Source organism: Streptomyces sp. NPDC058289 (assembly GCF_042880975.1).
GTDB lineage: Bacteria > Actinomycetota > Actinomycetes > Streptomycetales > Streptomycetaceae > Streptomyces > Streptomyces stoeckheimensis.
Genome location: NZ_JBHVYI010000011.1, coordinates 1 through 54,615, shown reverse-complemented (window position 1 = coordinate 54,615; position 54,615 = coordinate 1). Strand labels below are relative to the sequence as shown.

The 54,615-nt window shown below is 71.2% G+C and carries 56 protein-coding genes, 1 rRNA gene and 2 pseudogenes (1 of these 59 only partly in view); 25 read left to right on the top strand and 34 right to left on the bottom strand.

All coding sequences use genetic code 11. From position 1 onward, the window contains the following. A protein-coding gene (locus tag ACFVX6_RS07985; RefSeq protein ID WP_389689095.1) for a LysR family transcriptional regulator crosses the window boundary here: on the bottom strand, positions 1-842 show its 5' portion. The gene continues 70 nt to the left of window position 1, outside the view; the window shows 842 of its 912 coding nt (coding positions 1-842); its start codon is at positions 840-842; its stop codon lies off the left edge, out of view. A gap of 125 nt (positions 843-967) precedes the next feature. Here ACFVX6_RS07985 and ACFVX6_RS07980 point away from each other — a divergent pair, with 125 nt between their 5' ends. Beyond that, complete coding sequence (locus tag ACFVX6_RS07980) at positions 968-2,479, top strand: MFS transporter (RefSeq protein ID WP_389689093.1); 1,512 nt, start codon at positions 968-970, stop codon at positions 2,477-2,479. 9 nt (positions 2,480-2,488) lie between these two features. On the opposite strand, the pseudogene ACFVX6_RS07975 reads toward ACFVX6_RS07980, so the two are convergent. Then, a pseudogene (locus tag ACFVX6_RS07975) lies at positions 2,489-2,668 on the bottom strand (cupin); the annotation flags it as partial. 217 nt (positions 2,669-2,885) lie between these two features. Here ACFVX6_RS07975 and ACFVX6_RS07970 point away from each other — a divergent pair. Continuing rightward, the gene (locus ACFVX6_RS07970; RefSeq protein ID WP_389689238.1) at positions 2,886-3,326 is read left to right on the top strand and encodes a MarR family winged helix-turn-helix transcriptional regulator; all 441 of its coding nucleotides are present in this window, start codon (positions 2,886-2,888) and stop codon (positions 3,324-3,326) included. A gap of 90 nt (positions 3,327-3,416) precedes the next feature. Here the strand turns inward: ACFVX6_RS07970 and ccsB are convergent, their stop codons facing one another. The 7 genes from ccsB to hemL form a co-directional block, all read right to left on the bottom strand. Continuing rightward, positions 3,417-4,508 (bottom strand): c-type cytochrome biogenesis protein CcsB, encoded by a 1,092-nt coding sequence (gene ccsB / locus ACFVX6_RS07965; protein ID WP_389689236.1) that lies wholly within the window; start codon positions 4,506-4,508, stop codon positions 3,417-3,419. Then, positions 4,508-6,301 (bottom strand): cytochrome c biogenesis protein ResB, encoded by a 1,794-nt coding sequence (locus ACFVX6_RS07960; protein WP_389689091.1) that lies wholly within the window; start codon positions 6,299-6,301, stop codon positions 4,508-4,510. The genes ccsB and ACFVX6_RS07960 overlap by 1 nt, the downstream gene beginning before the upstream one ends. A 13-nt stretch (positions 6,302-6,314) precedes the next feature. Continuing rightward, entirely contained in the window at positions 6,315-7,112 is a 798-nt protein-coding gene (locus tag ACFVX6_RS07955) for a cytochrome c biogenesis CcdA family protein (RefSeq protein WP_389689089.1), read from the bottom strand. A 4-nt stretch (positions 7,113-7,116) separates the two neighbouring features. Further along, on the bottom strand, positions 7,117-7,752 hold the full coding sequence (locus ACFVX6_RS07950) for a TlpA family protein disulfide reductase (protein ID WP_389689087.1): 636 nt from the start codon (positions 7,750-7,752) through the stop codon (positions 7,117-7,119). A gap of 88 nt (positions 7,753-7,840) precedes the next feature. Continuing rightward, the gene (locus tag ACFVX6_RS07945) at positions 7,841-9,073 is read right to left on the bottom strand and encodes a hypothetical protein (RefSeq protein WP_389689234.1); all 1,233 of its coding nucleotides are present in this window, start codon (positions 9,071-9,073) and stop codon (positions 7,841-7,843) included. Positions 9,074-9,239: 166 nt separating this feature from the next. Beyond that, positions 9,240-9,950 (bottom strand): histidine phosphatase family protein, encoded by a 711-nt coding sequence (locus ACFVX6_RS07940; RefSeq protein ID WP_389689085.1) that lies wholly within the window; start codon positions 9,948-9,950, stop codon positions 9,240-9,242. Then, complete coding sequence (gene hemL, locus ACFVX6_RS07935) at positions 9,947-11,269, bottom strand: glutamate-1-semialdehyde 2,1-aminomutase (protein WP_250741000.1); 1,323 nt, start codon at positions 11,267-11,269, stop codon at positions 9,947-9,949. Before hemL ends, ACFVX6_RS07940 begins: the two co-directional genes overlap by 4 nt. A gap of 292 nt (positions 11,270-11,561) precedes the next feature. Here hemL and ACFVX6_RS07930 point away from each other — a divergent pair, with 292 nt between their 5' ends. Beyond that, positions 11,562-11,999: a hypothetical protein gene (locus ACFVX6_RS07930; protein ID WP_243340142.1), complete on the top strand. Its 438-nt coding sequence runs from the start codon at positions 11,562-11,564 to the stop codon at positions 11,997-11,999. 92 nt (positions 12,000-12,091) lie between these two features. Here ACFVX6_RS07930 and ACFVX6_RS07925 read toward each other — a convergent pair whose 3' ends face one another. Beyond that, complete coding sequence (locus ACFVX6_RS07925; RefSeq protein WP_389689232.1) at positions 12,092-12,988, bottom strand: NADP-dependent oxidoreductase; 897 nt, start codon at positions 12,986-12,988, stop codon at positions 12,092-12,094. A gap of 169 nt (positions 12,989-13,157) precedes the next feature. On the opposite strand from ACFVX6_RS07925, the gene ACFVX6_RS07920 reads away from it, so the two are divergent. Both ACFVX6_RS07920 and ACFVX6_RS07915 read left to right on the top strand, forming a co-directional pair. Next, complete coding sequence (locus ACFVX6_RS07920) at positions 13,158-13,589, top strand: winged helix-turn-helix transcriptional regulator (RefSeq protein ID WP_389689083.1); 432 nt, start codon at positions 13,158-13,160, stop codon at positions 13,587-13,589. Between the two features lie 42 nt (positions 13,590-13,631). After that, the gene (locus ACFVX6_RS07915) at positions 13,632-14,381 is read left to right on the top strand and encodes a Mut7-C RNAse domain-containing protein (protein ID WP_389689081.1); all 750 of its coding nucleotides are present in this window, start codon (positions 13,632-13,634) and stop codon (positions 14,379-14,381) included. A gap of 120 nt (positions 14,382-14,501) precedes the next feature. On the opposite strand, the gene ACFVX6_RS07910 is transcribed toward ACFVX6_RS07915, so the two are convergent. Beyond that, positions 14,502-14,999 carry a hypothetical protein gene (locus tag ACFVX6_RS07910; protein WP_389689079.1) on the bottom strand — a complete coding sequence of 166 codons (498 nt, stop codon included), beginning with the start codon at positions 14,997-14,999 and terminating at the stop codon, positions 14,502-14,504. Between the two features lie 105 nt (positions 15,000-15,104). On the opposite strand from ACFVX6_RS07910, the gene ACFVX6_RS07905 reads away from it, so the two are divergent. Further along, complete coding sequence (locus ACFVX6_RS07905) at positions 15,105-15,440, top strand: YnfA family protein (RefSeq protein ID WP_389689077.1); 336 nt, start codon at positions 15,105-15,107, stop codon at positions 15,438-15,440. Between the two features lie 62 nt (positions 15,441-15,502). Beyond that, positions 15,503-16,264: an SDR family NAD(P)-dependent oxidoreductase gene (locus ACFVX6_RS07900; RefSeq protein WP_389689075.1), complete on the top strand. Its 762-nt coding sequence runs from the start codon at positions 15,503-15,505 to the stop codon at positions 16,262-16,264. An 11-nt stretch (positions 16,265-16,275) separates the two neighbouring features. Here ACFVX6_RS07900 and ACFVX6_RS07895 read toward each other — a convergent pair whose 3' ends face one another. Together ACFVX6_RS07895 and ACFVX6_RS07890 are read right to left on the bottom strand one after the other, a co-directional pair. Continuing rightward, positions 16,276-16,845, bottom strand: coding sequence for a polysaccharide deacetylase family protein (locus ACFVX6_RS07895; RefSeq protein WP_389689073.1), 570 nt, complete (start codon positions 16,843-16,845; stop codon positions 16,276-16,278). A 543-nt stretch (positions 16,846-17,388) separates the two neighbouring features. Then, positions 17,389-18,582: an RtcB family protein gene (locus ACFVX6_RS07890; RefSeq protein WP_389689071.1), complete on the bottom strand. Its 1,194-nt coding sequence runs from the start codon at positions 18,580-18,582 to the stop codon at positions 17,389-17,391. A gap of 171 nt (positions 18,583-18,753) precedes the next feature. Here ACFVX6_RS07890 and ACFVX6_RS07885 point away from each other — a divergent pair, with 171 nt between their 5' ends. From ACFVX6_RS07885 to ACFVX6_RS07875, 3 genes are all read left to right on the top strand, one after another. Continuing rightward, positions 18,754-19,608: a DUF3558 domain-containing protein gene (locus tag ACFVX6_RS07885; RefSeq protein ID WP_389689069.1), complete on the top strand. Its 855-nt coding sequence runs from the start codon at positions 18,754-18,756 to the stop codon at positions 19,606-19,608. Positions 19,609-19,766: 158 nt separating this feature from the next. Then, on the top strand, positions 19,767-20,552 hold the full coding sequence (locus tag ACFVX6_RS07880) for a DUF3558 family protein (protein WP_389689067.1): 786 nt from the start codon (positions 19,767-19,769) through the stop codon (positions 20,550-20,552). 144 nt (positions 20,553-20,696) lie between these two features. Then, the gene (locus tag ACFVX6_RS07875) at positions 20,697-22,076 is read left to right on the top strand and encodes a DUF2637 domain-containing protein (protein ID WP_389689065.1); all 1,380 of its coding nucleotides are present in this window, start codon (positions 20,697-20,699) and stop codon (positions 22,074-22,076) included. 66 nt (positions 22,077-22,142) lie between these two features. Here the strand turns inward: ACFVX6_RS07875 and lysS are convergent, their stop codons facing one another. Further along, on the bottom strand, positions 22,143-23,879 hold the full coding sequence (lysS, locus tag ACFVX6_RS07870) for a lysine--tRNA ligase (protein ID WP_389689063.1): 1,737 nt from the start codon (positions 23,877-23,879) through the stop codon (positions 22,143-22,145). Positions 23,880-24,082: 203 nt separating this feature from the next. Between lysS and argS the strand changes: the two genes are divergently transcribed. The 3 genes from argS to ACFVX6_RS07855 all read left to right on the top strand — a co-directional run bounded on the left by argS (position 24,083) and on the right by ACFVX6_RS07855 (position 26,770). Then, positions 24,083-25,867, top strand: a complete 1,785-nt coding sequence (gene argS / locus ACFVX6_RS07865) for an arginine--tRNA ligase (protein WP_389689061.1) — start codon at positions 24,083-24,085, stop codon at positions 25,865-25,867. A gap of 103 nt (positions 25,868-25,970) precedes the next feature. Continuing rightward, complete coding sequence (locus tag ACFVX6_RS07860; RefSeq protein WP_389689059.1) at positions 25,971-26,273, top strand: hypothetical protein; 303 nt, start codon at positions 25,971-25,973, stop codon at positions 26,271-26,273. Then, a complete protein-coding gene (locus ACFVX6_RS07855) occupies positions 26,270-26,770 on the top strand; it encodes a hypothetical protein (RefSeq protein WP_389689057.1) in 501 nt (166 codons plus the stop codon). Before ACFVX6_RS07860 ends, ACFVX6_RS07855 begins: the two co-directional genes overlap by 4 nt. On the opposite strand, the gene ACFVX6_RS07850 is transcribed toward ACFVX6_RS07855, so the two are convergent. Next, positions 26,699-26,899: a hypothetical protein gene (locus ACFVX6_RS07850; protein WP_389689055.1), complete on the bottom strand. Its 201-nt coding sequence runs from the start codon at positions 26,897-26,899 to the stop codon at positions 26,699-26,701. The genes ACFVX6_RS07855 and ACFVX6_RS07850 overlap by 72 nt on opposite strands. 152 nt (positions 26,900-27,051) lie before the next feature. Here ACFVX6_RS07850 and ACFVX6_RS07845 point away from each other — a divergent pair, with 152 nt between their 5' ends. The 5 genes and pseudogenes from ACFVX6_RS07845 to ACFVX6_RS07825 form a co-directional block, all read left to right on the top strand. Then, complete coding sequence (locus tag ACFVX6_RS07845; protein WP_389689230.1) at positions 27,052-27,849, top strand: VOC family protein; 798 nt, start codon at positions 27,052-27,054, stop codon at positions 27,847-27,849. Between the two features lie 117 nt (positions 27,850-27,966). Next, entirely contained in the window at positions 27,967-28,398 is a 432-nt protein-coding gene (locus ACFVX6_RS07840) for a DUF3995 domain-containing protein (RefSeq protein WP_389689053.1), read from the top strand. 83 nt (positions 28,399-28,481) lie between these two features. Beyond that, positions 28,482-29,006 carry an RNA polymerase sigma factor gene (locus ACFVX6_RS07835; RefSeq protein WP_389689228.1) on the top strand — a complete coding sequence of 175 codons (525 nt, stop codon included), beginning with the start codon at positions 28,482-28,484 and terminating at the stop codon, positions 29,004-29,006. Beyond that, positions 29,003-29,458: an SRPBCC family protein gene (locus ACFVX6_RS07830; protein ID WP_389689052.1), complete on the top strand. Its 456-nt coding sequence runs from the start codon at positions 29,003-29,005 to the stop codon at positions 29,456-29,458. Before ACFVX6_RS07835 ends, ACFVX6_RS07830 begins: the two co-directional genes overlap by 4 nt. 138 nt (positions 29,459-29,596) lie before the next feature. After that, positions 29,597-30,386, top strand: a pseudogene (locus ACFVX6_RS07825) (GNAT family N-acetyltransferase); the annotation flags it as partial. A 25-nt stretch (positions 30,387-30,411) separates the two neighbouring features. Here the strand turns inward: ACFVX6_RS07825 and ACFVX6_RS07820 are convergent. Further along, positions 30,412-30,804: an ATP-binding protein gene (locus ACFVX6_RS07820; RefSeq protein WP_389689050.1), complete on the bottom strand. Its 393-nt coding sequence runs from the start codon at positions 30,802-30,804 to the stop codon at positions 30,412-30,414. Between the two features lie 113 nt (positions 30,805-30,917). Here ACFVX6_RS07820 and ACFVX6_RS07815 point away from each other — a divergent pair, with 113 nt between their 5' ends. Both ACFVX6_RS07815 and ACFVX6_RS07810 read left to right on the top strand, forming a co-directional pair. Next, positions 30,918-31,742 carry a helix-turn-helix domain-containing protein gene (locus tag ACFVX6_RS07815; protein WP_389689048.1) on the top strand — a complete coding sequence of 275 codons (825 nt, stop codon included), beginning with the start codon at positions 30,918-30,920 and terminating at the stop codon, positions 31,740-31,742. Further along, the gene (locus ACFVX6_RS07810) at positions 31,739-31,984 is read left to right on the top strand and encodes a DUF397 domain-containing protein (protein WP_389689046.1); all 246 of its coding nucleotides are present in this window, start codon (positions 31,739-31,741) and stop codon (positions 31,982-31,984) included. Before ACFVX6_RS07815 ends, ACFVX6_RS07810 begins: the two co-directional genes overlap by 4 nt. On the opposite strand, the gene ACFVX6_RS07805 is transcribed toward ACFVX6_RS07810, so the two are convergent. Then, positions 31,962-32,723: a TetR/AcrR family transcriptional regulator gene (locus tag ACFVX6_RS07805; protein WP_389689044.1), complete on the bottom strand. Its 762-nt coding sequence runs from the start codon at positions 32,721-32,723 to the stop codon at positions 31,962-31,964. The genes ACFVX6_RS07810 and ACFVX6_RS07805 overlap by 23 nt on opposite strands. A gap of 113 nt (positions 32,724-32,836) precedes the next feature. Here ACFVX6_RS07805 and ACFVX6_RS07800 point away from each other — a divergent pair, with 113 nt between their 5' ends. Further along, entirely contained in the window at positions 32,837-33,799 is a 963-nt protein-coding gene (locus ACFVX6_RS07800) for an ATP-binding cassette domain-containing protein (protein ID WP_389689042.1), read from the top strand. Positions 33,800-33,855: 56 nt separating this feature from the next. Continuing rightward, on the top strand, positions 33,856-34,620 hold the full coding sequence (locus tag ACFVX6_RS07795; protein WP_389689226.1) for an ABC transporter permease: 765 nt from the start codon (positions 33,856-33,858) through the stop codon (positions 34,618-34,620). Positions 34,621-34,700: 80 nt separating this feature from the next. Here ACFVX6_RS07795 and ACFVX6_RS07790 read toward each other — a convergent pair whose 3' ends face one another. From ACFVX6_RS07790 to ACFVX6_RS07755, 8 genes are all read right to left on the bottom strand, one after another. Then, the gene (locus ACFVX6_RS07790) at positions 34,701-34,970 is read right to left on the bottom strand and encodes a DUF1876 domain-containing protein (protein WP_389689040.1); all 270 of its coding nucleotides are present in this window, start codon (positions 34,968-34,970) and stop codon (positions 34,701-34,703) included. 82 nt (positions 34,971-35,052) lie between these two features. Then, positions 35,053-36,237 (bottom strand): acyltransferase family protein, encoded by a 1,185-nt coding sequence (locus tag ACFVX6_RS07785; protein WP_389689038.1) that lies wholly within the window; start codon positions 36,235-36,237, stop codon positions 35,053-35,055. A 198-nt stretch (positions 36,238-36,435) separates the two neighbouring features. Continuing rightward, positions 36,436-37,437, bottom strand: a complete 1,002-nt coding sequence (gene hemB / locus ACFVX6_RS07780; protein ID WP_389689036.1) for a porphobilinogen synthase — start codon at positions 37,435-37,437, stop codon at positions 36,436-36,438. A 185-nt stretch (positions 37,438-37,622) separates the two neighbouring features. Continuing rightward, complete coding sequence (locus ACFVX6_RS07775) at positions 37,623-39,290, bottom strand: bifunctional uroporphyrinogen-III C-methyltransferase/uroporphyrinogen-III synthase (RefSeq protein WP_250741026.1); 1,668 nt, start codon at positions 39,288-39,290, stop codon at positions 37,623-37,625. After that, the gene (hemC, locus tag ACFVX6_RS07770; RefSeq protein WP_389689034.1) at positions 39,287-40,255 is read right to left on the bottom strand and encodes a hydroxymethylbilane synthase; all 969 of its coding nucleotides are present in this window, start codon (positions 40,253-40,255) and stop codon (positions 39,287-39,289) included. Before hemC ends, ACFVX6_RS07775 begins: the two co-directional genes overlap by 4 nt. Continuing rightward, complete coding sequence (locus tag ACFVX6_RS07765) at positions 40,252-42,027, bottom strand: glutamyl-tRNA reductase (protein WP_389689032.1); 1,776 nt, start codon at positions 42,025-42,027, stop codon at positions 40,252-40,254. The genes hemC and ACFVX6_RS07765 overlap by 4 nt, the downstream gene beginning before the upstream one ends. Next, positions 42,024-42,842 carry a redox-sensing transcriptional repressor Rex gene (locus ACFVX6_RS07760; protein WP_389689030.1) on the bottom strand — a complete coding sequence of 273 codons (819 nt, stop codon included), beginning with the start codon at positions 42,840-42,842 and terminating at the stop codon, positions 42,024-42,026. The genes ACFVX6_RS07765 and ACFVX6_RS07760 overlap by 4 nt, the downstream gene beginning before the upstream one ends. Before the next feature lie 273 nt (positions 42,843-43,115). Further along, complete coding sequence (locus ACFVX6_RS07755; protein ID WP_250741030.1) at positions 43,116-43,394, bottom strand: glutaredoxin family protein; 279 nt, start codon at positions 43,392-43,394, stop codon at positions 43,116-43,118. A 116-nt stretch (positions 43,395-43,510) separates the two neighbouring features. Between ACFVX6_RS07755 and ACFVX6_RS07750 the strand changes: the two genes are divergently transcribed. From ACFVX6_RS07750 to ACFVX6_RS07740, 3 genes are all read left to right on the top strand, one after another. Further along, positions 43,511-44,509, top strand: coding sequence for an HAD family hydrolase (locus ACFVX6_RS07750; protein ID WP_389689028.1), 999 nt, complete (start codon positions 43,511-43,513; stop codon positions 44,507-44,509). A gap of 361 nt (positions 44,510-44,870) precedes the next feature. After that, positions 44,871-45,689, top strand: a complete 819-nt coding sequence (locus tag ACFVX6_RS07745) for an ECF subfamily RNA polymerase sigma factor, BldN family (RefSeq protein WP_243340126.1) — start codon at positions 44,871-44,873, stop codon at positions 45,687-45,689. Positions 45,690-45,958: 269 nt separating this feature from the next. Then, complete coding sequence (locus tag ACFVX6_RS07740; protein ID WP_389689026.1) at positions 45,959-47,173, top strand: DUF5667 domain-containing protein; 1,215 nt, start codon at positions 45,959-45,961, stop codon at positions 47,171-47,173. A 125-nt stretch (positions 47,174-47,298) separates the two neighbouring features. Here the strand turns inward: ACFVX6_RS07740 and ACFVX6_RS07735 are convergent, their stop codons facing one another. From ACFVX6_RS07735 to rrf, 9 genes are all read right to left on the bottom strand, one after another. Continuing rightward, on the bottom strand, positions 47,299-48,300 hold the full coding sequence (locus ACFVX6_RS07735) for a lysophospholipid acyltransferase family protein (protein ID WP_389689024.1): 1,002 nt from the start codon (positions 48,298-48,300) through the stop codon (positions 47,299-47,301). Then, positions 48,300-49,355 (bottom strand): NAD-dependent epimerase/dehydratase family protein, encoded by a 1,056-nt coding sequence (locus ACFVX6_RS07730; protein WP_250741035.1) that lies wholly within the window; start codon positions 49,353-49,355, stop codon positions 48,300-48,302. Before ACFVX6_RS07730 ends, ACFVX6_RS07735 begins: the two co-directional genes overlap by 1 nt. A 95-nt stretch (positions 49,356-49,450) precedes the next feature. Further along, positions 49,451-49,549: a 30S ribosomal protein bS22 gene (locus ACFVX6_RS07725; protein ID WP_003948845.1), complete on the bottom strand. Its 99-nt coding sequence runs from the start codon at positions 49,547-49,549 to the stop codon at positions 49,451-49,453. A gap of 142 nt (positions 49,550-49,691) precedes the next feature. Continuing rightward, positions 49,692-49,901 carry a helix-turn-helix domain-containing protein gene (locus tag ACFVX6_RS07720; protein WP_162688852.1) on the bottom strand — a complete coding sequence of 70 codons (210 nt, stop codon included), beginning with the start codon at positions 49,899-49,901 and terminating at the stop codon, positions 49,692-49,694. Positions 49,902-50,015: 114 nt separating this feature from the next. After that, positions 50,016-50,846 carry a phosphatase gene (locus ACFVX6_RS07715; RefSeq protein ID WP_389689022.1) on the bottom strand — a complete coding sequence of 277 codons (831 nt, stop codon included), beginning with the start codon at positions 50,844-50,846 and terminating at the stop codon, positions 50,016-50,018. Positions 50,847-51,123: 277 nt separating this feature from the next. Next, the gene (locus ACFVX6_RS07710; RefSeq protein WP_389689224.1) at positions 51,124-52,275 is read right to left on the bottom strand and encodes an acetoin utilization protein AcuC; all 1,152 of its coding nucleotides are present in this window, start codon (positions 52,273-52,275) and stop codon (positions 51,124-51,126) included. Beyond that, positions 52,247-53,476: an MFS transporter gene (locus ACFVX6_RS07705; RefSeq protein ID WP_389689020.1), complete on the bottom strand. Its 1,230-nt coding sequence runs from the start codon at positions 53,474-53,476 to the stop codon at positions 52,247-52,249. Before ACFVX6_RS07705 ends, ACFVX6_RS07710 begins: the two co-directional genes overlap by 29 nt. A 59-nt stretch (positions 53,477-53,535) precedes the next feature. Further along, entirely contained in the window at positions 53,536-54,234 is a 699-nt protein-coding gene (locus tag ACFVX6_RS07700) for an HAD family hydrolase (RefSeq protein ID WP_389689018.1), read from the bottom strand. 288 nt (positions 54,235-54,522) lie between these two features. Then, a 5S ribosomal RNA gene (rrf, locus tag ACFVX6_RS07695) occupies positions 54,523-54,615 on the bottom strand; the annotation flags it as partial.

Below are 54,615 nucleotides of genomic sequence, written 5' to 3'. Positions count from 1 at the left end.
GTGTCCTCGCCCGCGCGCCAGACCAGCCCGTACCCGACCGGCTCGGCGTCGGCCACGGGCACGTGGGTGACGCCAGGCCGGGCGTGGTACGCCGCGGCGTGGGCCGAGGTCAGCAGGGCGCCCTGACCGGCGGCGACCAGCATCAGGGCCTCCTGAAGGTTCGTCACCTCCGGGCCGCGCCGGATCGGCCGCCCGCCCGGGGTGCGCGCCGGGGCCTGGTGCTCGCGCAGGTACCCGGGCAGGTCCCCGGCCACGGCCAGCAGCGCGACCCCCGCCAGCTCCTCCAGCGTCACGGAGTCCCGCCCGGCCAGCGGATGCCCGGCGGCCACGGCCAGCGCCCGCGCCTCGGTGAACAGGGTCGGCCCCTCCCCCAGATCGGGTTCGCGGACCGGGAACTCGGCGAAGGCCACGTCGAAGGCGCCGCCGCGCAGTTGCCCGTACGGGTCGGAGAGCGGCACCTCGCACACCTCGACGCTGAGGCCGGGGTGCGTGGTGCGCAGGGCCTGCGCAGCGCGCAGGACGAGTTCGCCGGCGGGCGGGGTGGTGAAGCCGACGTGCAGCACCCCGTCCGCCGCGCGGGCCGTCGCCGCAGCCCGGTCCAGGGCGGCGGCGATGGCGCGGTGGTGGGGTTCCAGGTCGGCGCGGAGCTGGGCTCCGAGCGAGGTGAGGGCGACGCTGCGGCTGGTGCGCAGGAAGAGCCGGGCTCCGACGCGCCGCTCCAGCCGCTGTACGAGCTGGCTGACGCGGGCCCGGGAGAGCAGCATGCGCTCGGCGGTCCGGCCGAAGTGCAGTTCCTCGGCCAGGATCAGGAAGCAGTCCAGCTCATCGCGATCGGTAGGCATGGCTGAACGAACGTTGAGGTCTTCGCCGTTGTTCCCGTACGGGCGGCGGGCGAGGGTGGTTGAGCCGGCAACTTCCCGCTCTTCCCTCCTTCTCCCTTCCTCCCTCCGTACTGCGAGGTCCTTCCATGCACACCATCCGCGGGCGCCGGCTCGGCGTCCTGCTCGTCCTGTGCGGTGCCATCTTCCTCGAAGGCATCGACGTCGCGATGCTGAACGTGGCCCTGCCGTCCATCCGCGCCGAACTCGGCCTCGAAACCGGCGCGCTCCAGTGGGTGATGAGCGCCTACGTGCTCGGCTACGGCGGCTTCATGCTGCTCGGCGGCCGCGCGGCCGACCTCTTCGGACGCCGCCGGATGTTCATCGGCTGGCTGACGGTGTTCCTGCTCTTCTCCGGGCTCGGCGGGCTCGCCACCGAGGGCTGGCAGTTGATCGTCGCCCGCTTCGTGACCGGGGTCGCCGCCGCCTTCATGACCCCGGCAGGGCTCTCCATCATCACCACCGGCTTCGACGAGGGGCCCCAGCGGGAAAAGGCGCTGCTCGTGTACTCGGGCACGGCCGCCGCCGGCTTCTCCGTCGGGCTGGTCGCGGGCGGGCTGCTCGCCTCGGTGGACTGGCGCTGGGTGTTCTTCGCTCCCGTGGCGCTGGCCGCGCTGATCCTGGCGGGCGCACTGGCCTTCGTACCGAAGGCACCGAAGGCACCGACGTCACCGAAGTCGCCGAAGTCGCCGAAGGCACCGACCGCACCGTCGGACGCGCGCCGGGAGCGGGGCCGGATCGACGTGTGGGGCGGGGTGCTCGTGACCGGGGGCGTCGTGCTGCTCGTCCTCGGCGTGGAGGAGCTCGCGGCGCTGCCCGCGGTGGCGGGGCTGGCGCTGCTCGGGGCGTTCGCCCTCGTCGAGCGGCGCACGGCCGAGCCGCTGGTCCGGCTCGGCATCCTGCGCTCGCCCGGGCTGCTGCGGGCCAACGCGGCGGCGCTCCTGTTCTCGGCCGCGTTCTTCGGCTTCCAGTTCCTGGTGGTGCTCTACCTCCAGGAACTGCGCGGCTGGTCCACCTTGCAGACCAGCCTCGCGATGCTGGTGATCGGGATCGACGCGGTCCTCTCGCCGACCGTGGTGCCGAAGCTGGTGACGCGGTACGGGAACGGCCGGCTGATCTTCGCCGGCCTGCTGCTGGCGGCGCTGGCGTACGGGCTGTTCCTGCCGCTGGGCGCCGACTGGTCCTACCTGCTCATGTTGCCGGGCCTGCTCCTGCTCGGGCTCGCCTTCGCCCTGGTCTACGGGCCGCTGACCATCGTCGCCACCGAGGGGGTCGCGGAGGAGGAGCAGGGCCTGGCGGGCGGGCTGCTGTACACGGCGTTCCAGTTCGGCGCAGCGCTCGGGCTGGCCGGTGTGACGGGGGTGGCGGCCGGCGCCGCCGACGCCCTGGAGGGGTTCCGGGCGGCGCTGCTCGTCCCCTTCGCGGCCGTCCTGGTGGCCGCGGCCGTCAGCCTGCCGGGGCTCCGGCGGGGCTCACACCGCCCAGGGCAGGGGCCGGGTGCCCTCGGTGCCGGGGACGGAGACGAGGCCGTCGGCGCGCATGGCGACGTACACCTCGGTGTCCGCCAGGGCGTGGACGTGGCGCAGGACGTCCGGGGGTAGCACCACGGCCTCACCTGCGGCGACCTTCTCGGTCCGGCCGCCGCAGGTGACGTCCAGCGCGCCGACGGTCACCGTCCAGACCTGCTCGCGGCTGACGGAGTGCTCGGGGCCGGTGATCCCGGCGGGGATGGCGGCGTGCCAGGTGCTCAGTTCGGCGCTGCCCCGACTGGGGGAGGCGTAGCCGGTCATGGTCGCGTTCGGGGTGGTGATGACGTGGTCGTGGGACGGGGTGATGACGCGCAAGGCGGGTCCTTCGCTTTCTCCGGCAGGGTGAGTCAAGCTGCTTTACTCATGCGAGTAAAGCAGCTTGACTCACCTGTGTCACCATGTTTCCGTGACCCACCCCCACCAGAACGACGAGCGCGCCGAACCGGACACCGAGCCCGGGGCCGAGCCCGGCATCGAGCTGGCCTTCCTCCTCGGCCTCGGCTTCCAGCTCCTCCTCGGCGAGTTCACCCGCCGCCTCGACGAGGCCGGGTACGCCGACGGCCTGCGCCCCCTGCACGGCATGGCCTTCCAGGCCCTGGGGGCCTCCGGCGCCACCGCGACCGAGCTCGCCGAACGGCTCGGGGTGACCAAGCAGGCCGCCGGGCAGCTCGTCGACGACCTGGAGCGGCGCGGCTACCTGCGCCGCACCCCGCACCCCGAGGGCGGCCGGCGCAAGCTGGTGGTCCTGACGGAGGCCGCGAACGCCCACCTGGGGGGCGCCGGCCGGGTCCTGCACGAGCTGGAGGCCGAGCTCGGCCGGGGCAGCGTCGACCTCGGCGCCCTGCGCACCGAACTGGGCCGCCTGGTCCACACCCTGAACGGGGACGGCCCCCTCCCGCCGCTGCGCCCGGTCTGGTGACGCGGCGGCGCCGGATCAAAAACGCCGGAGGGGCCGGGCCGCCTTTCGGCTGCCCGGCCCCTCCGGCCATCGGTCCTGCGGTCCTGCGGGTCAGACGCCCGCGTACGAGTGCTTGCCGCTCAGCAGGATGTTCACGCCGTAGTAGTTCCAGATCCAGCAGGCGAACGCGAAGAGCGCGAGGTACGCGGCCTTGCGGCCCTTCCAGCCGGCGGTGGCGCGGGCGTGCAGGTAGCAGGCGTACGCCACCCAGGTCACGAAGGACCAGACCTCCTTGGGGTCCCAGCCCCAGTAGCGGCCCCACGCGTCGCCGGCCCAGATCGCGCCCGCGATGATCGTGAAGGTCCACAGCGGGAAGACGGCCGCGTTGATGCGGTACGAGAACTTGTCGAGCGAGGCCGCCGACGGGAAGCGCTCCCAGACCGACGTGGCGAACTTGCCCGGCTTCTCGCCGCGCGCGAGCTTCGCCTCGTAGGAGTCGCGGAAGAGGTACATGACCGCGCCGGCCGCGCCGATGTAGAAGACCGCACCGCAGATGATCGCGGTGGAGACGTGGATCAGCAGCCAGTACGACTTCAGCGCGGGGACGAGCTGGTCGCTGTCCGTGTAGAGCACGGTGGTGGCGATGCCCAGGTCCAGCAGGACCGTGGTGACCAGGAACAGGCCGAGCCAGCGGACGTTCTTCTTCAGCGCGAGGAGCAGCAGGTACGCGCCGACGGCCACCGTGGAGAAGGTGATCGAGAACTCGTACATGTTGCCCCAGGGGGCGCGCTCCACCGACATCGCGCGGGCGACGACCCCGCCCGCCGCGAGCAGGAAGCCGAGGGTGGTCAGCGAGATCGCGATGCGCCCGTACAGGTCGCCCTGGACGGTGCCGCCGGCCGCGCCGGGGCCGTCCGGGACGTCACGGCTGCCGGCGGCGCTGCGCGTGACCACCTTGGGCTTGTCGAGGACGGCAGTGCTGCCCTTGCTCCGCACCTGGACGGCGGGGGCGGCGGACGCGGCCCCGGATGCTGCCCCGGAGTTGGTGAGCGCGGCGGCCGTACGGGCCACCTTGCTGCGGCTGCCGAAGATCCACTCGGCGATGTGGGCGAAGAAGGCGAGGGTGTAGACCGCCATGGACGCGTAGATCAGGTTGTTGCTGAGGTGAGCCAGACTCTCGTTGGCTGCGGCCGCGAGCTGCATCACGCGCGCTCCCCTTCGACTTCTTCGGCTTCTTCGGCAGGTTCGGCAGGTTCGGGTTCGGTATCGGCGACAGGTGGCGCGGGCGCCGCGCTCGGCGCCTGCTCGTGGAGCGCGCCGGCCAGGACCGCCAGCTCCTCCGGCAGCTTGGCGGACTCGCTGCGGCCGAGGCCCGCCATCTCGACGACGGTCACGCCGTCCTTGCCGCGGACCGCGCGCACCCAGATCCGGCGGCGCTGGATGAACAGGGAGCCCGCGAGTCCGGCGATGGCGGCGATGGCGCCCGCGAGCGCGAGACCGCTGCCGGGCTGGTGGGTGATCGAGAAGGTCGCCCAGCGCTCGATGCCCTCGAACTTCACGGTGCCCTGGCCGCCGGGCAGTTCCATGCTCTCCCCGGGCAGCATCCGCTTCGCGAGCGGCTGGCCGTCCTCGGTCTTGAACTGCTCCATCTTGGAGGTGTCCAGCTGGTACACGTTCTGCGGCAGGCCCGAGTCCACCCCGAGGCTGCCGTGCCACGCGTTCAGCGCGAGCGCCGGGAAGTCCAGCTCCGGGAACTGCGAGAACATCGTGCCCTGGCCGGCGCCCGCGAAGGTCGGCACGAACATCGCGGCGAAGCCGAGCTGCGTCGTCTTCCCGTCCTTGTCCTTGTAGCCGTCGGTGACCTTGATGGCGCCGGTGGAGGTGAGGTTGCCGTCCTGCGGCAGCATCGGCACGGCGTCCTTGTAGATCACCTTGCCGGTGGAGTCGGTCACCGAGATGACCGGCGCGTAGCCGTGGCCGAGCAGGTAGACCTTGGAGCCGTCCACCTCCAGCGGCTTGTTGACCTGGATCTCGCGCTTCTCGGGCTTGCCGTGCGCACCGTTGCTGAAGGTGACGTACGCCTTGAAGTCGCGCGGGGTGCCCTTCTGCGGGCCCGTGCGCTCGAAGGTCGCGTCGAACTTGTCCAGGGTGAAGGAGAAGGGCGGCAGGTCGTCGGGGTCGAAGAGGCCGCCGGCCTTGAAGTCGTCGTACTGGGTGAGCGTGTTCGAGAAGCCCTTGCCGCGCAGGACGAGCTTGCCGCCCTCGGACTTGAAGTACTGGCCCCAGGCGAAGGCGATCAGCATGACGATCAGCGCCACGTGGAAGATCAGGTTCCCGGCCTCGCGCAGATAGCCCTTCTCGGCCGCGACCGATCCGGCGCCGGTCTCCGTACGGAAGCGACGGCGGCCGAGCAGGCCGTGCGCGGAGGCGAGCACCTCGTCCGGGGAGCTGTCCGTGCGCCACGTCGTGTACGCGGGCATCCGGTTCAGCCGCTTGGGCGCGGCCGGCGGCCGGCCGGTGAGCTGGCCGACGAACTGCCAGGAGCGCGGCAGGATGCAGCCGATCAGCGAGATGAACAGCAGCAGGTAGATCGCGGAGAACCACACCGAGCTGTAGACGTCGAAGAGCTGGAGCTTCTCGGCGACGCCCACCCAGGAGGCGTGCTCCTTCTTCCAGGCGGCGACCTTCATCAGGTCGACCTGGTTCTGCGGGATCAGCGAGCCCGGGATCGATCCCAGGGACAGCATGAAGAGCAGGATCAGCGCCACCCGCATCGAGGTGAGCTGCCGCCAGAACCAGCGGGCCCAGCCGAGCACCCCGATGCCCACGGGGCCGCCGGGGGCGTCCTCCAGGGGGGCGGTGGACAGCTGCGCGCCGGCTGCCGCCTCGGCGGAGGCCTCGGCTTCGGTGGAGGCAGCGGCCTCGGCGGAAGCGGAATCCTCGGACTCCGGGGCATCGTGCGGCGCCTCGGTGGACGCCTTGTCGGTCGTACTCATGTCCGTGTAGTCCTCAGATCCCCACCGTGAAGCCGCTGGTCCAGCTCTGCATGTCGCTGACGATGCTGCTCCAGATTCCTGTGACGAGCAGCAGACCGGTCACGATCAGCATGCCGCCGCCGATCCGCATCACCCATGCATAGTGCTTCTTCACCCAGCCGAAAGCGCCGAGCGCCTTGCGGAAGGCGAGCGCGGTGGCGATGAACGGCAGCCCCAGCCCCAGACAGAAGACCACGGTCAGCAGCGCGCCGCGGCCCGCGGTCGCCTGGTCGATGGAGAGGGTGCCGACGGCGGCGAGGGTCGGGCCCATGCAGGGGGTCCAGCCGAGGCCGAAGAGCACGCCGAGCACGGGCGCGCCGATCAGGCCGACCGCCGGCTTCTTGTGGAAGCGGAACTCGCGCATCGTCAGACCGGGGATGGCGCCCATGAAGAACAGCCCGAGCAGGATCACCAGCCCGCCGAGGACCCGGGAGATGACTTCCTTGTTCGCGTCGAGGGTCTGTCCGAAGTAGCCGAACAGCGCGCCGGTCGAGACGAACACGGACGTGAAGCCGAGGACGAACAGGCTCGCGCCGCCCAGCATCCGCCCGCGCCGGGCCTCGGCGAGGTCGGCTCCGCCGACGCCGGTCACGTAGGAGAGGTAACCGGGGACGAGCGGCAGCACGCAGGGCGAGAAGAAGGAGACCAGCCCGGCGAGCAGGGCGATCGGCAGGGCGAGCAGCAGCGCGCCGTTGAGGACGGTCGTGTTCACGCCGGTGGCCGGTTCGGCGGCGAGGACGGCCCCCGAGAGGGCGGAGAGTGCGGTGACCACGAGGTCACTTCTCCGCGAGGAGCGGTTCGATCATCGAGCGCAGCTGCGCCTCGTTGACCGCGGCCAGGGTGCGGGCGGCGATCTTGCCGTCCTTGTCGAGGATGAGCGTGGAGGGGATGGCCTGCATGTTGAGCGTGCCCTTGGGGAACCGGAGCATCAGCTTGCCGTCCGGATCGAAGAGGCTCGGGTAGGTGATCCCGTAGGTCTCTTCGAAGGAGGCCGCGTTCTGCTTGGTGTTGTCGCGGGTGTTGATGCCGACGAAGGCGACGGGCTGCCCGGCCGCCTCCAGCTCCTTGGAGACCTTCGCGAAGTACGGGGCCTCGGCCCGGCACGGCGGGCACCAGGAACCCCAGACGTTGAGGACGACGACCTTGCCCTTGAGGGTGGTGGTGTCCAGCGTCTTGTCGTCCACGGTCTCGCCGTCGAGCTTGGGGGCGTCCGTGCGCTTGTCCTTGGCGACGGTGGAGATGCCGCCGGCGCCCACCACGTAGTTGCCGCCGGCGGAACCGGAGGATTTGCTGCCGCCGTCGCCGTCGGTGCACGCCGTGAGGGTGAGGGCGCTCGCGAGGGTCACCGCGGTCAGCAGGATGGCGCGGCCGCTGGTCGAGCGGCTGCGGCGGGGGGCGCGGCTAAGGCTCATGTGAAAAGTTTCGCATGTGCGGTTTGCGGATCTTCCGCACCCCCCGGGGGTCTGCTAAGCCGCTGGTCAGGTGCTGACCGGGGGCCGGTCAGACCGTCGTGAGATACGTGCCCCAGCCACCGGTCGGTGCCTGGCCGGGGCCGAGCGTGCGCAGCTTCGCCAGCACCTTGGGGTCCTGGACGTCCAGCCAGTCGGTGAACTGCCGGAAGGATACGAGGCGTACGTCCTTTTTGTCCGCCATTCCCTTGAGGGACTCCTCGACGGCGTCCATGTAGATGCCGCCGTTCCACTCCTCGAAGTGGTTGCCGATGAAGAGGGGCGCACGGTTGCTCTCGTAGGCCCGCTTGAATCCGCCCAGGTAGGCGGCGGTGGCCTGGGTGCGCCAGGCCGGGTAGTTGGACGGGACGCCCTTGGTGGTGTTTTTGGACTGATTTGCAAGGATGTTGTAGTCCATCGAGAGCACCTCGAAGGAATGCCCGGGGAAGGGCAGCGACTGCAGCGGCAGGTCCCACAGGCCGCCGCGCTTGACCGGCCACTGCTGGAGGCCGCCGGGCGAGCTGGAGTCGTAGCGCCAGCCCAGCTTCTGGGCGGTGGGCAGCAGGTTGTCCTGGCCGAGCAGGCAGGGGGTGCGGGCGCCGATCAACTCCTTGCGGTAGTCGAAGGGCAGCGGTTCGAGGTCGGTCCAGCCGGTGTTGGTGCGCCAGTTGGTGACGAAGGACACGGCCTGGTCGATCTCGCTCTGCCACTCCTCCGGGGTCCACTTGCCGACCGAGCCGGAGCCGCCGCAGAAGTGCCCGTTGAAGTGGGTGCCTATTTCGTGGCCGTCGAGCCAGGCCTCGCGCACGTACTTGAGGGTGTTGCGGACGTTCTCGTCCTTGAGGTACCCGATGTCGGAGGCGCCGACGGGGTTGTTCGGGGGCTTGTAGAGGTCCTTCTTGGACTCGGGGAGCAGGTAGATGCCCGAGAGGAAGAAGGTCATCGCCGCGCCGTGGTCCTTGGCGAGCTTGAGGAAGCGGGGGAATAGGCCGTTGCCGATCTCGCCCGCGCCGTCCCAGCTGAACACCACGAACTGGGGCGGGGTCTCGCCCGGCTGGAGGGGTACGGGGGCGGCCGGCTGGTGCGGCTGCGGCCCGGTGTCGGCGGTGGACCCGTCGCCGATGGGCTTGACCGCCGGGGCGGTGGGCTGCGGGGTGCCCGACGGGTTGACCGGTCCGGGGTTGCCCGCGTCGGGCGAACCGCCGACGCTGCACCCGGCGACGCCGGCCGCCGCGGCAGCCCCAAGTCCGAGTCCGAGCACTCCTCTTCGGCTGAAGCCGCGCATATCGCTCATGAAATGTCATACAAACGGACATTTCGATGAAGCGTAAGAGCGACACGGGCGCGTCGGGCAACTTATATGAAATAAGGCCGAGTCTTGACCAAGCACAAACGACCGGGCCCGGCCCCAGAGGGACCGGGCCCGGTCGTCCGTACCGCCCGGCCGGGACTCAGGCGCCGAACGCCTTGGACTTGCCCTTCACCGGCTTCGCCCCCGCGAGGAGGTGCGCCGGGACCAGGTCCCGGGCCGGCTCGCTGTAGCCCACCGACACCAGCGTGTCGCCCTGGTACGTGAACGAGGTCAGCGAGGCCAGCGTGCACTGGCGGCGGCGCGGGTCGTGCCACAGCCGCCGCTTCTCCGCGAAGCTCCGTACGATCCAGATCGGCAGCTGGTGGCTGACCGCCACCGCCTCGTGACCGCGGGCCGCGTCACGGGCGGTCTCGATCGCGCTCATCATCCGCACGACCTGCTCGACGTACGGCTCGCCCCAGGACGGCTTGAACGGGTTCGTCAGGTGCTTCCAGTTCGCGGGCTTGCGCAGCGCGCCGTCACCGACCCCGAAGGTCTTGCCCTCGAAGACGTTGCCGGCCTCGAGGAGGCGGGCGTCGGTCGCCAGGTCCAGCCCGTGCGACTTGGCGATCGGCGCGGCCGTCTCCTGGGCCCGCTCCAGCGGGGAGGCCACGACGTAGGTCACGTCCCGGTTCTCCAGGTGCTCCGCGACCCGGTCGGCCATCTTGCGGCCCAGCTCGGAGAGGTGGTAGCCGGCGCGGCGGCCGTAGAGGACCCCGTCCGGGTTGTGCACCTCGCCGTGGCGGACCACGTGGACGACGGTCACCTCGTTGCCTTCGCCACGGGCTCCGGTGCTGGTTCCGTTGCTCATGCGGTGGCCTCCGCGGCGGCCCGGGCGGCGGCCGGCAGGGCGGCCGCGATGCGCTCGATCGCCTTGTCGTCGTGCGAGGTGGACACGAACCACGACTCGAACGCCGACGGCGGCAGGTAGACGCCCTGCGCCAGCATCGAGTGGAAGAAGCCGTTGAAGCGGAAGGCTTCCTGCTTCTTCGCGTCGTCGTAGTTGCGGACCTCGTCCTCGGTGAAGAACACGGAGAACATGTTCGAGGCGGTCTGCAGCCGGTGCGCGACGCCCTCCTTGGTGAGCGCCTCGGTGACCAGCCCCTGGATCTGGAGCGACACCGCGTCGACCTTCTCGTACGCCGCCTCGTCCAGCAGCCGCAGCTGCGCCAGACCGGCGGCCGTCGCGATCGGGTTACCGGAGAGCGTGCCCGCCTGGTAGACGGGACCCGCGGGCGCGAGGTGGCCCATGACGTCCGCCCGGCCGCCGAACGCCGCGGCCGGGAAGCCGCCGCCCATGACCTTGCCGAAGGTCATCAGGTCGGGCTTGACCCCGTCCACGCCGTACCAACCGGCGCGCGAGGTACGGAAACCCGTCATGACCTCGTCGGAGATGTACAGGGCGCCGTTCGCCCGGCACAGGTCGGCGAGCCCCTGGTTGAAGCCCTCCCCCGGGGTCACGACGCCCATGTTGCCGGGCGCTGCCTCGGTGATCACACAGGCGATCTCGCCGGGGTGCGCGGCGAAGGCCGCCCGGACCGCTTCGAGGTCGTTGTAGGGGAGCACGATCGTGTCCCCGGCCTGCGCGCCCGTCACCCCGGGGGTGTCCGGCAGCGCGAAGGTCGCGAGCCCGGAGCCGGCGGCGGCCAGCAGCGAGTCCACGTGACCGTGGTAACAGCCGGCGAACTTCACGATCTTGGCGCGGCCGGTGAACCCGCGGGCGAGGCGGATCGCGGACATGGTCGCCTCGGTGCCCGAGGACACCAGCCGGACCTGCTCCACGGGCTCGATGCGCGCGACGATCTCCTCGGCGAGCGCGACCTCCCCCTCACCGGGGGTACCGAAGGAGGTGCCGCGGACGACGGCGGCCTGGATGGCCTCCACCACGGCCGGGTGGGCGTGGCCGAGGATCATCGGCCCCCACGAGCAGACGAGGTCGACGTACTCGCGCCCGTCGGCATCGGTCAGGTACGGACCGGTACCGGACACCATGAACCTGGGCGTTCCGCCCACGGCGCGGAAGGCGCGCACGGGGGAGTTCACGCCGCCAGGCGTCACGAGGGACGCGCGGTCAAAGAGAGTCTGCGAGACTTTGGCTTCATACGGGTACGGGTAGCTCACACCAGCCATGGTCTCAGAGGCCGCGACTGACTTGCGGACGGGCGTTTCACCGCGCCGCCCCGGGGGAGGTCACTGCCATGATGATCAGGCTGCGTGGCGGGGGTCACGGGGCCGGGGCAGGCAAGACCAGTCGGGTGGAGATATGCAACGCGGTGGTGGACCGGGCGAGGGCACGGACGGCCTGGACCCGCAGCGCGCCCGCGAACGGCGCCGCGGCAAGCACCGCCGTCGCGCCACGGACGCGGCAGAACCCGTACCGGGCCCCACGCAGGACCCCGACGGCCTCCCCAGGGGCCGCGGCATGGGCGTGACGTACAAGTACTTCGGCGCCCCCGACGGGGCCACGGCCGCGCGCGTCCCGGTGACGATGCGGCCGGAGGAGCTGGGCGGCGACGAGCTCGGCATGGGCGGCATGTTCTCCAAGATCAAGCCGGAGACCGTCGCGGCGATGGTCCTGACCGGCATCGAGGGCATACCCCTGCACAAGGTGCCCCCACTGGAGCTCGTCGTCCTCCACCCCGACTACGCCGTCGTGAAACTCCCGATGACGGTCGTCGACCCGCTGCGCGGCATCGGCGAGGAGTCGGTCGGCGCCGCCGCCTTCATCTGGTCCACGGTCCCCGACCGCGGCGGCCCCCGCGACGCCTTCAACGTCTACCAGCTGCTCCACGAGTGGCAGGATTTCAGCCATCGCCTCCACGAAGCGGGGCACCAGCCGTACTGCCTGGTCTGGCCGTAGCCCAGGGCATCGCCCGGGCCGTGGGTCGGAGCATCCCTCGGGCCGTGCGTCAGAGCTAGGTCAGAGCTTGCTCGGCCCGTCGGGGCGACAGCTCAGGCCGTCAGGACGATGCGGCCGCGCGTGCCAGGGTCCGCGAGCTGGGCGTGGGCCTTCGGGGCCTCCGCCAGGGGGAAGGTGCGCGCCACCCTGAGCGCCAGCTCCCCCGCGTCGACCAGCGTCACCAGGCGGCCCAGGTGGGCACCGTCCGCCGCGACTTCCTGCTCCACCACGCGGACGCCCCGCTCCGCCGCCGGGGCCGCGCCGGGGATCAAGCCGACGTAGGCGCCGCCGTCGCGGACGAAGGCCAGGGCCGGACCGCCGATGACCGCCGTGTCCACGACGCCGTCCACGGCCGCGGCCGGAGTCCCGCCGCGCGGGACGAAGCGGGCCGCGCCCAGGGACCGTACGAGTTCCTCGTCATCGGCTCCCGCCAGGGCCGTCACCACATAGCCGGCCCGCGCCGCCAGTTGGACCGCGAGCCCGCCGACCGCCCCCGCCGCGCCCGTGACCAGGACCGAAGCCCCCGGGGCCAGTTCCAGCAGGTCCACCGCACGGGCGGCGGTCAGGCCGCTCAGCGGCAGCGCGGCCGCCGTCACGTCGTCCACGCTCGCCGGGGCCGGCGCCAGCGCCGACGCGTCGAGCACCACGTACTCGGCGTGCGTACCGAGCGGCTTGACCGTCCCGTAGTGCAGGCCGACCACCCGGTCGGCGACCGCCCAGCCGCTCACCTCCGCACCGAGCTCCTCGATCTCGCCCGCCACGTCCCACCCGAAGCCCAGCCGCTGCCCCTCGCCGCCGAAGACACCGACCCGTACCGCGCCGTCGACCGGGTTCAGGCCGGCCGCCCGGACCCGTACGCGGACCTGCCCGGCACCCGGCTGCGGGATCGGCACCTGCACGACCTCGACCCGCTCGGGTCCGCCGAAGCCCTCGGCCACTGCCGCCGCCATCGTCGTCGTCTTGCTGGTGCTGGTGCTGGTGCTGCTCATCGTCATCGCCTCTTCCGCAGGCTCGCTCTCTCGTTCCGGTGTTCCCGGTGAGAACTAACCTAAGGAGAGTTACTCTCGAATCGTAAGTACGTACCTCGGAGTGCGTACCCGACCCGGAAGTGGGGCACCCATGGCCACCCGTACCGCCGAGGCCCGCCGCGAAGAGGCCCGCGCCGCCTACGACGCCTTCCTCAAGGAGTGCCCCACCAGCCAACTCCTGGCCCGCATCAGCGACAAGTGGGTCGGCCTCATCGTCAGCGCACTCGGCCAGGCCGAGGACCGCACCATGCGCTACAGCGAGCTCGGCCGCAAGATCCCCGGCGTCAGCCAGAAGATGCTGACCCAGACCCTGCGCTCCCTGGAACGCGACGGCCTCGTCGCCCGCACCGTCACGCCCACCGTCCCCCTCCGCGTCGACTACCGGCTCACCGAACTCGGCGGCAACCTCGGCTGCCTGCTCAGCTCCGTGAAGGAGTGGGCCGAGAACCACTTCGACGAGGTCAACGCCCACCGCGAACTGCACGACGCGGCGGCCGCGGACCCGGACGACGCGGCCGCGTAAATCCGCCGCCGCACCCCACCCCTCGATGGCATGCTGGGCCCCGTGAACGGACCCGGCATTCAGCTCACCCTCGCCCCCGAACTGCACGTGTTCGCCGCGCCCGCGCGCCGCGGCACCCGCGTACCGACCACCACCGACGGAGTCTCCAGCCTCGGCCACGTCGTCGAATCGGCCGGCGTCCCGCTCACCGAAGTCGGCCGGATCCTCGTCGACGGCGCCGAGACGCCGCTCGCCCACGTGCCCCGGGCCGGCGAATCCGTGGAGGTCTTCGGTGTCGACCGCCCCCAGCACCTCCCCGGCGTCCCCGGAACCACACCGCTGCGCTTCCTCCTCGACGTCCACCTCGGCACCCTCGCCCGTCGTCTGCGGCTGCTCGGCGTGGACGCCGCGTACGAGAACGAGGACATCGGCGACCCGGCCCTGGCCACCCGCTCCGCCGCCGAGCAGCGCGTCCTGCTCTCCCGCGACCGCGGACTGCTGCGCCGCCGCGAGCTGTTCGCCGGCGCGTACGTCTACAGCGACAACCCCGACGAGCAGGTCCGGGACATCCTGGGCCGGTTCGCCCCGACCCTCGCGCCGTGGACCCGCTGCACCGCGTGCAACGGAACCCTGCGCGAGGCCGACAAGGACAGCGTCGGCGACCGGCTGGAGAGCGGCACGCAGCGCTCGTACGAGGTCTTCGCCCAGTGCACCGACTGCGAGCGCGTCTACTGGCGCGGCGCCCACCACGCCCGGCTGGAGCGGATCGTCGACGAGGCCGTCGCCGAGTTCGGCGGCGTGGGCACGCCGTAGACGACGGCCGGGCCGGACCACAGACCGGCCCGGCCACGGCCGGTCCGGACCACGGACGAACCCGGCCCCCGACCACAGACGCGTCAGCCCCCGGACGGGCCCGGCCACGGGCGACTCGACTCAGAACGCGTACGTGTCCCCCGTGTCCAGGGCCAGCACCACGTGCTCGTTGTTGGCGTGGTTCCGGTCGGTCGCCCCGCCGTTCCACCACGTGTCGACCCGCACCACCACCTCCGCAGCCGGCTCCATCAGCCGCAGCACCAGCCCGATGTGCCGCCCCCGCCCGTGCAGCGGCAGCTCCCCGGTCTCGCACACCACCTCGCGCAGCCCGGCCCGCGCACAGCCCTCCGCCAGTTCCTGCCGGTTCGCGAGGTCGGCCGACAGGCGCAGCCGTACGGTCGCGTTCGCCAGGGCGGACGGGCCCTCGTTCTCCGGGACCAGCAGGAGCCGCAGCCGGCTCCCGTCCAGGGCGACCCGCCCGTGATAGGCCACGTCGGCCTCCGGCCCGGCCCCGGCGCGGGCGTTCCCCACACCGCTCCCCAGCCCTCCGAGCAGCACCAGCAGCCCGGCCATCACCACACTCCGTACGGCACCTCGGCGCACCGCGACCACCTCCACGCGCGGACGCTAGCCCTCCCGCCCCTGCAATGGTCGGACCATCACACGAATGAGGGCGAGCCCTCCTCCCCCGGTCGCGCATTCGCTCCGCATAGGGTTCCGGCCATGCTCATCGCCCGCTCCGCCGCCCTCTTCGCCCTCGCCGCACTCCTGGAGATCGGCGGCGCCTGGCTCGTCTGGCAAGGCGTCCGCGAGCACAAGGGCTGGGCCTGGATCGGCGCCGGAGTCATCGCGCTCGGCCTCTACGGGTTCGTCGCCACCCTCCAGCCCACGGGCGACTTCGCCCGGGTCCTCGCCGCCTACGGCGGGGTCTTCGTCGCCGGATCCCTCCTCTGGGGCGTGGTCGCCGACGGCTACCGGCCCGACCGGTGGGACATCGCCGGCGCCCTGATCTGCCTCGCCGGCACGGCAGTGATCATGTACGCCCCGCGCGGCCGGTGACCTGCACGGCGACCCGCCTATGCTGGCCAGCACTCACCCGTACGAACGCACGAGGAGCCAGCATGAGCACGGCCACCCGAACCGCCGTAGTCACCGGCGCGAGCAGCGGCATCGGCGCGGCCACCGCCCGGCAGCTCGCCGCGGCCGGCTACCACGTCGTCCTCACCGCCCGCCGCAAGGACCGCATCGAAGCCCTCGCCGCCGAGATCACGGCCGCGGGCCACGAGGCGACCGCCCACGCCCTCGACGTCACCGACCGCACCGCCGTCGACGCCCTCGCCGCCTCCCTCGAACGCTGCGACGTGCTCGTCAACAACGCCGGCGGCGCCATCGGAGCCGACCCCGTCGCCACCGGCGACCCCGCCGACTGGCGCACGATGTACGAGGTCAACGTCATCGGCACGCTCCACGTCACCCAGGCCCTGCTCCCGGCCCTGACCGCCTCGGGCGACGGCACGGTGGTCGTCCTCTCCTCCACCGCCGGCCACGCCACCTACGAGGGCGGCGCCGGCTACGTGGCCGCCAAGAACGGCGCCCGCGTCCTCGCCGAGACCCTCCGCCTGGAGATCGTCGGCCAGCCCGTCCGCGTCATCGAGATCGCCCCGGGCCTGGTCAAGACCGAGGAGTTCGCGAAGACCCGGTTCCGCGGCGACGCGGAGCGGGCGGAGAAGGTCTACGCCGGCGTGGCCGAGCCCCTCTCCGCCGACGACGTGGCCGACACCATCACCTGGGCGGTGACCCGTCCCAGCCACGTCAACATCGACCTCCTGGTGGTCCGCCCCCGCGCCCAGGCGTCGAACACCAAGCTCCACCGCGAGCTGTAACCGGTACTCCCTTACGGGACCAACCCGGCACTCTTCAGGTGCGGCATCAAGGCCGCCGGCTTCAGCCCGGCGGCCTTCGCCGCGCCCAGGGCCCGCTTCAGGTCCGCACCCAGCGTCGGCGTGAAGTGCAGCAGCACGATGTCACCGGCCTGCAGCTGCGGCGTGGCCGGCGTCTCGCCCCACGTCGTGAAGTCGTGCGTCCACGTGATCAGCGCCTTGACCCCGCACGCCTTGGCGGCCAGCCGCACGTCGTCGTTGACGGCCCCGTACGGCGGCCGCAGCAGCTTCGGCTCCCGCCCGAACGTCGCGGCGAGCTGCTCCCCGGCCCCGCACACCTCGGCGTCCTTGCCGGCGGCGTCGAGAGCGGTCAGATCGGGATGATTGACGGTGTGGTTCTCCACGTTCACCGCCCGCCCCTGCTCGACCAGCCCGGTGAAGTACTGGGCGTCGTACGAGGTCGCCCCCGGCAGCAGGAACAGCGAAGCGGGCACCCGCTGCTCGACGAGCGTCTTGGCGACGGCGGGATCGTGCGCCCACCCATCGTCGATGGTGATGAACACGACCTTCTCGGAGGTCGGCACACGCGACACGACGGGCGGCAGCCCGACACCCCGCGAGCCCGCAACGGCAGCCGGAGCGGCGGCCCCGGATCCGGCGGCCCCGGCGGCCTGAGCCCCACCAACGGTGAGCGACAACGACGCGAACGCGGCAAGCACCGCACGAGATCTCCACATGCGGCACACCTTGGTCTAGACCAACTCCAGCGTCAATCCCCCGGTTGACACTTCACTTCCGGAGTCCAAGGGTCCGGTGCCGGCTCCATCACCGAGCGCGTCCGGAGTACGAACTTCGCTGAACGCGCCCACTCGGCAACCTGGTCCGTCTGCTCACTCGAAGCAAGGACCATCGTCAACGAGCTCGGCATCCCGTACGGCAAGGAATCCCTGACCATCAAGCCGCCGACCGCCTCGCCCTCACCCACAAGAAGGCGAACGCGGAATCGATCCAAGGCTGGGTCCGTCCCGCGGGCATGAGGATCGCCCCGCCGCGCCGCGCGTCGTCGCACCACCGCAGTAACCGCAGTCCCGAGGGGGCGCCGGACATCCGGTGCCCCCTTCTCGCGTTCAGCCCTTGATGCAGACGACCTGCCTGAGCTTGGCGACGACCTCCACGAGGTCCCGCTGCTGCTCCATGACCTGCTCGATCGGCTTGTACGCCGCCGGGATCTCGTCCACGACGCCCGAGTCCTTACGGCACTCCACGCCCTTGGTCTGGTCGGCCAGGTCCTGCGCCGTGTACCGCTTCTTGGCCGCCGTCCGGCTCATCCGCCGACCCGCGCCGTGCGAGGCCGAGTTGAAGGCGGCCTTGTTGCCGAGGCCCTTCACGATGTACGTGCCGGTGGCCATCGAGCCCGGGATGATCCCGTACTCGCCGCTGCCGGCGCGGATCGCGCCCTTACGGGTGACCAGCAGGTCCACTCCGTCGTACCGCTCCTCCGCCACATAGTTGTGGTGGCAGCTGATCTCCTGCTCGAAGGAGACCTTCGCCTTCCGGAACTGCTTTCGCAGGACCTCTTTGAACAGGCTCATCATCACGGCCCGGTTGTACTTGGCGTACTCCTGCGCCCAGTAGAGGTCGTGGCGGTAAGCAGCCATCTCCGGGGTCGCAGCGAGGAACACGGCCAGGTCGCGGTCAATGAGGCCCTGATTGTGCGAAAGCCCCCGTGCGATGCCGATGTGGTGATCGGCCAATTGATTGCCGATGCCTCGGGAGCCGGAATGCAGAGTCAGCCACACCACACCCTGATTGTCCAAATTGAGCTCAATATGATGATTTCCGGCTCCGAGGCTTCCCATCTGCCGCAGCGCCCGCTCCCGCCGGAACTTCACCGCGTCCGCGACATGGTCGAACCGCTCCCACAGGTCCCCGAACCCCCGGTCCGAGAACCCGTACAACCGCCCCGGATCCACCGCCTCCCGGTGCATCCCCGCCCCCACCGGGATCGCCTTCTCGATCTGCGAGCGCAGGCCCGACAGGTCGCCCGGGAGGTCGTTAGCGGTCAGCGAGGTCTTCACCGCCGACATGCCGCAGCCGATGTCCACGCCCACCGCCGCCGGGCAGACCGCGTCCTTCATGGCGATGACCGAGCCGACCGTGGCGCCCTTGCCGTAGTGGACGTCCGGCATGACGGCGAGACCCTTGATCCAGGGGAGGCCCGCGGTGTTCTGGAGCTGGCGCATCGCGCTGTCCTCGACCGACGCCGGGTCGGTCCACATCCGGATGGGGACCTTCGCCCCGGGCACTTCTACGTATGACATTTCACCCTCAACACCCCGTCAACACCACAAAAATCTCTCAACGCAAAAAGCCTCGCTCATGGCCTCAAATGCGACATGAGACCGGCGCCGGCACCAGCGTGTGCGATAGACATTGTGTCCATCCGCGCCCCAGCCGCGGCAACGCATTTTCCCGAAGGGAGCCGGTGGAACGTGCAGCGCAAGACGGTACGAGTACGTGGAGTCCTGCCAGCCATCGCGATGCTCACCGCCCTCGCGGCCGGCCTCACCGCCTGCACCGACGGTGGCGGATCCGGAACGACCATCGACGCGAAGGCCGGTGCGAACGCCGGTACGGGCGCCCAGCCCGGCAAGTACCGCAGCCTGCCCATGCCCTGCAAGGCCGCCGACGCCAAGAAGGTCAAGGCGATGCTTCCGGCCCCCGACGCCCTCGCCCCCGAGGCCCGCGAGGCGCTCTACGCCGGGGTCGCGGACGCCTCGTACGACGCCGACCGGCGCGTCGGCTGCCGCTGGACCGCGCAGACGCCGACCGAGACCCGGCTGCTGTCGGTGGGCTTCGAGCGCGTGGTCTCGTACGACCGGGCCACCACGAGCGACGACGACAAGGCGCGGCAGGTCTACGGCCGCCAGCTCACCGCCGCCAACCTGCCCGCCCCGGTGCCGTCGACGAGCCCGACGCCCTCCGGGTCCGGGGCACCGACGCCCGGTGCGCCCACGCCCGGTGCGCCGACGCCGAGCACGGGCGCGAGTACCGGCGCGAGTACGGACCCGGGTGCGAGCGGCAGCCCCTCCCCCGCGCCCGAGCTCGGCTCCCGCGTGCTCGAAGGGCTCGGCAACGAGGCCTTCCTCGACGACAAGCTCGCCGCCGCCGGCGCCACCGCCACCCAGGCGCGCACCGTCCGCATTGTGTTCCGTACCTCGAATGTCATCGTCACCGTCGAGTACAGCGTCCAGCCCGCGCTGCCCGGCGCGATCCCTCCGAGCGGTGAAACCCAGGACAGGGCAAGGCAGTTGGCACAGGCCCTCGTGGAGCGGTTCAACGAATAGCCGGTCCGGCCCCAGGGGGGCGTGCGGGCCCTTCGTGACGGCGCACACAGCATCCGGGCGCCGGGTCGGGCTACCGTTGCTCGGGTCCCGCGCCCGTAAAAGGGCCCGGACGAGCCTGCACGAAGACCGCACGAAGACCCACAACGTCTGAAGGAATCATGCACCGATCAGCCTCGCGCCTCACCCGCGTCCTCGCCTGCGCAGCCGTCCCGGTGATCCTCACGGTCGCCGGCTGCTCGTCCGACTCGGGCAAGAAGTCGGGCACCGACAGCGGCAAGAAGTCCGACGCGTCCTCGTCCGCCCAGCCGAGCTCCAAGCCCTCCAAGGAGGCGCTGGAGAAGGCCGTGTACTCCACGCTGCCGGAGCCGTGCAAGGCGGTCGCTGCGAAGACCATCGAGACGATCGTCCCCAAGGCGAAGGACACCAACGGCACCGCCGCCAAGTCCAACGACCTCGCCAGCCGGGCCACCTGCACCTGGAACGGCCTGGACGAGGCCGGTCTGAAGGGCTCGCAGTACCGCTGGCTCTCGATCTCCCTGGTCCGTTACGACTCCCTCGCCTCGGTCGGCACCGGCAGCAAGCGCGCCGAGGACGAGTACGCCAAGCAGGTCGAGAAGGCGAAGGCCGTCGAGGGCGCGGAGAACGTGAAGCCGGAGGAGGCGGGCGGCATCGGCGACCAGGCCACCTCCGTCACCTTCACCACCAAGAAGGACGGCGACTTCTTCAACACCTCGGTCGTCGCCCGCACGCACAACGTCGTCATCACCCTCGACTACAACGGCACGGCCTACGAGGGCGCGGCCGCCCCTGACCAGGCCAAGCTGCTCCAGGACGCCATCGCGGCGACGAAGGAGACCGTGGCCTCGGTCGCGGCCGCCAACGAGGCGAAGCAGCCGGAGCAGTCGGCGCAGCCCGAGCAGCAGCCCTCGCCCGCGAACTCCTAGGACCTCAGGGCGCACCGCGCCGTCGGCGGTCCGTACCGGTGCCCACGGCCCCGGTACCGGACCGCCGACGTCCCCTTCCCCCGTACGCGCGTACGCTGTGCCCTGCCGTAGCTCGACAAGGGGAGGGGATCGCGGGTGGCCGCGATGCAGCTGACTCGTACGCACCGGATATTGATCGGTGTGGTGGTCGCCGGAGCCGTCGTCATCGCGGGGATCGGATTCGCCGGTTCGTACTCCGCCGTGCGCGCCCTGGCCCTGAAGAAGGGCTTCGGTTCCTTCTCGCTGGTCTTCCCGATCGGCATCGACATGGGCATCTGTGTCCTGCTCGCGCTGGACCTGCTCCTGACGTGGATCCGGATCCCGTTCCCGCTGCTGCGCCAGACGGCGTGGCTGCTCACGGCGGCGACGATCGCCTTCAACGGCGCGGCCGCCTGGCCCGACCCCCTCGGGGTCGGCATGCACGCGGTGATCCCGATCCTCTTCGTGGTCACCGTGGAAGCCGCCCGCCACGCGGTGGGCCGGATCGCGGACATCACCGCCGACCGGCACATGGAAGGCGTCCGCCTCACGCGCTGGCTCCTCTCCCCCGTCCCCACCTTCAAGCTGTGGCGCCGGATGAAGCTGTGGGAGCTGCGCTCCTACGAGCAGGCCGTCGGCATGGAGCAGGACCGTCTGATCTACCAGGCCCGCCTGCAGGCCCGCTACGGCCGCGCCTGGCGTCGCAAGGCCCCCGTCGGGGCCCTGATGCCGCTGCGCCTGGCCCGCATAGGCGTCCCCCTCTCCCAGACCGCCCCCGAAGGCCTGGCGGCGGCGGGCATCGACCCCCTGCTCATCCCGCCGCCCCCGGCCGCGGAACCGATGGCTCCGGCGCTCGTGGCGGGCGTCGAGGGTGCACCGCAGCCGGCGACGGCCCTGGCCGCGCCGGCTCCGGCCGAGGCCTCCGCAGACGCCTCTGGTGATGCCACGCAGCAGCACCAGCTCGCCGGGCCCGGGCCGCAGTACGCGGAGGGCCCGGGCGGAGCGCAGGCCCCGCAGGGCCACCCCGACGCGCCCCCCTTCGTGGTGGACCCGACCGCCATGCCGGCCGCGCACAACAGCGCCTGGTTCGCGGCGCCCCGCGCGCCGCAGGCCGCGTACGAGGGCGGTTACAACCCGCAGTACGTCGAGGGCCTGGAGCCGACCCCGGTCATGCCCCCGACCGGCCCGGAGCAGCAGGAGCCGGTGCAGCCGGTACAGGACGAGTTCCCGCAGGAGCTGCCGATACCGGGTCCCCGCCAGGAGGAGGTCTTCCCGGAGGGCGAGCCGCCGAGCGACGACGACGTGAAGTTCGCGGAGGCGGCGTACGAGGTCTTCCGTTCCCATCTGGAGGAGAACGGCGAGGTCCTGACGGCCGAGCAGCTCGACATACTGCTGGCCGACCGGTACGGAGTGGTGCATCCGCGCAGCGCCTCGCTGATCCGCAAGATCTTCCCGCAGCTCAAGCAGCGCTACCAGACCGAGCTGGAGAACGAGCACATCGCGTGACCCGGACATGAGAGAGGAAGGGCCCGCACCCCCGGGGGGTGCGGGCCCTTCTCATGTCTCACGTCCTCAGACGGCGAGCAGCTTGCGCACCCGCTCCGCCCCCACCGCGAGCAGCAGCGTGGGCAGGCGCGGCCCGGTCTCCCGGGTCACGAGCAGCCGGTACAGCAGGGCGAAGAACGTGCGCTGCGCGACCTTGAGCTCCGGCGTCGGCTTGGCGTCCGGTTCCAGGCCGGCCATCACCTTGGGCACGCCGTAGACGAGCGTGGTGAGGCCGTCGAGCGACCAGTGCGAGTCGAGGCCGTCCACGAGGCGGCGCAGGGACTCGCGTCCCTCGTCGTCCAGGGAGGACAGCAGCTCTACGTCGGCCTCCTCGCGCACCAGCGTCCGCTGGTCGGCCGGGACCTGGGTGGTGATCCAGTTCTCGGCGCGGTCCAGGCGCGGGCGCACCTCGTCGAGCGAGGTCAGCGGCCGCTCCGGCTCCAGGTCGCTGAGGATGCGCAGGGTCTGCTCGTCGTGTCCGGCGGTGATGTCCACCACCGAGGCGAGCGTCCGGTAGGCCATCGGGCGCGGGGTGCGCGGCAGCTCGTGCGAGGCGACGCGTACGGCGCGGGAGTGGGCGGCGGCGTCGGCGGGGAGCACGGAGCCGTCGGCGACCTTGGCCTCGAGCTTGTCCCACTCGTCGTAGAGCCGCTGGATCTCCTGGTCGAAGGCGATCTTGAAGGACTGGTTCGGCTTGCGGCGGGCGTAGAGCCAGCGCAGCAGCTGCGGTTCCATGATCTTCAGCGCGTCGGCCGGGGTCGGGACCCCGCCCTTGCTGGAGGACATCTTGGCCATGCCGCTGATGCCGACGAAGGCGTACATCGGTCCGATCGGCTGCTCGCCGCCGAAGATGCCGACGATCTGCCCGCCGACCTGGAAGGAAGAGCCGGGCGAGGAGTGGTCGACGCCCGAGGGCTCGAAGATCACGCCCTCGTAGGCCCAGCGCATGGGCCAGTCGACCTTCCAGACCAGCTTGCCGCGGTTGAACTCGCTGAGCTTGACCGTCTCGGTGAACTCGTCCTCGGTGCAGACGTAGGTCAGCTCGGTGGTCTCGTCGTCGTAGGACGTCACCTTGGTGAAGTCCTTGCCGCACTCGGCGCAGTACGGCTTGTACGGGAAGTACCCGCCCTCGCCGACGCTGCCGTCGTCCTCGGCGGCCGCGCCCGAGCCCTCGGCGGCCTCGAGCTCGGCCTCGTCGACCTGCTTCTGCTGCGGCTTCTTGCCGCCCGGCTTCTGCTTGGTCCGGTACTGGTCGAGGATCGCGTCGATGTCGCCGCGGTGCTTCATCGCGAACAGCACCTGCTCGCGGTAGGTACCGGCGGTGTACTGCTCGGTCTGGCTGATCGGGTCGTACTCGACGCCCAGCTCGGCCAGTGCCTCGACCATGGCGGCCTTGAAGTGCTCGGCCCAGTTCGGGTACGCGGATCCGGCCGGGGCGGGCACGGCGGTCAGCGGGCGGCCGATGTGCTGGGCCCAGGACTCGTCGATGCCGGGGACGCCGGCCGGGACCTTCCGGTACCGGTCGTAGTCGTCCCACGAGATCAGGTGGCGGACCTCGTGGCCCCGGCGGCGGATCTCGTCCGCGACCAGGTGCGGGGTCATGACCTCGCGGAGGTTGCCCAGGTGGATGGGGCCGGAGGGGGAGAGGCCGGACGCGACGACGATCGTTTTACCGGGGGCTCGGCGCTCCGCCTCGGCGATGACCTCGTCCGCGAAACGGGAGACCCAGTCGGTCTCGGTGCTGCTCGGGGCGCTCTGAGCCACGACACGTCCTTCGTTCTCGAATGCTGGCTTCTCGCCATTCTCCCAGACGGGAACAGAGCGCTCTGCGGTTTATCGGTGCCGCCTGGTCCCCGGTATATCCCGGGATGTGGACAGCCCTCGCGTGGGATACTCGGTCCTTGTCTGAAACCCCAATCGGAACCCCCAGTGCACCCTCAGGCACGACCTCACAGGAACGGCAGCTCATGGCCTCGGTCCCTTCCCTCGCTTCTTCCGTCAACCAGCGCGTCGCCGACGCACTCGCCTCCGCCCTGCCGGACGCCGGTGCGAGCGACCCGCTGCTGCGACGAAGCGACCGGGCCGACTTCCAGGCCAACGGCATCCTGGCGCTCGCGAAGAAGGCCAAGGCCAACCCGCGCGAGCTGGCGACGACCGTGGTCGAGGGCATCGACACCGCCGGCCTGATCCAGGAGATCGAGGTCTCGGGCCCCGGCTTCCTCAACATCACGATCACCGACAGGGCGATCGTCGAGACCCTGGCGGCCCGCGCCGCGGACGACCGCCTCGGCGTGCCGCTCGCCGCCAAGCCGGGTACGACGGTGATCGACTACGCGCAGCCGAACGTGGCCAAGGAGATGCACGTCGGCCACCTGCGGTCCGCCGTGATCGGCGCGGCGATGGTGGAGATCCTGGAGTTCACCGGTGAGAAGGTGGTCCGCCGCCACCACATCGGCGACTGGGGCACCCAGTTCGGCATGCTCATCCAGTACCTGATGGAGCACCCGCACGAGCTGGACCACAAGGCGGAGGACGGCGGTGAGGTCTCCGGCGAGGAGGCCATGTCCAACCTGAACCGCCTCTACAAGGCCTCGCGCACGCTCTTCGACTCCGACGAGGAGTTCAAGACGCGGGCCAGGGCCCGGGTGGTGGACCTCCAGGCGGGCGAGCCGGAGACCCTGGCGCTGTGGCAGCGGTTCGTGGACGAGTCGAAGATCTACTTCTACTCCGTCTTCAACAAGCTGGACATGGACATCCAGGACCCCGACGTCATCGGCGAGTCCGGCTACAACGACATGCTGGTGGAGACCTGCAAGCTGCTGGAGGACTCGGGCGTGGCCGTCCGTTCCAACGGCGCGCTCTGCGTGTTCTTCGACGACGTCAAGGGCCCGGACGGCAACCCGACCCCGCTGATCGTCCAGAAGTCCGACGGCGGCTTCGGCTACGCCGCGACCGACCTCTCGGCGATCCGTGACCGCGTGGGCACCCTGGGCGCGACCGAGCTGATCTACGTGGTCGACGCGCGGCAGTCCCTGCACTTCAAGATGGTCTTCGAGACGGCGCGCCGGGCGGGCTGGCTGAACGACGAGGTCAAGGCCGTGCAGCTGGCCTTCGGCACCGTGCTGGGCAAGGACGGCAAGCCGTTCAAGACCCGTGAGGGCGAGACGGTCCGGCTGGTGGACCTCCTCGACGAGGCCGTCGACCGGGCCACGGCCGTCGTCCGGGAGAAGGCCGAGAAGATCGGTCTGAGCGAGGAAGAGATCGTCGAGAACGGCCAGTACGTGGGCATCGGCGCCGTGAAGTACGCGGACCTGTCCACCTCGGCCTCGCGCGACTACAAGTTCGACCTGGACCAGATGGTCTCGCTGACCGGTGACACGTCCGTGTACCTCCAGTACGCGTACGCCCGGATCAAGTCGATCCTGCGCAAGGCGGGCGAGGCGGGCGACCGCAAGCCGGTCGCGCACCCGGAGCTGGAGCTGGCGCCGGCCGAGCGCGCGCTGGGCCTGCACCTGGACCACTTCGGCGAGCTCATCGCCGAGGCGGCCGCGGAGCACGCCCCGCACAAGGTGGCCGCGTACCTCTACCAGCTGTCCTCGCTGTTCGCGACGTTCTACGAGCAGTGCCCGGTCGTGAAGCCCGAGCCCGAGCTCGTCGTCGGCGAGAACCGCCTGTTCCTGTGCGAGCTGACCGCCCGCACCCTCAGCAAGGGCATGTCCCTCCTCGGCATCCGCACCCCCGAGAAGCTCTGACACCAGGGCTACGGCGCACCGGCGGCCCCCGCCTCCCCCACCGGGAGGCGGGGGCCTCGGCAATTCCCCCACCAGCCGTAACACGGCGTGCTACGCTCGCTCCATGGCCCCCAAGGAGCGGTTCAGCATCAGCATGGACGCGGCGCTGCGCACGAAAGTGAAGGAGCACGCCGACGCGATGGGGATCGACGTCTCCTCGTACGTCACGGCGGCCGTGCTGAGGCAGATCGACCAGGACGTTCTCGTCGCCCGCCGCTTCGCGGACATCGACGCGGACATTGCGGCGACCGAGGCGATGTCTCCGCCGCAGGGCCACGACGAGGAGTTCGACGAGGCCGACATGGCCGCCGTACGGGCGGGCATCGCCCGGGCCCTCGCGCCCGAGGCGCGGGACTCCGCCGCGTGAGCAATCCCGTCTTCGTGTACGACACCGGCATGCTGGTCGCGCTGGACCGTGCCGAACAGCACGCCCGGCGCCTGCACCAGTACCTGACCGAACAGGACCACCCTCCCGTCGTGCCGCTGCCCGTGCTGGCGCAGGCCTGGCGCCCGGGCCAGTGGACCCCCCTGACCCGCGCCGTCCCCCAGTGCACGGTGTTCGGCGTACGTTCCTCCGCACCGCTGTCGTGCGGTGTGTGTCTGGCCGGTCACGTGGAGGACGACGCCAAGCGGGCCGGCCGGATCCTCGCCGCAGCCGCGATCCCGGCCGAAAAGCGGCCCTCCGCCGTGGACGCACTCGCCGTCGTGATCGCCGCCCGGCATCCGCATGCCGTCATCGTCACCTCCGACCCGCGAGACATCTCGGCCTACCGGGATGCCCTGCCGGGCGCCTCAGAGGACGTCCGGGTGCTCGGCGTGAGTGACCTCGCCGCGTTCATCGCGGGCAAGCGCGTCCTGCGCTGAAGTCGCCCTGGCCACGTCCTCCGGGAAGGTCCGCACGTAAGCCTCCAGCGACTGGCCGTTGCGGGCGGCTCGTGCTTTCAGCTCGGCGAGCACTTCTTCGGACACTCCTCGGACACTCAAGTCGGCCATGCGGCAAGCCTGGCACCCGGGCGACGTTCCGGCGGCGGATACCGCGTAGCCACCACCGCTTCACCCGGACGGGCCGATTCCGGCCAACCCTGCCGGGTAGGGGACGGGCCGTCCATCCCCTACCCACCCCCACGGAGGGCCCCGTGCCCGACATGAACGGCCCCTACAAGGCCGGCACCCCCTGCTGGATCGACCTGATGGTCCGCGACCAGCAGGCCGCCATCGACTTCTACGCCGATCTCTTCGGCTGGCAGGGCGAGATCGGCCCGCCCGAGACCGGCGGGTACTCCGTCTGCACCCTCAAGGGCAAGCCGGTCGCCGGGATCATGAAGGCGATGAACCCGGACGGCACCGTCCCCGACCCGATGCCCCCGACCGTGTGGACCACGTACCTGGCCACGGACGCCATCGACGCCACCCTCAAGTCCGTCACCGACGCGGGCGGCACGGTCATGATGGGCCCGATGGACGTCATGGACCTCGGGCGGATGGCCGTCATCGTCGACCCGACCGGCGCCGTCGTCGGTCTGTGGCAGGCGGGCAGCTTCGACGGAGCGGGCATCGTCAACGAGCACGGCGCGCTCATCTGGAACGAGCTGACCACCGGCGACATCCCCGCCGCGATCGCGTTCTACACCTCCGTCCTGCCCGTCACCACGGTCGAGTCCGCGATGCCGGGCGCCGACGGGTACACGGAGTTCCAGGTCGGCGGCCGCGCGGTCGGCGGGATGATGAACATGGACAAGCTTCCGCCGGGGGTGCCGCCGCACTGGATGCCGTACTTCCACGTCGATGACGTCGATGAGGTCCAGTCGGCCGCCGTCCGCGCCGGGGGCACGGTCCTCGCTCCCGCCTTCGACATGGTGGCGGGCCGGATGGCCGTCCTAGCCGACCCGCAGGGCGGCGGCTTCTCGATCATCACGGCGAGCGCCCCGGAGCAGCCCGCCTGACCGGGCCACCGCCGACGCCCTGATGTGACGGGGCCCACAGGGAACGTTTCCCCCGTGGGCCTCCTCCTCTGTGTGCCGGAACGTTGTCGGAGCGTTCCACCACCGAGGGGGCACACGATGAAGGACTCGACACGCAGGCGCACCGGGCGGGCGCTCGCCGCGCTGCTCGCCGCCGACGGGCTGGTCCACCTGTACTGGGCCACCGGCCTGACCTGGCCCGCCCCCGACGAGCGGAACCTGTCCCTGGCCGTGCTCGGCTCCGAGGTGTCCTTCGGCCCGCCCGTCGTCCTGCCGCTCGCCGCGCTCACCCTGACCGGCGCCGCCGCCGTGCTCGCGCACGCGCACGGGCGGGCCGGGCGGCCCGCCCGCCTGGTGACGGCCGCCGTCGCCGCCGGGCTGGCCGTACGGGGCCTCGCGGGCCTGGGCTGGGCCGCCGGTCTCCTCGACAGCCCGGCGGACGGCCCCTTCCGCACGCTCAACCTCGCCCTGTACACCCCCGCCTGCCTCGGCTTCGGCTGGGCCGCGGCCCGGCTGGCACGGGCGCGGTGAAGCCGGTGACCCCGGTGGACCCCGTGCCCGACCGGCTTCCCGACCGGCTTCCCGACCGGCTTCCCGGCCGGTCCCCCGGCGGGCTGCGGGGCGGCCCCCTCACCGCCGCCGCCCGCGACCGCGGAGTCGCCCTCGCGCGCGCGGCCCGGGGCGGAGACACCCTCGCGCTGCACGACCTCCTCGACCACCTGACCCCGTACATCGCCCGGATCTGCCACCCGATCGCCCTCGCGGACGGCCCGGACGCCGCGCAGGAGGCCCTGCTCGCGGTCTTCCGGTCCCTGCGCTCGCTCCGCGACCCGGAGACCCTGTACGGCTGGGTCCGGTCCATCGCGGTCCGCGAGGCCGTACGCACGGCCCGGCGCGCGGGCCGCGACCGCCCGGCGGAACTGGCCGACGTACCCGGCCGGGACGACCCGCAGCTGGCCGCCGACATCGAGGACGTCCTGGCCCGCCTCTCCCCCGCCCACCGGGCCGTCCTCGTACTCCGTGACGTCGAAGGCCTCGACGAGGAGTCCGCCGCCGCCCTGCTCGGCGTCCCGCCGGGCACCGCCAAGTCCCGGCTGCACCGGGCCCGTACGAGCTTCCGGAAGGCGTGGTTCTCATGACGTACGAAGTGGATCCGGTCGACCCGGTCGCCCGCCTCCGCATCATGGTGGCCGGCGTCCCGGGAGCCCGGGTCGTCGAAGCGAACCTCCCCGCCCCCCTGGAGGCGGTCTGGGCGGTGATGTCGGACCTGGAGGGCGAGTTCGGCCGCTTCCAGCCGGACATGCGCAGCGTGCGCGTGCTCCGGGTCACGGGCGACCGCGTGGAGGCCCTGGCGCGCAGCAAGTACGGCCTGCGGGCCCACTTCCACGGCGTCCTGCGCCCGGGCTGGTGCTGGCTCCAGAGCCGCTTCCTGATCATCGGCATGGCCGCCGCCCCGACCTCCGACGGCGGCACCCGCGCAGCCCTGACGGGCGGCGTACGCGTCCCCGGCCGCGCGGCGATCGTCCCCCTGGGCGCGGAACGCGAACTCCGGGTCGCGATGGCCCGTCTGGCGGGCCGGGTCAGCGCCTGAAGCGGCCCGATGGGACCGGAGCACTGTCAACGGCCGCGGGCTGAGCCGTAATTCGTTTGACCGGGCCACGGGTCAACGCTGCACTGTGGCCGGACACCACGGGGCGTGGTGCCGGTATCCCAAGGAGGCAGCGGCAGCATGGAGATCCGTTCCACGACCGACAAGGATCTCGACGTCTTCGTCGACACGGTCCATGCCGCGTTCGGGCGCTTCCCGGAAACCCCGACAGAGGGCGGCGGGCTCTGGTGGTCGGCGCTCGAAATGGACCGCTGCCTGCTCGCCCTGCGATGATGCGGCACCAGCTCACCGAGTTGCGGGCCCGAGGAGAATTCCTCTCCGTGCTGCTGGCCTCCGAGGCCCCGATCTACGGCAGGTTCGGCTACGGACCGGCCACCTACACGCAGCGGCTGACGGTGCCGCGCCACCGGGCCGCCCTCACCGGTCCCGGGCCCGCACCGTGGCGGGCGCCCCGGCGGCCGACTCGGCCAACGACTCGGTCGAGTCCGGCACCCTGACGGTCGACGAGACCATCGCCACCGACGCCGCCGTCTTCGCAGCCCTGGCCCGGTTCGCTCTCGGACACGACCTGGTCTCTCAGGTCGTGTTCAAGCACGTTCCGCCCGAGCACCCGCTGCGCCGGCAGCTTGCGGACTTCCGCGCCGGCGAGGTGAGCGGCGAGATGGACTGGCTCTGGGTGCGGCTGCTGGACGTCCCGCGTGCGCTGACCGCACGTGGCTGGTTCACGGACGGCGAACTCGTCCTCGACGTCGACGACCCGTTCCTCGGCGAACACGGCCGCTACCTGCTGACCGTCCGGGAAGGCAAGGCGGACTACATCCCGACGGACCGGGAGCCCGACCTGTCCCTGGACATACGCGACCTGGGCTCGATCCACCTCGGTGGCACCGCCCCGAGCACGCTCACTCGCCTCCCTGCGGCGGCTCGACGAGAGATCAGCCGAGCCCCCGGAATTCGCACCAGACGACCTTCCCGGGAGCCCGCGGCAGCACCCCCCACGCATCGGCCAGCGCCCCGACCAGGAACAGCCCCCGCCCCGGCGGCCGTTCCCGGATCCGCGACAGCCCGGGCCCGCTGTCGTGCACCTCGACGCGGACCGTCCCGTCGTAGGTGAGCAGCCGCAGCAGGTAGCCCCGCCCACGCGGGACCCCGTACCGCAGCGCGTTGGTCGCCAGCTCGCTCACGCAGAGCAACACGTCGTCCTGCCGGGAGGCCCTGCCCCATGCGGCCAAGGTGTCACGTGTGAAGTGGCGTGCTGCGCTGATGGTTTGGGGTGAGCGCAGGTAGAGGCGCTCCTGGACCAGGGCGGGTTGAGTATGCAGATTCACGTGCCGATCGTCGCGCGCAGTCACTAGCGTGGGACTCTGCTCCAACCCGTACTCCTTGTTGAGTACGGGTCGGAGCGGGGTAGTCCACGCACGCGGGTGGGGAGTTCGCTGTCATGCCACCAAAGAAGCGCGCACGGCCCAACGCGACCACCATGAAGATGGTGGGGCAGATGGTGGCCGCCGCACGAGTAGCCAAGAACCTGACCCAGAAACAGCTCGGAGAGCTGATCAATCTGGACGCGGAGACCATCGCCTCAATCGAGCAGGGCCGTCGCGCGCTGATGCCGAATGTCGCGGAGCTGATGGATCTGCATCTGGGGCTGCCGGGGATTCTGGCCGTCGCGGCCCACGGGATGCCCTCCGTGGACGGTCCCCCGCCGTGGGCAGAGGAGTACTTGAGGCTGGAGGACGGTGCGATCGCGCTCTCCTGGTTCGACAACCAGGTCGTACCGGGCCTCCTCCAGACGGAGAACTACGCCCGGGCGGTCATCACCTGCCGGGTACCGGCCCACCCGGAAGCGGAGATCGAGTCACTGACCGCGTTGCGCGTCGCCCGCAAGGCGATCCTTCACCGCGAGACTCCTCCGACGCTGAGCTTCGTCATCTGGGAAGCCGTCCTGCGGGACCGGATCGGTGGTGACGAGGTCCACGTGGAGCAGTTGCGCCACCTGCGAGAGTGCGCCGATCTGCCGGACCTAAGCCTTCAGGTGATGCCTCTGGGGCGCACCTCGCACGCCGGACTCGACGGCCCGTTCATCCTGCTGGAAACACCGGACCACCACCACCTCGGCTACACAGAAACCCAGCGCGGCAGCCAGCTCATCTCGGCCCTGGATGGGGTCAGTATCCTGGCGCGCAAGTATGCAATGCTGCGCACTCAGGCCCTCAACACCGAGCAGACGCGGGGCCTGTTGGACCGCCTGCTAGGAGAGCCATGAGCCCCACGACCGCCCTGAAGTGGTTCAAGTCCAGCTACAGCGGCAGCGAGGGTGGCGCCTGCCTGGAAGTCGCCATCGCCTGGCAGAAGTCCACGTACAGCGACGGCGAATACGCCGCCTGCGTAGAGGTCGCCACCTGCCCCGGAACCATCCACGTCCGCGACAGCAAGGTCCCGCACGGACCCGTGCTGGACCTGACCCCCGCCGCCTGGGCCACCCTCACGGAGTGGACCGCTCGCTGATCAGCGCGGCCAGACCGTCCAGGATGCGGTCCAGGCCGAAGCGGAACTGGAAGTCCGGCTCGTCCGCGCCCGTGAACGCGTCGGACTCCAGCAGGCGCGTCACCGCCGGGTGCGTGTCCGGGGCCGTCATCAGGCGCAGGGTGCGTACGTACTGACCCAGCACCTGATCCGGTGAGACGCCGGACTTCACGATGGCGGCGATCATGTCCGCGACCATCGTCGCCTCGTTGCGGACCAGCCCACCGATGAGGATGATCGCCGAGACCTTCTCGCCCTCCCTCAGGGCGGTCCCGGCCATCGCCGCGAGCCCGCGTTCCATCCAGGCGAGCTGGTTGGGGCTGACCGGCGCCCCGGTGAGCGGGATGCGCACGATCCAGGAGTTGGCCATCAGGACGGCCCGCTGCGCGTACGCCCATTCGGTCAGCAGCTCCCGCCAGCCCGAAACCCCGGACGGCTCCGGCGGGGTGCCGACGCCGGCATCGGCCATCAGGATGTACAGCTCTTCCTTCGCCGTGACGTACCGGTAGAGGGACATCGTCGAGACGCCCAGCTCCTTGGCCACCCGGCCCATGGAGACGGCGTCCATCCCCTCCGCGGCGGCCAGCGCCACCGCCGCGTCCACGATCCGTTGGAGGGTGAGGGTGGGGCGCGGCCCCTTGCCGGGGCGTTCGCGCAGGCCCCAGGCCATCGCCAGGCTCGCCGGGAGCCCGGTGCCGTCGTCTTCCGCTTCGTTCGCCATCGCCGCTCCCTCCCCCTGTCGTCCCTCATGAGTCGTTGACGCACATCCTAGTTCTGTGTATTACTTACGCAATGGCGCGTAACCCATACGCAGAACGCAGATCGGAGTCCGCAATGGACGACCTCGGCATCCACGCCACCGCCCTGACCAAGTCCTACGGCGCCCTGCGCGTCCTCGACGGCATCGACCTCGCCGTCCCGCGCGGCAGCGTCCTCGCCCTCCTCGGCCCCAACGGCGCCGGGAAGACCACCACCGTCCGGATCCTCGCCACCCTCACCGAGCCCGACTCCGGCACCGCGCGGGTCGCGGGCCGCGACACCGCGTCCGAACGGGCCCTCGTACGCCGCTCCATCAGCCTCACCGGGCAGTCCGCGGCCGTCGACGAGCTCCAGACCGGCGCCGAGACCCTCCGCATGATGGGCCGGCTCCACGGACTGCGACCGCGCGCGGCCCGGGCCCGGGCCGACGAGCTGCTGGAACGCTTCGGGCTCGCCGAGGCCGGTGCGCGCACGGCGAAGTCCTACTCGGGCGGCATGCGCCGCCGCCTCGACCTCGCCGCGAGCCTGGTCTCCCGACCGGAAGTGATCTTCCTGGACGAGCCGACCTCCGGGCTCGACCCCCGCAGCCGCCAGGACCTGTGGGGCCTCGTACGGGAACTGCGCGCCGACGGCACGAGCGTGCTGCTCACCACCCAGTACCTGGAGGAGGCCGACCGCCTCGCCGACCGCGTGGCCGTCCTGGCCGGCGGACGGATCGCCGCCGAAGGCACCCCTGGGGAACTCAAGTCGCGCGTGGCGGGCCACCGCCTCGACCTGACCCTCGCCAGCCGGACCGCCTACGACGCACTGGCCCCGCGCGCGCTCCGCCTCTCGGCGGGGGAACCCGTGGCCGTCGCGGAGGGCCTCACCCTCGCACCGGAGGAGCTCGGCCTCAGCCTGCCCACCGACGGCAGCGCCGCCCACGTCCGGTCCCTGCTCGACGAACTCGACCCCGACCACACGGCCGTGGACCGCTTCTCGGTCCGCGGCGCCACCCTCGACGACGTGTTCCTCACCCTGACGGGAGCCGCTCCGTGACCACTTCCACGACCACTCCGGCGATCACGCCCGCACCCACTTCCGCACCCGCGTCCGTGACGACCCGCCCCGGCGCCATCGCGGCCGCCCACACCCTCACCGGGCGCAGCCTGCGCATCAGCAGCCGCCAACCGGACGTCCTGATCACGGCGTTGATGCTGCCGGTCATGCTGATGCTGATCTTCGTCTACTTCTTCGGCGGAGCCATCGACACCGGGACCACCTACGTGACCTACGTGGTCCCGGGAGCGATGCTCCTCTGCGCCGGCTTCGGCGCGGCGAGCACCGCCGTCAGCGTCGCCACCGACATGAAGGAAGGCGTGATCGACCGCTTCCGGTCCCTGGACATCGGCGGCGTCCCGATCCTGGCCGGGCACGTCGCGGCCTCGGTCCTGCGCAACCTCGTGTCCACGGGCCTGGTCCTGGCCGTCGCCCTCGCCATCGGGTTCCGTCCCCGGGCCTCGCTGCCCGGCTTCCTGGCCGCGGCCGCGCTCCTGGTCGCGTACATCACCGCGATCTCGTGGCTGGCCGCGACGCTCGGGCTGCTCGCCGGGACGCCGGAGGCGGCGGGCGGCTTCACCTTCCTGATGATGTTCCTGCCCTACCCGTCCAGCGCGTTCGTCCCCATCGACACCATGCCCGGCTGGCTCCACGGCTTCGCCGACCACCAGCCGCTGACCCCGGTGATCGAGTCCCTCCGGGCCCTGCTCCTCGCCCAGCCGGCGGGCGACGCCCCCTGGGTGGCCCTGGCGTGGTGCGCGGCCATCGGCGTGGTGTCCGTGGCCCTGGCGGCCGTCCTCTTCGAACGGCGGACGCGGTAGGCGGCGGACGCGGTAGGCGGCAGGCGACGCGGGCGGGCGCGGTGCGCCGACACGGCACACCGCGCCCGAATCGCGACGCCTCAGTGCAGCGGGTACGAGTGCCGTCCCGTCGCCGCGTCGATCTCCGAGTGGGCCTTCTGCAGCATCTGGGACGCGATGTCCATCAGCGCGCGAGCACCCGCGATCTCTTCCCCGACCTTCAGTTGCTCCGGGTCGGAGGGGTGACGCATGGCGTAGCCGTGCGCCCGTATCTCGGAGCCGTCCCCGAGTCTGACCAGGGCCGCCGCACTGGTTCGGTGGCCCTCCTCGGTGAATTCGAGCTCCACATGCCACCCGACGAGCGTGGTCATGGCGCATCACCTCCGGGGTTCGGTGCACCCTGCCTCCAGGGTGCGCCCGAGCGGGACGCGATGCGAATCGGTCCGACCCGGCTCAGCCGGTCTTCGTGCGGCGCGAGCGGCCGAAGCGGCGGACGAGCGGGGTCTCGACCCAGGCGAAGAGCCCCCAGGACATGAGCAGCGTGGCCGCCCCGACGCCCGCCAGCAGGCCCAGGGTCACGGGGAGCGAGTACATCTGTTCCTCGCCCAGCGCCCAGCGCAGCGAGCACATCGTGATGTAGTGCAGCAGGTAGAAGGCGAAGGAGATCTCCCCCAGCCACACCATCGCGCGATGGCGGAACAGACTGGGCCGCCCCTCGATGTCCGCGCTCGCGGCGGCCGCGATGAGCAGCACGATCGGCACGATCAGCACGGCGCGCTGGCCGTAGAGGTAGGGCACGTGGAAGGTCAGCCAGTAGCAGGCGGCCAGCAGCAGGCTCGACCAGATCATGCCGATGTTGCGCCAGCGCCCGTGCTTCACGGCGAGCGCCACCAGGATGCCGAGGGCGAAGTCGGCCATGCGGACCGGCGGCAGCACGTAGCTGAACCAGTACTGGGAGACCGAGCTGTCGTGGCCGCTGGGGATGCGGTCGCCGCTCGGGAACAGGGCGTAGGCGAGGGCGGGGGTGGCCACCACCGTGGCGATCGTGCCGGTGATCCAGTACTTCAGGTGGCCGGGGTCGATCCGCTTGAAGGCCGCCAGCAGGGCGGGGAAGCACAGGTAGAAGACCGCTTCCACGGCCAGGGACCAACTCGGTGCGTTCACGCTGAAGTTGGTCATGTACTCGGGCCACCAGACCTGCACCATGAACAGGTTGGCCACCGCGACGCCCGCAGAGGTGTAGTACAGCGCGAACAGGGACAGCGCGAGCGCCCAGGTGACCACGTAGTTCGGGTAGATCTTGACGAACCGGCGCCGCCAGAACCCCGTGGTGGTGTCCCGGTCCCGGGCCGACCAGGTCAGGACGAACCCGCTGAGCACGAAGAAGAAGGTCACCCCGAGCCCGCCCGCCTGGGTGAACCAACTGGCCAGCCGGTACTCGGTGTCGTCGTCCGCCAGCAGCCGCAGCGGGGGTATGGGCAGGAAGGCGTGATGGGCGAAGACCAGCAGCGCGGCGGGGAAGCGCAGGCCGGTGAGCGAGTCGAGCCGGGTCGTGCGGCGCGGCGGTGCGTCGGTGGGGGGCGGCGCCGTTCTGGAGCGGGTCGGCGCAGAACCGGTCAAGATCTGGTCAGTGGCCATGGGGCTTCCTTCGGGGATGTGGTCCTGCGGTGCGGCCCTGATTCGGCAGGTGAAGCGCCTTTGTACCGGCGCCCGCTCGTGGCCCGCTCAACACGTCGGGCCCGACCGGTTCCGGCCGTTCACCGCCGGCGCACAGGAAGGGGCCCGGGCATCCCCGCCCGGGCCCCTCCACCTACCGCTCAGCTCCGGCGCTGAGCCCTACCGCTCAGCCCGCAGCCACTGCGCGACCTCCGTCGCCCAGTACGTCAGGATCGTGTCCGCGCCCGCCCGCTTGATGCCGAGCAGGGTCTCCAGGATCGCCCGCTCGCGCTCGATCCAGCCCTTCTCCGCCGCCGCCTCGATCATCGCGAACTCGCCGCTGATCTGGTACGCCGCCACCGGGACGTCCACCGACTGCGCGACCCGGTAGAGGATGTCCAGGTAGGGCCCGGCCGGCTTGACCATCACCATGTCGGCGCCCTCCTCCAGGTCGAGGGCGAGCTCGCGCAGCGACTCCCGGGCGTTCGCCGGGTCCTGCTGGTACGTCTTGCGGTCGCCCTGGAGCGAGGAGGCGACGGCCTCGCGGAAGGGACCGTAGAAGGCGGACGTGTACTTGGCCGTGTACGCGAGGATCGAGACGTCCTCGTGGCCCGTCTCGTCCAGGGCGTCGCGGACGACGCCGACCTGGCCGTCCATCATCCCGCTCGGACCCACCACGTGGACGCCCGCGTCGGCCTGCACCTGCGCCATCTCGGCGTAGCGCTCCAGCGTCGCGTCGTTGTCCACGCGGCCGTGCTCGTCCAGGACCCCGCAGTGCCCGTGGTCGGTGTACTCGTCCAGGCACAGGTCGGACATGATCACCAGATCGTCCCCCACCTCCGCCTTCACGTCGCGGATCGCGACCTGGAGGATCCCGTCCGGCTCGGTGCCCGCCGTGCCCCGCGCGTCCTTGTTCTCGTCGGCCGGTACGCCGAAGAGCATGATCCCCGAGACTCCGGCCTCGACGGCCTCCACGGCGGCCTTCCGCAGCGTGTCCCGGGTGTGCTGCACCACGCCCGGCATCGCCGAGATGGCGAGCGGCTCGCTGATGCCCTCCCGGACGAATGCCGGGAGGATCAGGTCCGAGGGGTGCAGTCGGTTCTCCGCGACCATCCGCCGCATCGCCGGGGTGGTGCGCAGCCGACGGGGCCGCGAGCCGGGGAAGGATCCGTACGTGCTCATCTTCTAGTCGCCTCTTCGAGCTTCGACAGCAGTCGGCACAAGCCTAGAGCCCGGCCCGGCCCCACTCCGCCCCGTCAGCCGGGCGCCGGCGCCCGGTGCTCGGGGCGTCACGGGCCCGAACATGCCACAGGGCCCGGGTGCACATCACACCCGGGCCCTGCCGCGTAACACCGCTAAGGCGCTCATCAGGTCGTACGACGCCTGCGCGCCCCCGGTCGCCGCTCGCTCGGCCGGTACACGCTCTCCCCGGCCTCCTTCGCGGCCTCGCGGCGCGCGGCCCCGTACTCCGCCAGGGCCTCCGCCAGCTTGCCCACGCTCGGCTCCGGCGACAGCACGTCGACCCGGAGCCCGTGCTCCTCGGCCGTCTTGGCCGTGGCCGGGCCGATGCACGCGATGACGGTGACGTTGTGCGGCTTGCCGGCGATGCCGACGAGGTTGCGCACGGTGCTCGACGAGGTGAAGAGCACGGCGTCGAAACCGCCGCCCTTGATCGCCTCGCGGGTGTCCTGCGGCGGCGGCGAGGCGCGCACGGTCCGGTAGGCGGTGACGTCGTCGACCTCCCACCCGAGCTCGATCAGCCCGGCGACCAGGGTCTCGGTGGCGATGTCGGCGCGCGGCAGGAAGACGCGGTCGATCGGGTCGAAGACCGGGTCGTACGGCGGCCAGTCCTCCAGCAGACCGGCGGCGGACTGCTCGCCGCTGGGCACGAGGTCGGGCTTGACGCCGAACTCCACCAGGGCGGCGGCGGTCTGCTCGCCGACGGCGGCGACCTTGATGCCGGCGAAGGCACGGGCGTCGAGCCCGTACTCCTCGAACTTCTCGCGCACGGCCTTGACCGCGTTGACGGAGGTGAAGGCGATCCACTCGTAGCGGCCCGTCACGAGCCCCTTGACCGCCCGCTCCATCTGCTGCGGGGTGCGCGGCGGCTCCACGGCGATGGTCGGCACCTCGTGGGGCACCGCGCCGTACGAACGGAGCTGGTCGGAGAGCGAGGCGGCCTGCTCCTTGGTGCGCGGGACGAGCACGCGCCAGCCGAACAGCGGCTTCGACTCGAACCAGGACAGTTCCTCGCGGCGCGCGACGGCGCCGTGCTCCCCGACCACGGCTATGACGGAGCGCGCGCCCTCGGGCGAGGGCAGGATCTTGCCCTGCTTGAACACCTGCGCGATGGTCCCGAGGGTCGCGCTCCACGTCCGCTGGCGGGTCGTCGTACCGGCCACGGTCACGGTGAGCGGGGTGTCGGGCTTGCGCCCGGCGCCGATCAGCTCGGCCGCCGCCGCCGAAACGGTCTCCAGCGTCGCGGAGACGACGAGGATGCCGTCGCTGGCGCCCACCTCGCTCCAGCAGCGCGCGGAGGCGGTCCGCGCGTTCACGAACCTCACGTCCGCACCCTGCTTGCCGGCCAGCGGAACACCGGCGTACGCGGGCACGCCGACGGCGGTCGCGACGCCGGGGACGACCTCGAAGGGGATGCCGCCGGTGGCGCAGGCGAGCATCTCCTCGGCCGCGTTCCCGTCGAGTCCGGGGTCGCCGGTGACGGCACGGACGACCCGCCTGCCGGAGCGCGCGGCCTCCATGACAAGATTGGCGGCATCTCGGATGACCGGGACTCCGGCGGCTGCTGACTTCTCGTCAGCAATCGTCAGCTGTGGCGTGTCCACCCCCGCGCGCGCATGCGTACGTACGACCTCGAGCACCTCGGGCTCCGCGATCAGTACGTCCGCGGCGGCCAGGGCCTCCACGGCGCGAAGCGTCAGCAGTCCCGGGTCGCCCGGGCCGGCACCGAGGAAGGTGACGTGCCCCTGGACGGCGACGGACGGAAACGCGGAGGTGGTTGGGCTTGTGGGGTTCAAAGCGACCGCTCCCCCATCAGACCGGCCGCGCCCTTGGCCAGCATCTCGTCCGCGAGTTCGCGGCCGAGCGCCATGGCCTCGTCGTACGACTGGGGCACGGGACCGGTGGTGGACAGCTGCACCAGCGTGGAACCGTCGAGGGTTCCCACGACTCCCCGCAGGCGCATCTCATTGACAATCTGCCCGTCGGCCAACAGGTCGGCGAGCGCACCCACGGGGGCGCTGCAGCCGGCCTCCAGGGCACCGAGCAGGGCGCGTTCGGCGGTCACGGCGGCCCGCGTGTACGGGTCGTCGAGCTCGGCGAGCGCGGAGATCAGGTCCGTCTCGGACGCGAGGCACTCCACGGCCAGGGCACCCTGGCCGGGCGCGGGCAGCATGTTGTCCACGGAGATCAGGTCGGTGGCCTCGTCGCCGCGGCCGATCCGGTTGAGCCCGGCGGCGGCCAGCACGACCGCGTCGAGCTCGCCGTCCCGCACGAAGCCGATCCGGGTGTCGACGTTGCCGCGGATGGCGACGGTCTCGATGACCTTGCCCAGCGACTTGGCGTACGCGTGCAGCTGCGACCTGCGCCGCGGCGAGCCGGTGCCGATGCGCGCACCGTCGGGCAGCTGCTCGAAGGTCAGGCCGTCGCGGGCGACGAGCGCGTCGCGCGGGTCCTCGCGCTGCGGCATCGCCGCGATGACGAGCTCGGCGGGCTGCGTGGTGGGCAGGTCCTTCAGCGAGTGCACGGCGAAGTCGACTTCGCCGCGCACGAGTGCCTCGCGCAGGGCGGTGACGAAGACGCCGGTGCCGCCGATCTGCGAAAGGCTCTCGCGGGACACGTCACCGTAGGTCGTGATCTCCACGAGCTCGACGGGCCGGCCGGTGATCGCCCGTACCGCCTCGGCGACATGCCCGGACTGGGACATGGCCAGCTTGCTGCGCCGCGTGCCGAGCCTCAGCGGCTGGTCGAGACGTGGATTCATGATGCCCGTCCTGAGTCGTGGTTCTTGTCAGCCTCGTCGGCCCGGCTGACGGAGGCCACCGTCTGCGGGTCGAGATCGAAGAGTTCGCGCAGCGCCTCGGCGTACCCGGCGCCGCCGGGCTCGCTCGCGAGCTGCTTGACGCGCACGGTCGGCGCGTGGAGGAGCTTGTCGACGACGCGGCGCACGGTCTGGGTGACCTCGGCCCGCTGCCGCTCGTCGAGATCGGGTACCCGCCCGTCGAGCCGTGCCACTTCCATGGCGACGACCTCCGCGGCCATGGCGCGCAGGGCGACCACGGTGGGTGTGATGTGCGCGGCCCGCTGGGCGGCCCCGAAGGCGGCCACTTCCGCGGCCACTATCGCGCGCACGGCGTCGACGTCGGCGGCCATGGGCGCATCGGCGGAGGCCTCGGCGAGCGACTCGATGTCGACCAGCCGCACCCCGGGGATCCGGTGCACGGCGGCGTCGATGTCGCGCGGCATGGCCAGGTCGAGCAGCGCGAGCCGTACGGGCTGCGCGTCCACCTGGCTCCGTACGCCCTTGCGCGGCTGCTGCCGCTGCGCGGCGGCCTCGCCCTGGTCGGCCCAGGTCCCGTGCAGCTCCAGCGACCCGGCGTCCACCCCGGCGAGCGCGGCCCGCCCATCGGCGGTCCGCCCCGGATCGGAAGCCGGCGCCTCGAGCCCCACGGGACACCCGTCCCGCTCCTCGACGACGACCTTGCTCCGCACGGCCCCGGCATCGGCGATCCGCCGCCCCTCGCCCGCCAGCACGGCCAGCCGTGCAACGAGCTCGGCGTCAGCCGAATTCAGCCCCGCCGGTGTTTGAGGCGCAGGGGTCCGGGGACTGGTCCCCGGCAACGGCGCCGCACCCGGCATCGGGGTCCGGGCGGAGCCCGGGGAACGGTGGAAGGGCGGGTAGGGGACAGCCCCCGCAGGGCCCGCCTCCACGGCCGCGGCCACGTCGTCCCCGGTCAGCACCAGCCCAGTGGCCCCCGTACAGGACACGACGACATCAACCCGAGCCAGCTCATCGGCGACACCGGACATCGCAATGGCCGAAGCCGCCACCCCGGTGCCCGAGGCAACCAGAATCTCGGCCAACCGCTCCGCCCGCTCGGCGGTCCGGTTCGCCACCACGACCTCGGCAACACCCACCCGCGCCAACGTCGCCGCAGCCAGCGAAGACATCGACCCGGCCCCGATGACGAGCGCCCGCTTCCCCGCGGCCCACTCCTCCACCGGCACCCGCACGGCGAGCTGCTCCAGCCCGAAGGTCACCAGCGACTGCCCCGCCCGGTCGATCCCGGTCTCGGAGTGCGCCCGCTTGCCGACGCGCAGCGCCTGCTGGAACAAATCATTGATCAGCCGCCCAGCGGTGTGGAGCTCCTGCCCCAGCGCCAGCGCGTCCTTGATCTGCCCGAGGATCTGCCCCTCGCCGACCACCATCGAGTCCAGCCCGCACGCCACCGAGAAGAGGTGGTGGACGGCCCGGTCCTCGTAGTGCACGTACAGATAAGGAGTGAGCTCCTCCAGCGCGACCCCGCTGTGCTGCGCCAACAGCGTCGACAGCTCGGCCACACCGGCGTGGAACTTGTCCACGTCCGCGTACAGCTCGATCCGGTTGCAGGTGGCGAGCACCGCCGCCTCCGCCGCCGGCTCCGCGGCGAGCGTGTCGTGCAGCAGCTTGACCTTGGCATCGGCGGCCAGCGAAGCGCGCTCCAGCACGCTCACGGGCGCACTGCGATGACTCAGCCCTACGACGAGCAGACTCATGCCGGCATCACCGCCGGAACGTCCCCGTCGGGTCCGCCCTTCCGCGCGACGGCGGTGGCCCGGCCGGCGGGCGGCACGACGGCGGCGGCGGGAGCCGCCCCGGTGCCGGTGCCCGTGGCGGAGCCTCCGGCGGCAGCGGCGGCCGCCGCTTCCTCACCGGCCTTGCGCTGCTCGTGGAAGGCCAGGATCTGCAGCTCGATCGACAGGTCGACCTTGCGCACGTCCACGCCCTCGGGCACGGACAGCACGGTCGGCGCGAAGTTCAAGATGGACGTGACTCCTGCGGCGATGAGCCGCTCGCTGACCTGCTGGGCGGCCCCTGCCGGAGTCGCGATGACCCCGATCGAGACGCCGTTCTCCTCGATGATCTTCTCGAGCTCATCGGTGTGCTGCACGGGCATGCCGGCGACGGGCTTGCCGGCCATGGCCGGATCGGCGTCGATGAGCGCGGCCACGCGGAAACCGCGCGACGCGAAACCGCCGTAGTTGGCCAGCGCGGCGCCGAGGTTGCCGATGCCGACGATGACGACCGGCCAGTCCTGGGTCAGCCCGAGCTCGCGGGAGATCTGGTAGACGAGGTACTCCACGTCGTACCCGACGCCTCGGGTCCCGTAGGAGCCGAGGTAGGAGAAGTCCTTGCGGAGCTTCGCGGAGTTGACTCCGGCGGCCGCGGCCAGCTCCTCGGAGGACACCGTGGGCACCGATCGCTCGGAGAGCGCGGTGAGGGCGCGCAAGTACAGCGGAAGCCGGGCGACAGTGGCCTCGGGAATACCTCGGCTGCGGGTCGCCGGTCGGTGAGTTCGGCCAGTTGCCACGATGCTCCTGCGGGATGAGCGGGGCTGCAGGTGGCCACTTGTCCCAGGACCACCCCGTCGAATGCAGGCTATGTCTTTGTGAACGCGTGCACAAAGATTGTGTCCGCTTTGTCCGACCAAAGTGACCGGGGTCACGCGCCTTGGGCGTATGGACCGGGAACCGGCGACACGCCGAACCCGTTCAATTCCCGAAGGGGGCAAAACGGTACACACTCCTCACCAATACGCCCCCGAGACCGCATAAATCGCCCACGATGGTAACCGCCCGACGACCTAGGCCTGCAATGCCCGTCGGAGCCGGTCAGGGTTCACCCTCCAGAAGGTGTGCTGCTCGCCGTCCACCAGCACGACCGGAATCTGCTCCCAGTGCAGGCGGTACAGCTCCTCATCCTGCGAAATGTCCTTCTTCTCCCACTGTGCACCCGTCTCGGCGCAGACCTTTTCGACCACTTCCTGGGCGTCATCACAGAGATGGCACCCCGGCTTCCCGATGAGCGTGACCAACCGCTCCTCCGGACGCTTCTTTTCGGCACGGCGCAGCAAAGGACTCATGCACCCATTCTCCCGCGCCCGCACCCCGACCACCCCGGGCCGGACGCACCGAAGAGTTCACACCACCGATTCCCATCGGTTCGGGAACTCCCGAACACAGTGGCTATGCTCGCGTCATGGCCGCTCTGGGATGGCTCACCCCCCGTAGGCGCTCCGCCACCGCGCGGAGCGTGCTGGCAGGCGAGGCCTCGGCCGAGGCCGCCCGCAAGACCGCACTGGGCGACGAACTGCTCGACGGCACGGACTTCCCCGGAACCACCGAAGCGGAACGCGCGGCGGAGGCGGAGCCGGAGGCCCCGCAGGAGCCCGCCGAGCCCGCCGAGCCCGAGTTCCCCGTCGCCGGCGACGACCTGGCCGCCGCCTTCTTCGACCTCGACAACACCGTCATGCAGGGCGCCGCGATCTTCCACTTCGGCCGCGGCCTCTACAAGCGGGAGTTCTTCCGCCGCCGCGAGCTCGCCCGCTTCGCCTGGCAGCAGGCCTGGTTCCGGCTCGCCGGGGTCGAGGACCCCGAGCACATGCAGGACGCCCGCGACAGCGCGCTGTCCATCGTCAAGGGACACAAGGTCTCCGAACTGATGTCCATCGGCGAGGAGATCTACGACGAGTACATGGCGGTGCGGATCTGGCCGGGCACCCGCGCCCTGGCGCAGGCCCACCTCGACGCCGGCCAGAAGGTCTGGCTCGTCACGGCCGCCCCCGTGGAAACCGCCACGATCATCGCCCGCCGGCTCGGCCTGACCGGGGCCCTCGGCACCGTCGCGGAGTCCGTGGACGGCGTCTACACCGGCCGGCTGGTCGGCGAGCCCCTGCACGGCCCCGCCAAGGCGGAGGCGGTCCGCGCCCTGGCCGCCGCCGAGGGACTGGACCTCGCGCGCTGCGCGGCGTACAGCGATTCGCACAACGACATTCCGATGCTGTCCCTGGTCGGACACCCGTACGCGATCAATCCCGACACAAAACTGCGCAAGCATGCCCGCTCCAACGACTGGCGCCTGCGCGACTATCGGACCGGCCGCAAGGCCGTGAAGATCGGCGTCCCGGCCGCCGCGGGCGTCGGCGCGATCGCGGGCGGCACGGCCGCCGCCATCGCCCTGCACCGCCGCCGCAAGTAGCGACTGCGGGGCCCTGCCCGGCCTCCCGCCCCACCACGCCCGGCGCCCTTGCCCGCCCGGGACATTCGCTCACCTCTACCCGCACCTCCGGCGCGGCATTCCGCCCTGCCCTACTCGGTCGCGAGCCACCGTGGAAGCAGGCATTCCGCGCACCCAACTGATCAAGAATCGATCACCATCCGTGCCTGAATATGCCCTCGACACGCAACAGAAGTGTCGTAACCGGTGATTTGAGCAACTGGGTGTAGCGCCGCCTGTACGAAGCGTTATTCTCCTCAAACGCATGCCACCGCCATCTGTCGCTACGACGGGTGAACGGTCCCGCACTGCACGTGATGGAAGCTCTGCCTCTGGGAGTCCCGTGTACCCACCTGTCGGGGTTGACGCCTCGGGCCTGGCTACGCTGCGCGCAACGGTCCTCGACCAGCTGCGCGGCTTCGTCCCCACCGCGTACACCGTCCCCGCATTCGCCACCGCGGTCCCCGCCGGACTCGGCCCGGCCGGTCCTTGCTATGCCCTGACCGACGGCGGGGCAACGGTGGGCAGACGCGGTCGCGCCGGCGGCTCGTCCGCCGGGGGCGCAGCCGCCGGGACCACCGCGCCCGCCGCCCGCCGTCCCACCGCGGACAGCGACCAGGCCCGCATGATGGACCTGGTCGAACGCGCCCAGGCCGGCGAGGCCGATGCCTTCGGGCGCCTGTACGACCAGTACAGCGACACCGTCTACCGCTACATCTACTACCGCGTCGGCGGCAAGGCGACCGCGGAGGATCTCACCAGCGAGACCTTCCTGCGTGCGCTGCGCCGCATCTCCACCTTCACCTGGCAGGGCCGCGACTTCGGCGCCTGGCTCGTGACGATCGCCCGCAACCTGGTCGCCGACCACTTCAAGTCGAGCCGCTTCCGCCTGGAAGTCACCACCGGCGAAATGCTCGACGCCAACGAGGTGGAACGGTCCCCCGAGGACTCCGTCCTGGAGTCCCTCTCCAACGCGGCCCTGCTGGAAGCCGTACGGAAACTCAATCCGCAGCAGCAGGAGTGCGTGACCTTGCGCTTCCTGCAGGGCCTCTCGGTCGCCGAGACGGCCAGGGTGATGGGAAAGAACGAGGGTGCCATCAAGACCCTCCAGTACCGGGCGGTCCGCACCCTGGCCCGCCTGCTCCCCGACGACGCCCGCTGACGCCGCCCTCCTCTCACATTTCGGTACCCCTCCCTGATGACCTTGATGACACCGACGACAGTGACGACACTGCCGAATCCAACGACGCTGTGGTCCGATCATCCTTCGTCCGTAACCCAAGTGCCGCGCCGCTCGTTGTGGGGAATGCAGGCTCCCTGTGGACAAGCCCTGCCCGAAGCCGCTCACTCGAAAGTGTGGATGTGCTCAAGGAAGGCAACCTTCCGGACACCTTGGGGAGTCGATCGTCATGACGAGAGGAGGTGCCGCCAGTGATCGCGAACGTGACTCCGCACCGGCGGGCGAACGCCTTCGCCCAGGCCCTGGAGGAGCGGACCCCGTCCGAGCTTTCGGAACCGGACCCGGCGGCCGAGCAGTCCGAGGCACCTGCCGAACCTGCCGACCACGACCGGTTGTTGGCCCTGGCGAGCGTGCTCGGCGAAAGAATGCCGCGCCCGGTGCTGGACCCCGAGGTCAAAGTGGTGCAACGAGCCCAGCTCATTGCCGCCATGGAAGCCAAGGTGATGGAAGAGAGGGCCGGAGGCGGCGTGGCCGCCGACCCTCAAGTGCCCGAACAGCGGACCGGCCGCGGCGCCCACCGGGCGACCTCGCTCCGGAAATTGCGGCCCCGCTCCCGCTGGTCCAAGGGCATTGCGGCAGGCGGTCTCACCGTAGGTGTGGCCGCGGGGGCCTTCAGCGGAGTGGCCGCTGCCAGCACGGACGCCCTGCCGGGTGACCATCTGTACCCCGTGAAGCGGGGCATGGAGGACATCCGGCTCGGGATGGCCGACGACGATTCGGACCGGGGCGAGCTCTATCTCGACCAGGCTTCGAGCCGTCTGTCGGAGGCCCGTCGCCTCATGGAGCGCGGCCGTCTCGGCGCACTCGACCACGAGTCCCTCGGCGAGATCCGCCGAGCCCTCGCGGGCATGAAGCACGACGCCTCGGAGGGCCACCGGCTGCTCCAGGCCGCCTACGAACGGGACGGCTCGCTCGGCCCGATCCAGGCACTGTCCTCGTTCTCCCGTTCACACCGGGACGCGTGGGCCAAGCTCCGGGGCAATCTCCCCGCGCAGCTCACGGACGTGGGCGGTGAGGTGGAGTCGGTCTTCCAGGCCATAGACCAAGACGTGGCGCCGCTCCAGAGTCTGCTCCCGAAGCCTCCGGAACAGACCCGCGGCTCCGGCCCCTCCACGAAGCCGAGCGCCCCGGCGGGCAAGCAGCAGGCGACGCCCTCCTCGGGCGCACCGTCCGCGGCTCCCAACCCGCCCACGGGCCAGGCCTCGGGTTCCCCGAAGACCCCGCCCCCCGGCGGCGGTCTCCTGGGCGGCACGGGCAACCTCCTGAACCCGCCCGCGGGCCAGGGCCAGCCCACCCCGTCCGGACCCGGCGGCACCCCCACGCCCGCCCACCCGGACATCACCCTCCCGCCCCTCCTCCCCGGCCTCCTCCCAGGCCTGGGCATCAAGGCGGAGGACGCCGACTAACGGCGACTAGCAGCGAGCAACGACGAAAACGCCGGCGGAGCTGGAAATCCAGCCCCGCCGGCGTTTTCGTCGCGCTCAGCCGACCGGCGCGCCAGAAGGCCGTGCCGATCCGAAGACCGTGCCGGTCAGAAGAAGACGGACCTCCGCTGCACCAGCAGCTTGTACAGCGTGTGCTGGATCTGCTCCCGCACCTGATCGGTCAGGTTGAACATCAGCATCGGATCCTCGGCGGCCTCCGCCGCGTACCCGTCCGTCGGAATCGGTTCCCCGAACTGGATCGTCCACTTCGTCGGCAGCGGCACCGCCCCCAGCGGCCCCAGCAGCGGAAACGTCGGCGTGATCGGGAAGTACGGGATCCCCAGCAGCCTCGCCAGCGTCTTCGAGTTCCCGATCATGGGGTAGATCTCCTCCGCCCCCACGATCGAGCAGGGCACGATCGGCGTCCCCGCACGCAGCGCGGTCGACACGAACCCGCCCCGCCCGAACCGCTGGAGCTTGTACCGGTCCCCGAACGGCTTCCCTATCCCCTTGAAGCCCTCGGGCATCACGCCCACCAGCTCCCCGGCCTCCAGCAGCCGCTGCGCGTCCTCCGCGCACGCCAGCGTGTGCCCGGCCTTCCGCGCGAGCTCGTTCACCACGGGGAGCATGAACACCAGGTCGGCCGCCAGCAGCCGCAGGTGCCGCTGCGCCGGGTGCTGGTCGTGCACGGCGACCTGGAGCATGAGGCCGTCGAGCGGCAACGTCCCGGAGTGGTTCGCCACGATCAGCGCGCCGCCCTCCTTCGGGATGTTCTCGATGCCCTTGACCTCGACCCGGAAGTACTTGTCGTACAGCGGCCGCATCAGGGACATCAGGACCTGGTCCGTCAGCTCCTTGTCGTAGCCGAAGTCGTCGACCTCGTACTCCCCGGTGATCCGGCGCCGCAGGAACGCCAGCCCGCCGGCGATCCGCCGGCCCCAGGCGTCCGCCGCCGCCGGTTCCGGTACGGCCTCCACCACCGGCTCCGGCCCGACCGGATCCGCGACGGGCGTGACCGGCGCCTCCGGCGCGACGCGTACGCGCCGGGCGGGCGAGGACCGCCGTCGCGGCCGGTCCTCGTCGAACGGAATGACCTTGGCGTCCGCCACTATCGCTTCGCTCCATCCATGTCCACGTCCAGCAACCCGGCCACCCGGTCCACGGCCCGCCCCACCCGGTCCGGCGGCAGCAGCCCGCCGCCCCGGCTCCGCGTGAAGTCGGCGAAGGTCTCGGCGGTCGTATACATCGGCTCGAACCCCAGCGCCTCCCGCATCTGCGTGGTCTCCACGACCCGCCCGTGCGTGAGGAGCCTTATCTGCTCGGGCGAGAAGTCCGTCGCCCCGACCGCCCGCAGCGCCGCGCCCACCCAGGTCACCGCGGGCAGCAGCAGCGGCACCGTCGGCCGTCCCAGCCGCCGCGCGCACTGCGACAGCAGCAGCACCCCGTCGCCGGCGATGTTGAAGGTCCCGCTCAGCCCGCCGGGCCCGCTGGTCTGCGAGGCCAGCCGCAGCACGTCCAGTACGTCGTCCTCGTGCACGAACTGCAACCGCGGGTCGTAGCCCAGCACGGTCGGGATCAGCGGCATCGAGAAGTACTCGGCGAGCGCCGAGTCGGCGAAGGGCCCGAGGATGTTCGCGAACCGCAGCACGCACACCGCGACATCGGGCCGCCTGCGCGCGAAGCCGCGTACGTACCCCTCGACCTCGGTGGCGTCCTTGGCGAAGCCGGCGGCGGGCAGCGACTTCGGCTGCGTGGTCTCGGTGAAGACGGCCGGATCCCGCGAGGTGCCCCCGTACACACTGGTACTGGACTTCACCACGAGCCGCCGAACCGTCGGGGACTTCTGGCAGGCTCCCAGGAGCTGCATCGTCCCGATGACGTTGGTTTCCTTGACGGTGCTGTACGAGCCGGAGCCCGCGCCCGTCGCCGCTCCCCCGGTGACCGCGAGATGGACCACCGTGTCGACGGCGTTCTCGGCCAGCACCCGGGCGATGGCCGACTGCCTGATGTCCGCACGGACGAACTCGGCCGAGCCGAGCGTGTGCGGCGGGGTCACCGCGTCGACCGCGATCACCCGCTCGACCTCGGGGTCCCGCTGGATCCGCCGCACGAAGCGGCCCCCCAGCTGCCGGGCAGCCCCGGTGACCAGCACGACCTTCCCCACGAGCTCAGCGCCTCCCTCGAAGAAGTCCCCCGGCTGCACCGCAGCCCCTCCACCAGAATGGTGGAGGGGCTGCGGAGAACACGTACAGCTGCCGTTTACTTCTTGTTACGGCGCTGGACGCGGGTGCGCTTGAGCAGCTTGCGGTGCTTCTTCTTAGCCATCCGCTTGCGCCGCTTCTTGATAACAGAGCCCACGACTACCCTCGCTCACTTCTCTTTATTCGGTGCGGGGCGTCGGGGCCCACACGACCTACGTCGGCCTAGCCTACCCGCCCGAGCTCTGAGCTTGTAATCCGCGTGCCCCCGAGGGGTAACCGCGGGCTCCCGACCCTCGCCCTCAGGCCGATTCCACCCCCACAAAGGACTCGCGGAGGTACTCGTGCACCGCATTTTCGGGGACCCGGAAGGACCGGCCCACCCGGATTGCGGGCAGATGTCCGTTGTGCACCAAGCGGTACACGGTCATCTTCGACACTCGCATCACCGAGGCGACCTCCGCCACGGTCAGGAACTGAACCTCACTGAGAGGCCTCTCGCCAGCAGCCATGACACACCTTGACCTTCCGCGCATGACGGGCACCGGCTTCCCCTCCGGTTACGCCCCGTCGTCGCACGCTCACTCCCCAGAGTAGGGGCGTGTGATACGAGTGGGGAAGAGGAGCTACGTCCACTCCTGCCGACCCGGCAGACTCGCCCGATTGAGTACATAGCGAGTGAGCGGTCGGTAATAGTCCGCGCGCACCGCGTCATCAAGTGGAACCGCCACCGACACCTGCCCCTCGGCTTCCCCCACGAACAGCGCGGGATCATCTGTGTCGGCCAGCCCGATCGCCTCCACACCAAGCTGACCTGCACCGCAGACCCACCCGTGGTCCCCCACCACCAGCTCCGGCAACGGCCCGCCGGCCTCCGCCAGCGCCCCGAGGGCGATCCGAACCGGCAGCGGCGAATGGGAGTGCGCGCCGGTGTCACTCCCGTCCGGCCGCGCGCCGTCTTCCCGCACCAGTGCGACCCCTCGTACGTAATCGATGCGGTGCGTGCGTACGCCGAACCGGGTCTGCATGTCCACGCGTGCCCCCCACGCCGGAGTGAGGACATCACATCCCGCCGCCGACAGAGCCCCCGCCAATGTGGCGTAGAACTCCAGGAGCCGGTGCGGATGACCGGTCCCGAACAGCACCGGGGCCCGGGCCCCGGCCACCGCCCGCAGCCTCTCCGCGAAGGCCTCCAGCCCCGCCACCGTCAGCTCCGGATCGATCACGTCCGGCCCGCTGACGTGCGCGGGGTCCGCCGAGACCCCGCACTTCTGCGCCATCAGCCGCAGCAGGTCACCCTCGCCCCACGCCCACGCGGGATCCAGCCCCAGCAGAACCCGCGGATCCCGCGCCGCGAACAGCCGGTAACTGCGCAGGCTTTCCTCCCGAGAGGTCGCGACGGGCCCGGCCAGACGGGCGGCCAGCAGATGCGCACGCAACGCGCCGGTACTCAACACCCTCCCGATGCTCCCGCACCGACCCTGACCCCTCACCAGTTCCGGCCATACCCGCACCCGTTGGCCCAACGCCAGTCCGGGACGTCCAGTCCGTAGGGCCAGCACATCCAGTCCAACGCCGGCCAAATCCAGCCCCGCCGGCGTTTGAGGCGCGGGGTCTGGGGCGGAGCCTCAGGGGGGTCCGGGCGCAGCCCGGGGAACGGTGGAAGGGCGGGTAGGGGACAGTCCCGCAGGGCCACCCCCACACCACCGGCGCCACCCAGGCCACTTGGGCCGCTCAGGCCAGCAACCCCCGCAGGGGGAACACCGCCCGCCGCGTGGCGAGCACGGCCTGGTCGATCCGATCGGCAGGGTCGTAGCCCCCCTCCCAGTCCCGCCACCCCGGCACCCGCCCGTCCGTCATCCGCCCGGGCGCCACCACCCGCGTCCGCGCATACACCGCATCCCGCCAAGACCCCGGCACAGCCGTCTCGGGATCGATCGCCCGATGCCCGGCGATCGCCACCAGATGCGTCCACGACCGCGGTACGACGTCCACGACGGCGTACCCGCCCCCACCCAGCGCCAGCCACCGCCCGCTCTCGACCCACGCGTGCGCCAGCTCGTGGCACGCCTCCTGCACGGCCCGCTGCGCGTCCAACGACACCGCCAGATGCGCCAGCGGGTCCTCGAAGTGCGTATCGGCCCCGTGCTGCGTCACCAGCACCTGCGGCCTGAAGTCCTCCAACAGCTCCGGCACCACCGCGTGGAAGGCCCGCAGCCACCCCTCGTCCCCGGTCCCGGCGGGCAGCGCGACGTTCACCGCCGAACCCTCCGCCGCCGGCCCGCCCGTCTCCTCCGGCCAACCCGTCTGCGGGAACAGCGTCCGCGGATGCTCGTGCATCGAGATCGTCAGCACCCGGGGGTCGTCCCAGAACGCCGCCTGGACCCCGTCCCCGTGGTGCACGTCCACATCCACGTAGGCGACCCGCTCGGCCCCCAGCTCCAGCAGCCGCGCGATCGCCAGCGCCGCGTCGTTGTACACGCAGAACCCGGCCGCCCCGCCGGGCATCGCGTGGTGCAGCCCGCCGGCGAAGTTCACGGCGTGCTCGGCCTCGCCGCGCCAGATCGCCTCGGCCGCCGCGACCGACTGCCCGGCGATCAGCGCGGACGCCTCGTGCATCCCGTGGAACGCCGGATCGTCCGCCGTCCCCAGCCCGTACGAACCGTCGGCGACCCCGGGGTCGGCGGACACCTCGCGCACGGCCGCCACGTAGTCCTCGCGGTGGACCAGCCGCAGCGTCGAGTCACCGGCCGGCCGGCCCGCCCGTACCTCCAGGTCCCGGTCGAGCCCGAAGGCCCGTACCAGGCCCATGGTCAGCTCCAGGCGCACCGGGTCCATCGGATGGCCCGGCCCGAAGTCATACTTCGTTACCGCCTCGTCCCACATCAACAGCCCGGTCACCGGTTCGCCGCTCATGCCGGACACCGTATCGGGCGGGCTCCGTGGCGAACGAGCGGGCATAGAAAAGAGTGACGAGGACCAGCACCATCGGCACGAGCATCGCCCCCCGGTAGCTCCAGGCGTCCCCGATCCCGCCCACGAGCGGCGCCCCGATCAGGAATCCGACGTAGTTGAAAATGTTCAAACGCGCGATGGCGGTGTCGGAGGAGTCCGGGAACAGCCGACCCGCGGCCGCGAAGGTCTGCGGCACGATCACGCACAGCCCGAACCCCAGCAGGGTGAAACCGAGCATCCCCACCCACGCCCCGGGCGCCGCCGCGACCACGGCGAACCCGCCCGCCGCGACGACCGTCCCGATCCGTACGACGGCCACGGCCCCGAAGCGCCGCACCCCGAGGTCCCCGACGGCCCGCCCGAGCAGGGTGGTCACCATGTAGACGTTGTACGGAACGGTGGCGAGCTGCTCGGAGCTGCCCAGCACGTCCTGGAGGTACTTGGCGCTCCAGTTCGAGACCGTCGAGTCCCCGATGTACGCACACGCCATCACCAGGCACAGCGGCAGCAGCAGCTTGAACCCGCCCGGCCCGAGCCCCTTGGCGGCCTCGGAGCCGGCGGCCTTGCCGTCCTGGTCCACGTAGAACCGGCTGGCGAGGAGCGCGAGCGGCAGCAGGATCACCACGGCGGGCAGGTAGGAGCTGAACAGGGAGAGGTGCCAGTGCGCCCCCGCCCACGCGGCGGAAGCGCCCAGGATCCCGCCGAGGCTGTACGAGGCGTGGAAGCCGAGCATGATGCTGCGCCCGTACGCGCCCTGCAGGCTCACCCCGAGCATGTTCATGGAGGCGTCGAGCGCCCCCACGAACAGCCCGAACGCCCCGAGCGCCAGCGCCACGTGCCACATCTCGCTGCCGGCGCCGACCCCCAGCAGTGCGAGCAGCACGAGCGGCTGCGCCCACCGCAGTACGGTGCTGGGCGCGACCCGCTTCACCAGGTGCTCGGTGACCACGCTGGACACACCGGCGAGGATCGGCACGGCGGCCAGGAAGACGGGCAGCAGTGCGTCGGATATCCCGTACCGGTCCTGAATGGCGGGGATCCGCGTCACGAGCAGCGCGAAGGCCACGCCCTGCACGAAGAAACTGAACCCCAACGCCCCGCGCCCGCGGCGCAGCCGCACGTCTGCTGTCATGGCGGCTCAGCGTAGGCCCCGGTGCTACCGGTGGGTAGAGCGATCACATATCGATTGGGTCAGTGCGAGAACCCACCGCTGTAGCCGGTGTATCCGGTGCCCGCACCTTCCGCGAGCCCCAGCAGCCCGGCCAGCTGGTTCATGTCGCCGAAGTATCCGGTGGCGCCGGGCAGCCGGTCGGCGGGCACCATCGCGGTGTACCCGAGCACGTCCATCCCCGCGGCCAGCGCGGCCTGGACGCCCAGCGGGCTGTCCTCGACGACCACGCACCGGCCGGGTGCCACGCCCATCTGGTCCGCGGCGTGCAGGAACAGATCGGGTGCGGGCTTGCCCTTGCCCACGTCGTCCGAGCTGAAGATCCACTCCTCCTCGAACCACTCGTCGAGCCCGGCCGCCCGGTGGCCGACCCGGATCCGCTCGTGGCTCCCGGAGGACGCGAGGCAGTACGCGGTCCCGCTCTCGACCAGAGCCGCCAGCACCCCCTCGACCCCGGGCACGGGCTTGAGCTCCCGTTCGAAGGCGGCGAAGGTACGGGCGTGCAGCGTGCTGTCGAAGTCGGCCGGCAGTGCCTGCCCGGTCCGCTCCTGCACCAGGTCGTGGACCCGGTGGACCGCTGCCCCCATGTAGTCGCGGAGCGACTCCTCGTACGAGGTCGCGTGGCCCAGCTCGGTCAGGTACCCGGCGAGGATGCTGTTGGCGAGCGGCTCACTGTCCACCAGCACGCCGTCGTTGTCGAAGATGACGAGGTCGTAGCCCATGCGACAACCCTACGAGCCGTCAGGGCCAATCCATCCGGACCCCATGCCGGGCATCCGCAGGACATCCAAAGATCGTGCCTTCACCCGGCTCGGTTCCGGGGACCGGTCGCGAGGGACTCGATGACGCCCCTCCAGGTCCTTCGATAGCCCTCGATCGCTGGTGGCCGTCGCCCGCCCAGCAGCCGAGGAGCCGGCAAGGATCACCGGCCAGCGATTTTTGACCGTAAACGCAGAAAAGCCCCGCACCGAACCCTTGAAGGGCTGGTGCGGGGCTTTCCCACAATGATTGTTCGGCGGCGTCCTACTCTCCCACAGGGTCCCCCCTGCAGTACCATCGGCGCTGAAAGGCTTAGCTTCCGGGTTCGGAATGTAAACCGGGCG

Coding starts and splice junctions, on each gene's coding strand:
- ACFVX6_RS07800 (WP_389689042.1), top strand. CDS start 32,837: ATGGACGACCTCGGCATCCACGCCACCGCCCTGACCAAGTCCTACGGC.
- ACFVX6_RS07860 (WP_389689059.1), top strand. CDS start 25,971: ATGGCCCCCAAGGAGCGGTTCAGCATCAGCATGGACGCGGCGCTGCGC.
- ccsB (WP_389689236.1), bottom strand. CDS start 4,508: ATGCAGCTCGCGGCCGCAGCCAACGAGAGTCTGGCTCACCTCAGCAAC.
- ACFVX6_RS07880 (WP_389689067.1), top strand. CDS start 19,767: ATGCACCGATCAGCCTCGCGCCTCACCCGCGTCCTCGCCTGCGCAGCC.
- ACFVX6_RS07750 (WP_389689028.1), top strand. CDS start 43,511: ATGGCCGCTCTGGGATGGCTCACCCCCCGTAGGCGCTCCGCCACCGCG.
- ACFVX6_RS07710 (WP_389689224.1), bottom strand. CDS start 52,275: ATGTGGGACGAGGCGGTAACGAAGTATGACTTCGGGCCGGGCCATCCG.
- ACFVX6_RS07840 (WP_389689053.1), top strand. CDS start 27,967: ATGAAGGACTCGACACGCAGGCGCACCGGGCGGGCGCTCGCCGCGCTG.
- ACFVX6_RS07815 (WP_389689048.1), top strand. CDS start 30,918: ATGCCACCAAAGAAGCGCGCACGGCCCAACGCGACCACCATGAAGATG.
- ACFVX6_RS07705 (WP_389689020.1), bottom strand. CDS start 53,476: ATGACAGCAGACGTGCGGCTGCGCCGCGGGCGCGGGGCGTTGGGGTTC.
- ACFVX6_RS07925 (WP_389689232.1), bottom strand. CDS start 12,988: ATGGCGGCGGCAGTGGCCGAGGGCTTCGGCGGACCCGAGCGGGTCGAG.
- ACFVX6_RS07890 (WP_389689071.1), bottom strand. CDS start 18,582: ATGTCATACGTAGAAGTGCCCGGGGCGAAGGTCCCCATCCGGATGTGG.
- ACFVX6_RS07940 (WP_389689085.1), bottom strand. CDS start 9,950: ATGAGCAACGGAACCAGCACCGGAGCCCGTGGCGAAGGCAACGAGGTG.
- ACFVX6_RS07905 (WP_389689077.1), top strand. CDS start 15,105: ATGCTCATCGCCCGCTCCGCCGCCCTCTTCGCCCTCGCCGCACTCCTG.
- hemB (WP_389689036.1), bottom strand. CDS start 37,437: ATGAGCACGTACGGATCCTTCCCCGGCTCGCGGCCCCGTCGGCTGCGC.
- ACFVX6_RS07700 (WP_389689018.1), bottom strand. CDS start 54,234: ATGGGCTACGACCTCGTCATCTTCGACAACGACGGCGTGCTGGTGGAC.
- ACFVX6_RS07850 (WP_389689055.1), bottom strand. CDS start 26,899: ATGGCCGACTTGAGTGTCCGAGGAGTGTCCGAAGAAGTGCTCGCCGAG.
- ACFVX6_RS07875 (WP_389689065.1), top strand. CDS start 20,697: ATGCAGCTGACTCGTACGCACCGGATATTGATCGGTGTGGTGGTCGCC.
- ACFVX6_RS07810 (WP_389689046.1), top strand. CDS start 31,739: ATGAGCCCCACGACCGCCCTGAAGTGGTTCAAGTCCAGCTACAGCGGC.
- ACFVX6_RS07720 (WP_162688852.1), bottom strand. CDS start 49,901: ATGGCTGCTGGCGAGAGGCCTCTCAGTGAGGTTCAGTTCCTGACCGTG.
- ACFVX6_RS07980 (WP_389689093.1), top strand. CDS start 968: ATGCACACCATCCGCGGGCGCCGGCTCGGCGTCCTGCTCGTCCTGTGC.
- ACFVX6_RS07900 (WP_389689075.1), top strand. CDS start 15,503: ATGAGCACGGCCACCCGAACCGCCGTAGTCACCGGCGCGAGCAGCGGC.
- hemC (WP_389689034.1), bottom strand. CDS start 40,255: ATGAATCCACGTCTCGACCAGCCGCTGAGGCTCGGCACGCGGCGCAGC.
- ACFVX6_RS07945 (WP_389689234.1), bottom strand. CDS start 9,073: ATGCGCGGCTTCAGCCGAAGAGGAGTGCTCGGACTCGGACTTGGGGCT.
- ACFVX6_RS07755 (WP_250741030.1), bottom strand. CDS start 43,394: ATGAGTCCTTTGCTGCGCCGTGCCGAAAAGAAGCGTCCGGAGGAGCGG.
- ACFVX6_RS07790 (WP_389689040.1), bottom strand. CDS start 34,970: ATGACCACGCTCGTCGGGTGGCATGTGGAGCTCGAATTCACCGAGGAG.
- hemL (WP_250741000.1), bottom strand. CDS start 11,269: ATGGCTGGTGTGAGCTACCCGTACCCGTATGAAGCCAAAGTCTCGCAG.
- ACFVX6_RS07960 (WP_389689091.1), bottom strand. CDS start 6,301: ATGAGTACGACCGACAAGGCGTCCACCGAGGCGCCGCACGATGCCCCG.
- ACFVX6_RS07920 (WP_389689083.1), top strand. CDS start 13,158: ATGGCCACCCGTACCGCCGAGGCCCGCCGCGAAGAGGCCCGCGCCGCC.
- ACFVX6_RS07950 (WP_389689087.1), bottom strand. CDS start 7,752: ATGAGCCTTAGCCGCGCCCCCCGCCGCAGCCGCTCGACCAGCGGCCGC.
- ACFVX6_RS07785 (WP_389689038.1), bottom strand. CDS start 36,237: ATGGCCACTGACCAGATCTTGACCGGTTCTGCGCCGACCCGCTCCAGA.
- ACFVX6_RS07765 (WP_389689032.1), bottom strand. CDS start 42,027: ATGAGTCTGCTCGTCGTAGGGCTGAGTCATCGCAGTGCGCCCGTGAGC.
- ACFVX6_RS07805 (WP_389689044.1), bottom strand. CDS start 32,723: ATGGCGAACGAAGCGGAAGACGACGGCACCGGGCTCCCGGCGAGCCTG.
- argS (WP_389689061.1), top strand. CDS start 24,083: ATGGCCTCGGTCCCTTCCCTCGCTTCTTCCGTCAACCAGCGCGTCGCC.
- ACFVX6_RS07845 (WP_389689230.1), top strand. CDS start 27,052: ATGAACGGCCCCTACAAGGCCGGCACCCCCTGCTGGATCGACCTGATG.
- ACFVX6_RS07930 (WP_243340142.1), top strand. CDS start 11,562: ATGGGCGTGACGTACAAGTACTTCGGCGCCCCCGACGGGGCCACGGCC.
- ACFVX6_RS07830 (WP_389689052.1), top strand. CDS start 29,003: ATGACGTACGAAGTGGATCCGGTCGACCCGGTCGCCCGCCTCCGCATC.